The 57671-nt window shown below is 51.0% G+C and carries 51 protein-coding genes and 2 tRNA genes (2 of these 53 running past the window's edge); 31 read left to right on the top strand and 22 right to left on the bottom strand.

All coding sequences use genetic code 11. The features are described from left to right. Positions 1-555, top strand: partial view of an HIT family protein gene (locus B4W65_RS03395; RefSeq protein ID WP_088653714.1) — the 3' portion only. The gene continues 303 nt to the left of window position 1, outside the view; the window shows 555 of its 858 coding nt (coding positions 304-858); its start codon lies off the left edge, out of view; the stop codon is at positions 553-555. 109 nt (positions 556-664) lie between these two features. Here B4W65_RS03395 and B4W65_RS03390 read toward each other — a convergent pair whose 3' ends face one another. From B4W65_RS03390 to ccsA, 4 genes are all read right to left on the bottom strand, one after another. Beyond that, the gene (locus B4W65_RS03390) at positions 665-1072 is read right to left on the bottom strand and encodes a DUF805 domain-containing protein (protein ID WP_088653713.1); all 408 of its coding nucleotides are present in this window, start codon (positions 1070-1072) and stop codon (positions 665-667) included. A gap of 459 nt (positions 1073-1531) precedes the next feature. Then, positions 1532-2191 carry a hypothetical protein gene (locus tag B4W65_RS03385; protein ID WP_088653712.1) on the bottom strand — a complete coding sequence of 220 codons (660 nt, stop codon included), beginning with the start codon at positions 2189-2191 and terminating at the stop codon, positions 1532-1534. 616 nt (positions 2192-2807) lie between these two features. Further along, positions 2808-6014: a carbamoyl-phosphate synthase large subunit gene (carB, locus tag B4W65_RS03380; RefSeq protein WP_088653711.1), complete on the bottom strand. Its 3207-nt coding sequence runs from the start codon at positions 6012-6014 to the stop codon at positions 2808-2810. 179 nt (positions 6015-6193) lie between these two features. Continuing rightward, on the bottom strand, positions 6194-8941 hold the full coding sequence (gene ccsA / locus B4W65_RS03375) for a cytochrome c biogenesis protein CcsA (RefSeq protein WP_088653710.1): 2748 nt from the start codon (positions 8939-8941) through the stop codon (positions 6194-6196). Between the two features lie 171 nt (positions 8942-9112). Here ccsA and B4W65_RS03370 point away from each other — a divergent pair, with 171 nt between their 5' ends. The 5 genes from B4W65_RS03370 (at position 9113) to B4W65_RS03350 (ending at position 13940) form a co-directional block, all read left to right on the top strand. Next, a complete protein-coding gene (locus B4W65_RS03370) occupies positions 9113-10549 on the top strand; it encodes a DcaP family trimeric outer membrane transporter (RefSeq protein ID WP_088653709.1) in 1437 nt (478 codons plus the stop codon). A gap of 17 nt (positions 10550-10566) precedes the next feature. After that, positions 10567-11031, top strand: a complete 465-nt coding sequence (locus B4W65_RS17415; RefSeq protein ID WP_088653708.1) for a DUF4268 domain-containing protein — start codon at positions 10567-10569, stop codon at positions 11029-11031. A 6-nt stretch (positions 11032-11037) separates the two neighbouring features. Then, positions 11038-12102 carry an agmatine deiminase family protein gene (locus B4W65_RS03360; protein WP_088653707.1) on the top strand — a complete coding sequence of 355 codons (1065 nt, stop codon included), beginning with the start codon at positions 11038-11040 and terminating at the stop codon, positions 12100-12102. A gap of 123 nt (positions 12103-12225) precedes the next feature. Further along, a complete protein-coding gene (locus tag B4W65_RS03355) occupies positions 12226-13110 on the top strand; it encodes a carbon-nitrogen hydrolase (protein ID WP_088653706.1) in 885 nt (294 codons plus the stop codon). A gap of 11 nt (positions 13111-13121) precedes the next feature. Further along, positions 13122-13940 (top strand): HAD family hydrolase, encoded by an 819-nt coding sequence (locus B4W65_RS03350; protein ID WP_088653705.1) that lies wholly within the window; start codon positions 13122-13124, stop codon positions 13938-13940. Here B4W65_RS03350 and B4W65_RS03345 read toward each other — a convergent pair. Both B4W65_RS03345 and B4W65_RS03340 read right to left on the bottom strand, forming a co-directional pair. Then, entirely contained in the window at positions 13921-14580 is a 660-nt protein-coding gene (locus tag B4W65_RS03345) for a DUF6048 family protein (RefSeq protein ID WP_088653704.1), read from the bottom strand. The genes B4W65_RS03350 and B4W65_RS03345 overlap by 20 nt on opposite strands. Next, positions 14558-15028, bottom strand: a complete 471-nt coding sequence (locus tag B4W65_RS03340; RefSeq protein WP_088653703.1) for a DUF6452 family protein — start codon at positions 15026-15028, stop codon at positions 14558-14560. Before B4W65_RS03340 ends, B4W65_RS03345 begins: the two co-directional genes overlap by 23 nt. Before the next feature lie 263 nt (positions 15029-15291). On the opposite strand from B4W65_RS03340, the gene B4W65_RS03335 reads away from it, so the two are divergent. Further along, positions 15292-16620, top strand: coding sequence for a M16 family metallopeptidase (locus B4W65_RS03335; RefSeq protein ID WP_088653702.1), 1329 nt, complete (start codon positions 15292-15294; stop codon positions 16618-16620). A 45-nt stretch (positions 16621-16665) separates the two neighbouring features. Next, positions 16666-18723, top strand: coding sequence for an insulinase family protein (locus B4W65_RS03330; RefSeq protein ID WP_088653701.1), 2058 nt, complete (start codon positions 16666-16668; stop codon positions 18721-18723). 173 nt (positions 18724-18896) lie between these two features. Here B4W65_RS03330 and tyrS read toward each other — a convergent pair whose 3' ends face one another. Continuing rightward, entirely contained in the window at positions 18897-20189 is a 1293-nt protein-coding gene (gene tyrS, locus B4W65_RS03325) for a tyrosine--tRNA ligase (protein ID WP_088653700.1), read from the bottom strand. 65 nt (positions 20190-20254) lie between these two features. Further along, entirely contained in the window at positions 20255-20788 is a 534-nt protein-coding gene (locus B4W65_RS03320; RefSeq protein WP_088653699.1) for a CvpA family protein, read from the bottom strand. Between the two features lie 160 nt (positions 20789-20948). Between B4W65_RS03320 and B4W65_RS03315 the strand changes: the two genes are divergently transcribed. The 15 genes from B4W65_RS03315 to typA all read left to right on the top strand — a co-directional run bounded on the left by B4W65_RS03315 (position 20949) and on the right by typA (position 34085). After that, complete coding sequence (locus B4W65_RS03315; RefSeq protein ID WP_088653698.1) at positions 20949-22466, top strand: GH3 auxin-responsive promoter family protein; 1518 nt, start codon at positions 20949-20951, stop codon at positions 22464-22466. 9 nt (positions 22467-22475) lie between these two features. Then, positions 22476-23090 (top strand): deoxynucleoside kinase, encoded by a 615-nt coding sequence (locus tag B4W65_RS03310; RefSeq protein ID WP_088653697.1) that lies wholly within the window; start codon positions 22476-22478, stop codon positions 23088-23090. A 23-nt stretch (positions 23091-23113) separates the two neighbouring features. After that, positions 23114-23488 carry a YccF domain-containing protein gene (locus B4W65_RS03305; protein WP_088653696.1) on the top strand — a complete coding sequence of 125 codons (375 nt, stop codon included), beginning with the start codon at positions 23114-23116 and terminating at the stop codon, positions 23486-23488. A gap of 12 nt (positions 23489-23500) precedes the next feature. Further along, entirely contained in the window at positions 23501-23944 is a 444-nt protein-coding gene (locus B4W65_RS03300; protein ID WP_088653695.1) for a DUF417 family protein, read from the top strand. 34 nt (positions 23945-23978) lie between these two features. After that, positions 23979-24578: an LOG family protein gene (locus tag B4W65_RS03295; protein ID WP_088653694.1), complete on the top strand. Its 600-nt coding sequence runs from the start codon at positions 23979-23981 to the stop codon at positions 24576-24578. Between the two features lie 29 nt (positions 24579-24607). Then, complete coding sequence (locus B4W65_RS03290) at positions 24608-25732, top strand: DUF4271 domain-containing protein (RefSeq protein ID WP_158522762.1); 1125 nt, start codon at positions 24608-24610, stop codon at positions 25730-25732. A gap of 45 nt (positions 25733-25777) precedes the next feature. Further along, positions 25778-26524, top strand: coding sequence for a uroporphyrinogen-III synthase (locus B4W65_RS03285; protein ID WP_088653692.1), 747 nt, complete (start codon positions 25778-25780; stop codon positions 26522-26524). Positions 26525-26621: 97 nt separating this feature from the next. After that, on the top strand, positions 26622-27029 hold the full coding sequence (rnpA, locus tag B4W65_RS03280) for a ribonuclease P protein component (protein ID WP_088653691.1): 408 nt from the start codon (positions 26622-26624) through the stop codon (positions 27027-27029). Next, positions 27026-27268: a membrane protein insertion efficiency factor YidD gene (yidD, locus tag B4W65_RS03275; protein ID WP_088653690.1), complete on the top strand. Its 243-nt coding sequence runs from the start codon at positions 27026-27028 to the stop codon at positions 27266-27268. Before rnpA ends, yidD begins: the two co-directional genes overlap by 4 nt. Before the next feature lie 15 nt (positions 27269-27283). Further along, positions 27284-27934, top strand: coding sequence for a TatD family hydrolase (locus B4W65_RS03270; protein WP_088653689.1), 651 nt, complete (start codon positions 27284-27286; stop codon positions 27932-27934). Between the two features lie 11 nt (positions 27935-27945). Beyond that, positions 27946-28659, top strand: a complete 714-nt coding sequence (locus tag B4W65_RS03265) for a tRNA threonylcarbamoyladenosine dehydratase (RefSeq protein ID WP_088653688.1) — start codon at positions 27946-27948, stop codon at positions 28657-28659. Positions 28660-28750: 91 nt separating this feature from the next. Next, positions 28751-29929: a sensor histidine kinase gene (locus B4W65_RS03260; protein WP_088653687.1), complete on the top strand. Its 1179-nt coding sequence runs from the start codon at positions 28751-28753 to the stop codon at positions 29927-29929. Positions 29930-29981: 52 nt separating this feature from the next. Next, positions 29982-30746 carry a sulfite exporter TauE/SafE family protein gene (locus tag B4W65_RS03255; protein ID WP_240509468.1) on the top strand — a complete coding sequence of 255 codons (765 nt, stop codon included), beginning with the start codon at positions 29982-29984 and terminating at the stop codon, positions 30744-30746. Positions 30747-30932: 186 nt separating this feature from the next. Next, positions 30933-31958, top strand: coding sequence for a branched-chain amino acid aminotransferase (locus B4W65_RS03250; RefSeq protein ID WP_088653685.1), 1026 nt, complete (start codon positions 30933-30935; stop codon positions 31956-31958). A gap of 327 nt (positions 31959-32285) precedes the next feature. Next, the gene (typA, locus tag B4W65_RS03245; RefSeq protein ID WP_088653684.1) at positions 32286-34085 is read left to right on the top strand and encodes a translational GTPase TypA; all 1800 of its coding nucleotides are present in this window, start codon (positions 32286-32288) and stop codon (positions 34083-34085) included. 161 nt (positions 34086-34246) lie between these two features. On the opposite strand, the gene B4W65_RS03240 is transcribed toward typA, so the two are convergent. Together B4W65_RS03240 and B4W65_RS03235 are read right to left on the bottom strand one after the other, a co-directional pair. Then, a tRNA-Asn gene (locus B4W65_RS03240) sits at positions 34247-34320 on the bottom strand. 41 nt (positions 34321-34361) lie between these two features. After that, positions 34362-34435: transfer RNA gene (locus tag B4W65_RS03235), tRNA-Asn, on the bottom strand. Between the two features lie 148 nt (positions 34436-34583). On the opposite strand from B4W65_RS03235, the gene B4W65_RS03230 reads away from it, so the two are divergent. Next, positions 34584-35567, top strand: a complete 984-nt coding sequence (locus tag B4W65_RS03230) for an adenosine kinase (RefSeq protein ID WP_088653683.1) — start codon at positions 34584-34586, stop codon at positions 35565-35567. A gap of 10 nt (positions 35568-35577) precedes the next feature. Next, on the top strand, positions 35578-36765 hold the full coding sequence (gene kbl / locus B4W65_RS03225; RefSeq protein ID WP_088653682.1) for a glycine C-acetyltransferase: 1188 nt from the start codon (positions 35578-35580) through the stop codon (positions 36763-36765). Here kbl and B4W65_RS03220 read toward each other — a convergent pair. From B4W65_RS03220 to B4W65_RS03200, 5 genes are all read right to left on the bottom strand, one after another. Continuing rightward, entirely contained in the window at positions 36762-37877 is a 1116-nt protein-coding gene (locus B4W65_RS03220; protein WP_088653681.1) for a mannosyltransferase, read from the bottom strand. The genes kbl and B4W65_RS03220 overlap by 4 nt on opposite strands. A 30-nt stretch (positions 37878-37907) precedes the next feature. Continuing rightward, on the bottom strand, positions 37908-38738 hold the full coding sequence (locus tag B4W65_RS03215; protein ID WP_146697696.1) for a fimbrial biogenesis chaperone: 831 nt from the start codon (positions 38736-38738) through the stop codon (positions 37908-37910). Positions 38739-38766: 28 nt separating this feature from the next. Beyond that, complete coding sequence (locus tag B4W65_RS03210) at positions 38767-41670, bottom strand: SdrD B-like domain-containing protein (RefSeq protein WP_088653679.1); 2904 nt, start codon at positions 41668-41670, stop codon at positions 38767-38769. 48 nt (positions 41671-41718) lie between these two features. Next, positions 41719-42279 carry a hypothetical protein gene (locus B4W65_RS03205; protein WP_146697694.1) on the bottom strand — a complete coding sequence of 187 codons (561 nt, stop codon included), beginning with the start codon at positions 42277-42279 and terminating at the stop codon, positions 41719-41721. A 91-nt stretch (positions 42280-42370) separates the two neighbouring features. Beyond that, positions 42371-43051, bottom strand: a complete 681-nt coding sequence (locus B4W65_RS03200) for a hypothetical protein (protein WP_146697693.1) — start codon at positions 43049-43051, stop codon at positions 42371-42373. Positions 43052-43330: 279 nt separating this feature from the next. Here B4W65_RS03200 and B4W65_RS03195 point away from each other — a divergent pair, with 279 nt between their 5' ends. Next, the gene (locus B4W65_RS03195) at positions 43331-45880 is read left to right on the top strand and encodes a YfhO family protein (RefSeq protein WP_088653676.1); all 2550 of its coding nucleotides are present in this window, start codon (positions 43331-43333) and stop codon (positions 45878-45880) included. 79 nt (positions 45881-45959) lie between these two features. Here the strand turns inward: B4W65_RS03195 and B4W65_RS03190 are convergent, their stop codons facing one another. The 7 genes from B4W65_RS03190 to B4W65_RS03160 all read right to left on the bottom strand — a co-directional run bounded on the left by B4W65_RS03190 (position 45960) and on the right by B4W65_RS03160 (position 54649). Continuing rightward, positions 45960-46898, bottom strand: a complete 939-nt coding sequence (locus B4W65_RS03190) for a hypothetical protein (RefSeq protein ID WP_088653675.1) — start codon at positions 46896-46898, stop codon at positions 45960-45962. Positions 46899-47022: 124 nt separating this feature from the next. Next, positions 47023-47763, bottom strand: coding sequence for a glycosyltransferase family 2 protein (locus B4W65_RS03185; protein ID WP_240509467.1), 741 nt, complete (start codon positions 47761-47763; stop codon positions 47023-47025). A 1-nt stretch (position 47764) separates the two neighbouring features. Continuing rightward, entirely contained in the window at positions 47765-49045 is a 1281-nt protein-coding gene (locus tag B4W65_RS03180) for a glycosyltransferase family 4 protein (RefSeq protein WP_088653673.1), read from the bottom strand. 22 nt (positions 49046-49067) lie between these two features. Beyond that, positions 49068-49997 (bottom strand): glycosyltransferase, encoded by a 930-nt coding sequence (locus B4W65_RS03175; protein ID WP_088653672.1) that lies wholly within the window; start codon positions 49995-49997, stop codon positions 49068-49070. Between the two features lie 10 nt (positions 49998-50007). Further along, positions 50008-51612 (bottom strand): asparagine synthase-related protein, encoded by a 1605-nt coding sequence (locus tag B4W65_RS03170; protein ID WP_088653671.1) that lies wholly within the window; start codon positions 51610-51612, stop codon positions 50008-50010. A 90-nt stretch (positions 51613-51702) separates the two neighbouring features. Beyond that, positions 51703-53163, bottom strand: coding sequence for a lipopolysaccharide biosynthesis protein (locus B4W65_RS03165; RefSeq protein WP_158522760.1), 1461 nt, complete (start codon positions 53161-53163; stop codon positions 51703-51705). Positions 53164-53245: 82 nt separating this feature from the next. Continuing rightward, entirely contained in the window at positions 53246-54649 is a 1404-nt protein-coding gene (locus B4W65_RS03160) for a polysaccharide deacetylase family protein (RefSeq protein ID WP_240509466.1), read from the bottom strand. A gap of 120 nt (positions 54650-54769) precedes the next feature. Between B4W65_RS03160 and B4W65_RS03155 the strand changes: the two genes are divergently transcribed. The 5 genes from B4W65_RS03155 to queA form a co-directional block, all read left to right on the top strand. Continuing rightward, a complete protein-coding gene (locus tag B4W65_RS03155; RefSeq protein WP_088653669.1) occupies positions 54770-55639 on the top strand; it encodes a cell division protein FtsX in 870 nt (289 codons plus the stop codon). A gap of 66 nt (positions 55640-55705) precedes the next feature. Continuing rightward, positions 55706-55945: a DUF3098 domain-containing protein gene (locus B4W65_RS03150; protein WP_240509465.1), complete on the top strand. Its 240-nt coding sequence runs from the start codon at positions 55706-55708 to the stop codon at positions 55943-55945. Positions 55946-55968: 23 nt separating this feature from the next. Then, entirely contained in the window at positions 55969-56766 is a 798-nt protein-coding gene (locus B4W65_RS03145; RefSeq protein WP_262487794.1) for an undecaprenyl-diphosphate phosphatase, read from the top strand. Between the two features lies 1 nt (position 56767). Further along, entirely contained in the window at positions 56768-57508 is a 741-nt protein-coding gene (gene truB / locus B4W65_RS03140; RefSeq protein WP_088653666.1) for a tRNA pseudouridine(55) synthase TruB, read from the top strand. A gap of 69 nt (positions 57509-57577) precedes the next feature. Beyond that, positions 57578-57671, top strand: partial view of a tRNA preQ1(34) S-adenosylmethionine ribosyltransferase-isomerase QueA gene (gene queA, locus B4W65_RS03135; RefSeq protein WP_088653665.1) — the 5' end (the start) only. 956 nt of this gene lie beyond the right edge of the window; only the first 94 of its 1050 coding nucleotides appear in the window; its start codon is at positions 57578-57580; its stop codon lies off the right edge, out of view.

Genomic DNA, 57671 nt, shown 5'->3' with positions numbered 1-57671 from the left:
CCTACTGGCAAGGCTTTCTACTCAGTAAGGCGAGATTTAAAGAAAGAAGGCTTTAGAATGCACTTTGTTCACAAAAAACCGACTTACCAATGCAATGTACTTTTACCCTTTAAAAGCCTATACGCCAATGAAAATTGTGAAATATATCAGTACCAACCTTACAACCAATTGAGCAGATCTGATAAAGGATGTCCTTTCTGCACCTTAGCTCCGGAAATCGAGCTGCTAACCGAAACCGCGACAACCATAGCCTTTCTAGATGCCTTTCCTGTCAATCCCGGCCACGCACTAATCGTTCCTAAGCGACATGTCGCAGATTATTTTGACCTCTCCATTCATGAACAACGCGCGCTTTGGCTGGTAATCAACCGATGCAAAACAATCATCCAAAACAGATTCAACCCTGATGGATTCAATATCGGCATAAACAATGGTGAAGCGGCGGGTCAGAGTATTTCTCATGTCCATATACATCTCATCCCCCGCTATAGAGGAGATGTTAAAAGACCTAAAGGTGGTATTCGAGGAGTAATTCCCGGCAAACAAAACTATTAATGAGCCATAAAGAAAAAGTGTTAGTGCGGAAACAAGAATCCATCTTGCTAAGAGTTACGCCTAAAATCTAATTCCATCTCAAAAAGCCGGCTTCTATTGCGTCAACCATTTACAAAAACATTTGTCTCTTTCTAACAGGCTCATCCCCATATATATTTGACCCAGATTGGCCCCTTTCTCCAAAAAGGACTCCAAAAAATAGATATAAATTATAAAAAGGAATAAACAACAACCAGAAATGATTTCCATGGCGTCCTAAATCATGAAACCTCTGAACAATTAAGCTGACTTGAAAAAAGGCCACCAATATCATTACAAAAAGCCGCAACCAATCTAAATCTGGGAGGTAAATTTGAGTCACAACCAGAATAGCTGTAAACATACTGTATGTACACAGGAATTCCGAGCGCCCAACACGCCCAGAAAACAGTGCACTCTTACTGTCGGTATCACCCCAACCAGCACCATTGGAAGCCTGATTTCTCCGTTGAACCCTATGATAACCAACTGTTTTCATCTCTTGCAGACTATTAATTTCAGACCGAAGCCCAAATACACTTCGAGCCCACCCTCATTATTACGCCGTGGATTTTCGCCCAGATTAACAATAATAATTCTGTATATATCTCTCCTGGATTAAGCTCTGGCGAACAACGATTGTCTTGCTTTAGAAATATTCCGCTAAGTACCTCCCTCCAAAATATTAAACTAGGATCAACAGCATCAACTGACGTCTCAACAGCCATTCTGTCGTCCAGCTGTAATACGTTTTCAGTCTCTTCATCAACAATTATTTGATCTTTACTTTCCTGAGTCCCCGATTATCGCATTTCGGAACACGACAAAGAAAGAAGGGAAAACAATGCAATGAAAAAAGTCTTCATTAATAATGAATTAAGGTTATTATTGGGATTTCCTTTAAATAAATATTGCATCCTCCCAAAGGGAACTAGTTCAGGGGCAAACTACGACGATGCTATTTCAGTTGTATATTTAGTTTTGTGAGTTCCCCTTCGTCTATAAAATCATCGTTATTGTGATTGATTAAAATCGCAAGATATAATGTGTCAAGAGAGCTGTCTTCAATGGGGATTTCAGCCCCATTTACAAATAGCTTGTTGACGTCGAATGCAAGTTTAAACTGGCGCTCTGATTGGCTGATTGGTGTAAGTCGCTTAGTATCGACACCATCATAAACCAGAAAATGATGCGCATCGTTTACTATGTATAAATACTCATAACCACCATACCTTGGAGCAGCCATACCTGTAGCGGGCGAGAAAAACTCAACCTGAGAAAGGGGCATGTTTACAGCAACCTGCTCCAAGATTTCAGGCTTGGTAACAGCTGCCAATTGAACAACACAATCGGAGATTTGGGTGTCTTCAAAACGAGGAAAAGTAAAGTAAAATGAGAAAGGTGCTTTTTTGACTTCAATGACTTCATAACCACCCTCCTTAACCTTATACTCATGTCCATCTTGCACAAACAGAATATTCGAAACGGCATCGGTTTTGTGCAGGCCCCAAAAAGCACAGGAGGCGGCCCCCAAAGAGAGCAAAACAAAAAAAGAAATGAAAGAGCAAAAAGGGAGTAGCGCCTTTTCGATTGATTTCAACTTGTTAATAAAATTCATAGCGAAGAGTTTATGGTATTAAACAAAACTGCTTATCAAAGTTAAATAAAACCAGCTAAATAAGAACAATCACTTCGAAGTTTTTCAGACACTAAGACGGTCAATCGCTATTTTACCATGCCTTTGTGGTAATCTTGCAGGGGGCATAGGCCATTACCAAAATCGGGCTGCTACTTTTTGGTCAAATCGATTCTTAGCCCATAATTAAATTCTGAACGAGATTACGCTCAATAAACCACCTGATGTGCGAGTATACTGCCACGTCAATTGGCTCACTTTCTAATTCGATGTCCAGTCCTGGTCCAGTGTTGAAAGGCTGCAATTTTTCTACAGACTCTGACCTGGACAGACCACCATATACTCCCCAACGCACTTATGCGCTCAAGTTAAAAGCAATAAAGAGGGAAACAAGGAATAAGATTAAGATTTTCACAGGTTTAATGGTTTAGAAAAAAGTGCTTGAATCGAAACATGAATGACCTAAAGTAACAAAATTAATAATGCCGTCGACAAAGGAAGACTCCTCAAATGAAAAAGCTGCTCCCGCATGAAGGGGAGCAGCTTTTGGGGTAGTGCGACCGGCACGGAGCGGGTCACAGCATAAAGCGGTCAAACGCTACTTTACAATACCTTTGTGGTAATCTTGCAGAGATTTTACCAGGTAGTTGCCGTTCAGGCGCTCTTTGATACCGGCCGCGGCGGCTTTGGCAGCGGCGGTGGTGGTAATGTAGAGCACATTGTTTTTAATGGCGTTCTTACGGATGTAAGAGTCGTCGAACTCGCTTTGCTTACCGGCAGGGGTATTCATTACGAGGTTGATTTCGCCATTTTTAAGCAGGTCAACGATGTTGGGGCGACCTTCATGTACTTTCAGCACTTCCTCGGCTTGGATACCCTTACTTTGCAGAAAGGCGGCGGTACCTTTGGTGGCAACCACGCCAAAGCCCATGCCGGACAGGTCGCGGGCCACTTCGATCATCTGATCTTTGTCGTTGTCGGCTACGGTAATCAGCACCTTGCCTTCAACGGGCAGCTTCAGTTTGGTGGCTTCCTGCGACTTGAAAAAGGCAAGACCAAATGAGTCGGCCAGTCCCAGCACTTCACCGGTAGAGCGCATCTCGGGTCCGAGTACGGGATCTACATCGGGGAACATGTTGAAGGGGAACACGGCTTCTTTCACGCCAAAGTGGCTGAAAGTAGGCTTCTTCAGGTCGAAATCGCTGAGCTTTTTACCAAGCATGAGCTGGGTGGCGATTTTGGCCATGGGAATGTTGCATATTTTGGAGACCAAAGGCACGGTGCGCGAGGCGCGGGGGTTGGCTTCCAGAATAAAGACCTCGTCCTTGTAAATGGCGTACTGAATGTTCATGAGTCCCACCACCTTCATTTCTACGGCAATGCGACGGGTGTATTCTTCTATAGTGGCTATTTGCGCATCGGTGATGGCTACCGGGGGAATCACACAGGCGGAGTCGCCTGAGTGAATGCCGGCGTACTCGATGTGCTGCATGACGGCGGGCACAAAGGCGTCTTTGCCGTCGCAAATGGCGTCGGCTTCGGCTTCAATGGCGTCTTCCAAAAACTTGTCGATGAGCAGGGGCCGGTCGGGCGAGACTTCTGCGGCGGCAGCTTTTACGTACTGGCGCAGCATGGCCTCGTCCTGCACAATGCGCATGCCGCGTCCGCCCAACACGTAGGAGGGGCGCACCATCAGCGGATAGCCGATGCGGGCTGCAATGGCCAGGGCCTCGTCTTCGGTGCTGGCCATTCCGCTGGCGGGCTGCGGGATGTGCAGCTTTTCCATGATTTCACGAAACTGGTCGCGGTCCTCGGCCAGGTCGATGGTATGGGGACTGGTTCCGATGATTTTTACGCCGTTGGCTTCAAGTTCGGCGGCGATGTTCAGCGGGGTTTGTCCCCCAAACTGACAAATAACACCGTCGGGCTTTTCTTTTTCGTAGATGCTGAGTACGTCTTCTACGGTAAGGGGCTCAAAGTAGAGGCGACCGGAGGTGTCGTAGTCGGTCGATACCGTTTCGGGGTTGCAGTTGACCATGATGCTTTCGTAGCCGGCATCGCGGATGCTGAAGGCGGCGTGAACGCAGCAATAGTCGAATTCGATACCCTGACCAATGCGGTTGGGTCCCCCACCCAGCACCATGATTTTCTTTTGCTGATCAACCGCCACCTGGTCGGGGGCGTTGTAGGTACTGTAGTAGTAGGCGGCATCTTCTACCCCGCTGACCGGTACCGGCTCCCAGGCTTCTTCCATGCCCACTTGCTTGCGTCGGGCACGGATTTGGTCTTCGGGCAGCTCCAACAACTTGGCGAGGTACTTGTCGGCAAAACCGTCTTTCTTGGCCTGAACAAAAAGTGCTTCGGGCAGTTCCTTGCCGCGGTATTTCAGGATTTCTTCTTCGAGCTGAACGAGTTCCTGCATCTGCTCGATGAACCAGGCCTTGATGGCGGTCTTCTCGTGCAACTGCGCCACGGTGGCGCCCTTGCGCAGGGCTTCGTACATTACAAACTGACGCTCACTGGTGGGGTAAGCCAGTAGGCCCATCAGCTGGTCGAGACTCAGACTGTTGTAGTCCTTGGCAAAGCCCAATCCGTAGCGACCGGTTTCCAGGGAACGGATCGCCTTTTGCAGGGCTTCCTTGTAATTTTTGCCGATGCTCATGACCTCACCCACGGCATGCATCTGCGTGCCCAGCTTGTCCTTGAGTCCGTCGAATTTCTCAAAGGCCCACTTGGCAAACTTCACCACCACGTAGTCGCCCGTAGGCACGTACTTATCGAGACTGCCATCCTTCCAGTAAGGCAGTTCATCGAGGGTGAGTCCGCATGCCAGCATGGCGGAGATCAGGGCGATGGGGAAGCCGGTGGCCTTGGAGGCCAGGGCCGAGGAGCGCGAGGTACGGGGATTAATTTCGATGACAACGATGCGACCGGTCTTGGGGTCGTGTGCCCACTGTACGTTGGTGCCGCCGATTACGCCGACACTCTCCACGATGCGGTACGAGAGCTCCTGCAATTTCTGTTGAACATCTTCGGCAATGGTGAGCATGGGTGCCGTGCAAAAAGAGTCGCCGGTATGTACGCCTACGGGATCCACATTCTCGATGAAGCAAACGGTAATCATTTTGCCGTTTTGGTCGCGTACCACTTCCAGCTCCAGCTCTTCCCAGCCGAGGACCGACTCTTCTACCAGAATCTGGCCGATCATACTGGCGGCAATACCCCGCGAGGCAATCACGCGCAGCTCTTCCACATTGTAAACAAGGCCGCCCCCGGTTCCGCCCATGGTGTAGGCGGGACGAATCACCACGGGATAACCAAGCTCTTCGGCAATTTCTTCGGCGGCTTCGATGCTGGTCACCGCCTTACTGCGGGCCATTTCAATGCCCAGCTCTTCCATCGAGTTCTTAAACTCGGTGCGGTCCTCCCCTTTTTCAATGGCTTTGAGGTTCACCCCGATGACTTCCACATTGTATTTTTCGAGGATGCCTTTGTTCGCCAGATCGAGCGACAGGTTCAGCGCCGTTTGTCCCCCCAGGTTGGGCAGCAGGGCATCGGGCCTTTCTTTTTTAATGATCTCGGTAAGGGCATACTCATTCAAGGGCTCGATGTAGGTAAAATCGGCCATTTCGGGGTCGGTCATGATGGTGGCGGGATTGCTGTTGACCAGCACAATTTCGTAGCCTAAGGCACGCAGGGCCTTACAGGCCTGGGTGCCTGAGTAATCGAATTCGCAGGCCTGCCCAATGACGATGGGGCCCGAACCAATGATCAAAATTTTGTGGATGTCGTTCCGTTTTGGCATGTTCAAATGTTTATATAAGGATCCTAAACTTTAACTGCACTAAAAAGGGGCTGTACCGGGCGCCCCTTCGCTATTGATGCTCAGCAAACCAGGTTTCTGCGCTCAGAAACTTCTCAATTGACGTTCGCTTCACTCCAAAACGGATGCAATATTACGAAAAATTTGCCTAAAGTTATAATCTAAAAGTCCTTGTGCTTGCTCAGAGGATTAACTTTAGTGCGCAGACGGCTGTCGTTGTACCGGGCCGCGGCAATCAGCAGCACAAATACCGCAGCGGTATAATACACAAAGGCGGGAATGGGTACCGGATCGCCTCCTGCATAACTGTGCATACCGGCCAGGTAGTAGTTGACCCCCAGGTAGGTCATGATGACCGAGGCAATGCTGACCATGGCGGCACTGTTAAAAGCCAGCTGTCCCCGCATACCGGGAATAAAGCGCATGTGCAACACAAAGGCGTAAACGATGATGGTGATGAGCGACCAGGTTTCTTTGGGATCCCAGCCCCAGTAGCGGCCCCAGGACTCGTTGGCCCATACGCCGCCCAAAAAGGAGCCGATGGTCATCAGGTAAAGACCGGCGGTCAGCGACAGCTCATTGATGGCGGTAAGCTCTTGAATGCTGAGTTGCAGTCGCGCATAATTAAGGGGCGTGCGCACAATCACGATGAGGAGACTCAGGAAGCCGAGCAGGGCCCCCAGGGCCAAAAAGCCGTAGCCCGCAGTAATGATGCTGACGTGCAGGGTGAGCCAGTACGACTGCAAAACGGGCACCAGATTGGTGATCTGGGGATTCATCCAGCTGAGGTGGGCAATCATAAGCACCAGTCCCGCAAACAGCGCCGAAATGGGCAGGATGAGGGGCGACTTGCGGACAAACACGAAGGCGGCAAAGAGGATGGTCCATCCGACAAAGACCATGGTTTCGTAGCCGTTGCTCCAGGGGGCGCGACCGGCCAGATACCAGCGCAGGCCCATGCCGAAGCTGTAATACAAAAAGCCAAGCAGAATCAGCACAAAACCTATGCGCATCACGGTCTTGAATTGCCAACGGGGCTTCAGCAGGGTGACGAATTGCAGGAGCAACAAAAACGCTCCGAGTCCGAACAGCACCGTACTGAGCCACAAAAAGATGCTGAGACGGTTGTAGAGCAGCTCCATCCGGAGACGGCGCTCACCGGGCAGCAGTTCGGCGGCGTGACTTTCCTGATAAGTCCGCACCTCATCGAGCAGCGCCAGGGCACCCGCCCTGTCGTTGTTGCGCACTTGCTGAATAAAGTTACTGAGTACCGAAGTCACAAAGGCACTGTCGTTGGGCGACAGCGTGGTGGGCCGTGCCACGGGGGTGTACCAGGGTTGTTGCCGATCGGCCGAAGTAGGAAAAATCTGGTGCAGCTCACCGGCCTGGGTGAGGTAAAACACATTCACCTGCTCATCCACCTTAATCGCTTCCTGGTCGAGCTTGTTGCGCTCCGAAGGACTTTTGCGGTAGGCCGCTTCTACCAGAGACTGAATGCGGTAATTGCGTTGGGCATCAAAAAAGTCGGCAAAGGCCGCTTTGGGTCCGCTCAACTGCAACAAACGACGCAACTCGGGCTCCTTAACGGTGATCAGGGGCGTACGCTGCCATTCGGCCGGATGGCTAAAGAAGCCCAAAATCAGCTGATCGGCGGTCCGCCCCCTAAAACTGTGGTGCTTCACCAGCTTCAGGGCAATTTCCTGATGCAGGGAGTTCAGCGGCTTGATGCGGCCGCCCCTGTCGAGCACCCAAAGCGACCCGAACTCGGCGGCCAACTCCGCATCGGGAGCCGGCGGCAAGTCGACCTGCCGTTGGGCGAGGGCGCCCAGCGGCAAAAGCAGCAGCAAGACCAGACCGACCAGCTTGCGTCGCTGGCGGTGAATGCGATCCACCTGATGAAGCAGAATACGAAAGCGGGTGCCCGGGGCAAAGAGGGCCCAAAACATACCCAGACTCATCAAAAAATAGCCGATGTAGGTCACCAGGGTGCCTGCGCCGTCGCGGTTCACCGACAAGATGGTGCCACGCTCGTCGGTGTCGTACGAGCTTTGGTAAAGCCGGTAGCCGCGGTGATTCAAAATATTGTTCATAAAAATGGAATGCTCGCTTTCCGTCCCCGTAGCGTGGTCGGTGAGCTGCACTTCGCTGCGGTAGCCGGAGGGACTCTCCGAACCGGGATAGCGCTCCAGAATAAATTCCTTAAGTCGAACACTGAAGGGCAAATCGATGGGCAGGGCGCCGTAGCGCAGCTGCAGGCTGCCCTTGGGAAATTCAATGTTGAGGGGCGCCCCGATTTCCCCGCTGCGGCCGTATACCATGAGGGTGTCGCGCTCGCCCTGGTGGCGGACTTCCATCACAACAGCGTGGGGCTGGGTGCTGCCTTCGTGGGCGTGACCGGAATTGGGTATAAAGGCGAGACTGCGGACTTTGATTTTTCCGGAGGGCGTGCTTATGCTGCCCTTATAGGCATGGGGGGTGGCGGGCGATAAAAGGGCGGGCTTCGACTGCTGGATGTGCGCATCGGCGCTCTGCCACTCGAGGGTCAGGTGCGGATCGTAGGAAAGCATTTGCTGCTCACTCTCCCCCTCCCTGATGTGCATGAGTCCCTCGTAACCCACATAGCGGGTGAGGGCGGCGCCCAGCAAAATCAGAAAAAACGACAAGTGAAACAACAAAACGGGCAGCTTACGTCGCTGCCACATCTGAAAATTGAAAATATTGCCGAGCATGTTGATGGCCAAAAGCAGGAAGATGCCCTCGAACCACCAGGCGCTGTAAACCAGATGACGGGCAGCGGGTGTGCCGTAGTCGTTTTCGACAAAGGTGGCCATGGCCATGGCGGCGGCCAGAATAACCAGGAGGGCGCCCATCATCCAGGGGGCCGAGAGTACTTTTACCACTTGCTTCATCCGTGCAGCTTTAGGTTCGGTTTTTCCAATCAGGTAAATATATACCGTTTGACCCAAATCACAAAATGCAGGGTCGGCTTACACATTGAGCTTCGGCTCATTAAAACGACGCTTATTTCAGCTGTTTTCATCGAAAAGAGCTGCTTTTGAATAACATATTAACTATTTGTAATGTACAGTCTGGACCCCACTCCTGTAGAAATGGCGCAAAAACTGGCCCTGAAACACAAGGCCCTGCGGCGACAGTTAAAAATGTCTCAGACCGAAATGGCGGAACGCTCCGGCGTTTCACCGGGCAGTCTCAAATGCTTTGAGCGCAGCGGCAACCTTCATTTGACGCATTGGCAAATATTTCGTTTTTTTGTGCCGCTACATCTACAAACCAAAAACATGAAAAGATTTTTAACGGGCCTGTTGCTGACGGGCTGCTGGCTGGGCCTTGGGGCACAGAACGACAACAAGGTGCAGGTAGAACTGCACGGCTTTGTGGCCGTGGACGGGGTTTACAATACCCGCGCCAGCAAACAGGCACGCAATCACCACATTTACCTTTATCCGCTGCCGGAGCGACAGCACGACATTACCGGGGAAGATTTGAACGACCGGGGGCGCTTCGATTTGGACGCGGCGCACTCACGCTTTGGCCTGCACCTGAAGGGACCGGAGTGGGAGGGTTTGCGTGTTTCGGGGGTGTTGGAGGCCGACTTCCTGGGCGATGACCGGGGAAGCGATGCGGATTTTCGTCTGCGCCATGCTTACATTAAGCTGGGCCGGGGCGACTGGGATGTAACGGTGGGTCAGACCTGGCACCCTTTCTTTATTCCGGAGAACTTTCCGCAAATGGTGAATACCTGTGCGGGATTGCCCATGCACCCCTTAAGTCGCAACCCCCAGGTACGGGTGGCCTGGCAGGCGGGCAGACAGACCGAGCTGTCGCTGACCCTGCTCGAACAAAACAACTTCCGGACCACCGGCTTTGCCTCAGGCAGCGAGGATGCCGGTCGCCCCGAAGTGGTACTGCAAGTCAAAAGCGGCGGGGACGGCCCCGCCTGGGCTTCCTTCACCGCAGGCTACAAGCAACTGGCTTTGCCTGAGGCCTACGACCCGGCAGGCACCCAGCCCTTACTCAAGGGCTGGCACGCCCAGGCGACCTTTCGCTATCGCCTGCAAGTCGCCACTTTTAGGGCAGGGGCCTTATACGGACAAAACATCAGCGAGATGGTGATTCCCGGAGGGGTGGGCCGTCGCAGCTCTTCGAGTGTGGACGATCCGGACTATCTGCCCCTGGCTACCGCTACGCTGTGGCTGGATGCCGACCGCAGAATGGAGCGCTGGGATCCGGGCATTTTTGTGGGCTACATGCAGGCCCTGGGTGCCTCGGAGCTGGTGGAAGTGGTTGAGGCCCTCTCCTTCGATGCGGGACTCAGTGGGGTTTTCACCCTGGCACCCCGCGTCAAATACCACTTCACCCCGCGCCTGTTTGCGGGTGCCGAGTACATGTATGCCCGGGCCGGATGGGGACAGAACTACGACGATTACGGTCTGCCGGTTGATGTGTTGAACTTTAGCAATCACCGCATGTTGTTATCGATGAGGTACAGTTTTTAAAAAAGAGGGAGACCACTATGTTTAACAAGGAGGAGGCCAAGCAGTTGCGTCTGGAATTTTGGCAGCGCCTGAACAACCGGACGCGGCGACTGCCGGGACAAAAAGGGCGGAAGAAGTTCTGGATTTTTGAGAATACGGGCATCAAGGGGCTGGACTTGCGCTTTGATGTGGACCGGGAAAAGGCCAGGGTGGCGCTGGAAATCAACCACAGCAGTGAAGAGCGGCGCTTGCAACTCTTCGAAAAACTGCAGGCGGCCAAGGGCGTGTTTGAGGAGACTTTCGGGGGACCGCTGACCTGGGATTTTGCCTATGAAAAACCAACGGGCGAACTGGTCTGCCGGACCTACGTGGAAACGCCGGGCGACATCATGAATGAGGAGCTGTGGCCCGATATGTTTTTCTTTTTGATTGACAATATGCTGCGCATGGAAGCGGCCTTCCTGGAAGTGAAGGACTACCTGCAGGCCAACATCAACGAATAATTAGCCATGGAACACAAGCGTTTTTTGGCCGAGTGGGAGCCCCAGGACGGGGTGCTGCTGGCCTGGCCCCACGCGCAAAGCGACTGGGCCTATATGCTGGAAGAGGTGCAGGACTGCTTTTTCGGCATTGTTACCACCCTCCTGCGCTACGAGTCGGTGCTCCTTTTGGTGCCCGATGAGGCTACAGCCGGGGGACTGGAAAAACGGGTGCTTAAGGCGGTGGGCCAAGAGGCAGCGCGGCACCTGTTTCAGCTGGTGGTGCCGACCAACGATACCTGGGCGAGGGACTTTGGGCCTCTTGCGCTGGAGGAGAACGGACAAAAGGCTTTTTTGGATTTTAAGTTCAATGGCTGGGGACTGAAGTTTGCGGCCGATAAGGACAATCGCATCAACCGGGCGCTGTTCGACAAGGGGGTGTTCGACAAAGCGACGAGCTACTACAACCTCTTGAACTTTGTATTGGAGGGCGGGGCCCTCGAAAGCGACGGGGAGGGCACCCTGCTGACGACCTCGGAGTGTCTGCTCTCGCCCAACCGCAACGGGCAGTGGAACCGCAACGAGATTGAAGTCTTTTTAAAGGAGGTGCTGGGCTCAAAAAGGGTGCTGTGGGTGAACCACGGCTTTTTGGCGGGCGACGATACCGACAGTCACATCGATACCCTGGCACGTTTTTGCAGCAGGGACACCATAGCCTATGTAAAGTGTGAGGACGAGGGCGATGTGCATTTCGAGGCCCTGCAGGCGATGGAAAAGGAATTGCGCTCCTTCCGTACGCCCGAGGGGGAACCCTACCGCCTCCTGCCTCTGCCCATGGCCCGTGAGGTGGTGGTGGACGGGGAGCGACTGCCGGCCACCTACGCCAACTTTTTGATTGTCAACGGGGCGGTGCTGGTGCCCACCTACCGGAGCGAGCGGGATGCCCAGGCCCTGGAACAACTGGCCCAGGCCTTTCCGGGACGCGAAGTGGTGGGGGTCGATTGCCTGCCGCTGATCAAACAGCACGGCTCGCTGCACTGCGTGACCATGCAGCTGCCCCGCGGCTACATGCACCCCGATTTGCGACGGGATTAGTCCTACCGCAGCACCTTTATACACTGAAAAACAGTGCTTTATTTTAAGCTATATTTCCTTTTGTTGCGATTTTGCAACAGGGACTTTCGTTAACTTTGTGGGACCACTAAAATTTTAGGGAAGATGCAAAAAATCCGTACCGCTCTGATTCAACAAAGCAATGGGGCCGACCTCGAGGCCAATACCGCTAAGCTGGAGGCCAACATCCGCAAGGCGGCGGCCGAAGGCGCACAGCTGGTGGTGTTGCAGGAGCTGCACAACAGTCTGTATTTTTGTCAGACCGAGGACACCGAAGTGTTCGATCTGGCGGAGCCGATTCCGGGTCCCTCTACCGAGCGCTTTGGTGCGCTGGCTGGCGAGCTGGGCATTGTGCTGGTGACCTCCCTCTTTGAGCGTAGGGCGCCGGGTTTGTACCACAATACGGCGGTGGTGTTTGAGCGCGACGGCAGCCTGGCCGGCAAGTACCGAAAAATGCACATTCCCGACGATCCGGCCTATTACGAGAAATTTTACTTTACGCCGGGCGACCTGGGCTTTGAGCCTATCGACACGTCGGTGGGGCGCCTGGGGGTTTTGGTGTGCTGGGACCAGTGGTACCCGGAGGCGGCGCGTTTGATGGCGCTGCGGGGGGCCGACCTGCTGATTTATCCCACGGCCATTGGCTGGGAGAGCAGCGATGCGCCGGACGAAAAGGAACGGCAGAAGAACGCCTGGATTTTGAGTCAGCGGGGCCATGCCGTAGCCAACGGTCTGCCCGTCGTCTCGGTCAACCGCGTGGGTTACGAACCCGATCCTTCGGGCGTAACGGGCGGCATCAGCTTTTGGGGAAACAGCTTTGTGGCAGGTCCCCAGGGGGAAATGCTGGCCGAAGCGGGCAATGAGGGGGAGGACTTGCTGCTGGTCGATATCGACCTGCAGCGTTCTGAGGCGGTACGCCGCATCTGGCCCTTCCTGCGCGACCGGCGCATCGATGCCTACGGAAACATCGTACGGCGTTTCATCGACTAAATAAAAAACTTATGGATATCAAACTGGTGGTGACCGACCTGGACGGCACCTTGCTGAACGATTTGAAGGAGATTGATCCGTCGTTTTGGCCCACCCATCAGCAACTTTTACAAAAGGGCGTTTTGTTTTCGGTGGCCAGCGGGCGACAGATTTATACCATCGAAAAGGATTTTGAGCGCATTGCAGCCGACACCCTTTTCATTGCAGAAAACGGCACCCTGGTGCGTTACCGGGGGGAGGACTTGTATGTGAACAGTCTGGAGACCGGCAGCTTGCACGAATTGCTGCAAACGGCCCGCCAAATACCGGGTGTGGAACTGGTGCTGTGCGGCCGCCGCTCGGCCTATATGGAACAAAAGGATCCCTTACTGGTGGAGGAAGCCGGTAAGTACTATCACCGCCTGGAGGTGGTCGATCGCCTCGATGAGGTGCAGGATGAGGTGCTGAAACTGGCCCTCTACGATAAACTGGGCGCTGAGAACAACAGTGCCCAAAAGCTGCAGCACTTTGGCGACCGTTACAAGGTAACGGTGTCGGGTGAGCACTGGCTGGATGTGACCAACCTGGATGCCAACAAGGGCAATGCCGTACGCAGGGCCCAGGAGAAACTGGGCATCGGCAGCGAACAAACCATGGTCTTTGGTGATTTTCTGAACGACCTGGAGATGATTGAGGCAGCAGACCACAGCTTCGCGATGAAAAATGCGCACCCGATCATCCGTGAAAGGGCCCGCTTCATTACCAGCAGGGACAACAACCACAACGGGGTGGTCGATACCGTGGAGCGTTTGCTGTTGCAGCCCCAGGCCGCTACTTTTTCCAGGGAATAAAGTACTCGAGGGTGTAGGCAAAGCCCAGGATCACTTTATTGTCGCCAATACCGTAACCGGGAACAATGTAGGGTTCCAGGGTGCTGCTGTTGCTGCTGACGAGCACCACGCGCAGATTGAGTTGCCAGCTCAGAAAAAAGTTATGGAAGACTTCGGCACGGGGACCCACCGACAGCTCGGCCCAGTGGGTGTTGAGCGTGTTGGCGCCTACGCGACTGTGGTAATCGTCCCAATAGCCGTTAAATATACTGAAACGACCGGCCGTTTGCTCCTGCAGGGCATAGCCGTACTGCAAACCCATAAGAATGTTGTCCATACTGCCGGCCTCCTTTTCGGGCAGCATGTCCCGGGCCAGGCCCAAACGCAGAAAGGTGCCGTTCGATTCGTAGTCGTAAGCCTCTTTGGTAAAGCTTACATTCTCAAAACCAGCCTCTCCAATAAAAAACCAATCCTCCGTCAGGTTCATGCGCGTAAGAAAGGAAATACCGGTCCTGTCGCCATCGAGCAGCTTGTTGAGGGGCCCGGCCAGGTTGACGCCCAGGGTAAAACCCTGGGGCCGACTGGGCGGCTCCTGCACCAGCTGGGCGGGGAGACTGCTGCCCCAGAGCAACAGGAGACTAATAAATATAGATCTTAACATTCTCAAAGTTTTCACCGTAATTAACCCCGGGATTTTCAATGGCTACCGAATCAATAAACACGCGGGTAAACCACACACTATCCAGTTCAAAGTTAAAGGTAAATCCACAATCCCGCGAAATGTATTTCAGCTCACTGCTGTGCCGAATCCACAGGGTGTCCTTCATAAATTCACCGGAATAGAGCACAAAGGCGGTGGTGTCTTTCTGAAAAGACAGGGGCAAAAACAGTTTGCCCACCGTTTCGTTGTCGTAGAGGGGATCCCTTTCGGGCAGAATACCGTAAATACGGGCCTCTGTGAGTAAGGTATCCTTGTCCTCAAGGGCAAGGGCCGAATAAAATCCGCTCTGCAAAGCATGCTGGTTCGAAAGACAAATCTCGTTCTGCGAGCAGGATGCCCACAAAAAACTGCCGAACAACAACACACCCATCCAATGTTTTGCTTTCATTATTGGGCTGCTTAGTATTAATTGGCTTCCGGCACAAAAGTAAAAATATTTGCACAATTACCGCACAGCGACAAAATCTGTGCCGGGGCAGGCGGATCTGTCCGATAACGAACACCCACCTGTTCGTTTGCGGACAAAACGCTCCGATTAACCCGACCTGCACAAAAGTTCAGTCGGCCACAGTTTACATTCTCTCAGTCGTTTCGTAGCTTTGGACTGATTTTTGAAATTAATCCCCATTCTTTATTACTAATCTATAAATCATGATGCACTTGAAGCAACTATTTATTGCTGCAGCAGCGGGACTCTTAAGTATTGCCCCGCTGAAGGCCGCATCGGGCCAGGTCGATTTTACAGAGTTTAAACTTGACAACGGTCTGCATGTTATCTTACACCGCGACAACAGTACCCCCATCGTAACGGTGGCGGTGATGTACAATGTGGGCTCTAAACACGAACAACCCAACCGCACAGGCTTTGCCCACTTTTTTGAACACCTGATGTTTGAGGGTACCAAAAACATTCCACGTGGCCAGTACGCCAAATTTGTGGAACGGGCAGGCGGTACGCTCAACGCCAATACCTCATCGGACCGCACCTACTACTACCAAACCCTGCCCTCCAACCAGTTGGAACTGGGCCTGTGGCTGGAGTCGGAGCGCATGCTACATGCCACTGTCGATTCACAGGGCATTGCCACGCAAAAGCAGGTGGTGATCGAAGAAAAGAAGCAGAGCTACGACAACCGTCCCTACGGCACCATTTTAATTGAAACCATGAAGCGGGCCTACCGCGAGCATCCCTACCGCTGGGTGACCATTGGCGACCCGGACCACATCAGGGCGGCGCGCGACGAGGAATTTGAAGCCTTCTACAACAGTTTTTATGTGCCCAACAATGCGGTATTGGTCGTAGCCGGCGACATCAACGAAGAGCAGGCACGCCGTCTGGTAGAAAAATACTACGGCGACATTCCCGCCAACGAAGGGGAAATTTACCGGCCCTCAGTAGTTGAACCGCCCCTGGGTGGTGAGGTGCGCGATACCATTTTCGACAACATTCAGGTACCACTGGTGCTGCAGGCCTACCGCATGCCGGCTATGGGGACCGACGATTACTATGCCATTGAAATGTTGGGGACTTTGCTGTCGGGGGGACAAAGCTCACGCCTGCACAAAGAGTTGGTAGATGAGCAGCAATTGGCCCTGCAGGTGGGCTCCTTCCCCCTGCCCTTTAACGAGCCTACGGTCAACTTCACCCTGGCTTTCAGCAACATGGGTGTTGACCCCCAGGATTTGGAAAACGCGATGAATGCAGAAATCGAGAAGGTACGCAGCAGCCTGATTCCCGACAGAGAATTTCAAAAATTGCGCAACCAGTTCGAAAACCAGGTGGTGAGCGGCAACCAGCAAATTGCCGAGCGGGCCCACAACCTGGCGACTTTTTACACCTATTTTGGAGATGCCGCTTTGGTGAACCGCGAACTGGACCGCTACATGGCGGTTACGCGTGAAGACATTCAAAGGGTGGCCCAAACCTACTTTGTGCCCGAAAACCGGGTGGTATTGTACTACCTGCCTAAGCAGAACTAAACCCAAATAAGGGTCGAACTTTTCGGCCGACGAAAAACATACATCATGAAGAAAATAATCACTTTGCTTTATATGGGCCTCCTGAGCACCGGCTTATGGGCCCAGCTCGATCGCAGCACCCCGCCGGCGGCGGGACCGGCTCCCCAGATCAATATTGGAGAATCGCAGCAGTTTACTTTGAAAAACGGCCTGCAGGTTTTTGTGGTGGAAGACCACAAATTGCCGATGGTCAGCTACAGTCTCACCCTCAACACCGGTGCCGTTCCCGAAGGCGAAGCCACGGGCTATGTGGAACTGGTGGGCGATTTGATGCGTGCAGGAACCACCAGCCGCAGCAAGGCCGAAATTGATGAGGCAGTAGATTTCATCGGGGCCACCCTCTCGCCGCATTCTAAGGGCATTTATGCGCGCAGTCTCACCCGCCACAACAGCATCCTGCTGGAGCTGATGTCGGACGTACTGCTGAATCCGGTTTTTCCGCAGGAGGAGCTGGACAAGATCGTCAAGCAGATGGAGACCGCCATCCAGGCCAATAAAAACGAACCTTCGGCCATTGCCGGCAACATTGCCTCGGTATTGCGCTACGGGTCAACGGACCCCTACGGGGCCGTGACCTCCGAAGCCAGTCTGGCCAGGATCACCACCGACCACCTGAAACAGTACCACCAGACTTATTTTTGTCCCAACAAAGGCTATTTGATTATAGTGGGCGACATCACCCTTAAAGAGGCCAAAAAACAAGCCAAAAAGTACTTCGGCAAATGGCAGGAAGCTGAAGTGCCGCAATACGAAAATCAGAGCTGGCCAAGCTATGAGGGACCGGTGGTGGCTGTAGCCAACCGCGACGGCGCCAACCAGTCGACCCTGCAGGTGACCCACACGGTGGACCTGACGCCGGGTCACCCAGACGCCATCAAGGCCTCGGTGATGAATCAGATTTTGGGCGGCGGCTCTTTCAACGCCCGTCTTTTTCAAAATTTGCGCGAGGACAAGGCCTTTACCTATGGGGCTTATTCGAGTCTGAGTACCGACGAGCGCATCGGCAACTTCAACGCCTCCACTCAGGTACGTACCTCGGTGAGCGACAGTGCCGTGCACGAAATTCTTTACGAAATGCGCCGCATGCAAAATGAGCAGGTGAGTGAGGAAGATCTGGAACTGATCAAGAATATGATGACCGGCAGCTTTTCGCGCTCGCTGGAAGATCCACAAACCGTGGCCCGCTTCGCCCTGAACATTGCCCGTTACAATTTGCCGGCCGATTACTACCAGACCTACCTGCAAAAATTGGCGGCAGTAACGGCAGAAGATGTGCAGGAAATGGCCAAAAAGTATCTGCGTCCCGAGCAATGCATCATTGTTGCGGTGGGCGAAGCCGATAAGATTTCGGAGACCCTGGCGCCTTTTGCTGCCGATGGTAAGGTTCGGCGTTACGACTACTACGGAGAGGAAGTAAAGGGACTGCAAGCGGTTTCGGGAGTAAGTGCGGCCGACGTAATTGCGGCTTATGCCGAGGCCCTGGGCGGACAGGAAGCCCTCGACGGGATACAGGACTGGCGGCAGACCGGAACGGCTACCGTGCAGGGTATGGCCCTGTCTGTGCTTACTGTGCAGACCAATAAAAATCAAGTTCTGGTAGAAATGGGCATGAATGGCCAGGTCCTCTCAAAGCAAGTCTTCGACGGCCAACGTGGCAAGGTGGTTTCGCCCATGGGCGAGCAGGAACTGGAGGGCCCTATGTTGGCCGAAATGAAGGAAAGCAGCGTCCTTTTTCCGGAACTCAACTACCTGGACGAAGGCTATGAGCTGGAACTGCTCGGTGCCGAAATCATTGATGGTCAGAACTGCTATAAACTGCAAGTCACCAAGCCTTCGGGCTCGGCGACCACCCTGTACTTTAAGGTGGGCGACGGCCTCAAATTCCGCGAAATCAGCAGCTCACCCCAGGGTTCGGCGACCACCAGCTATCGGGAGTGGACCGAGGTAGAGGGCGTCCTCTTCCCCACCCGCATCAACCAGAGCATGGGACCCCAAAGCATCGATATGCACATCGAGCAAATTGAATTGAACCAGCAGCCGGATGCCGAACTCTTCGCCATCTAGCAACTGGGAAAAGAAAACCACTAAGCAATAAAAAGAGGGTGTCTCCTATGGGACACCCTCTTTCTATATTGTTTTACGTCTTCCGCAAAAATTTTCAAATATTCAACACTCAGCCGTTTTTACTTGCTTTCCAGACAGCCCCCTTTAGGACTGAGCAGTAGTGTTGAGCAGCCTTACTGCACGAGCAGCAGGGAATAGTTCTTTTTGCCCTTTTGTACCAGTAAGTATTTTCCGTTGAGCAGGGACTTTGCATCTACCAGCTGGTCGGGGGCGGCTACCTTCTCCTTGTTGATGCTGACACCGCCTCCGGCAATGGTGCGACGTGCCTCACCCTTGGAGGGGAAGATGGCCGCAGCCTCACTGAGCAGGTCGATGGCGGGCAGACCCGCCTCGAGGGTGCTGAGGGCAACTTCAAAAACAGGAACACCTTCGAAGACCGACAGGAGGGTTTTCTCGTCCATCTTCTGAAGCGTTTCGGTGGCACCCTTGCCAAACAGAATTTGGGAAGCTTCTACGGCAAAATCGTAGGCTTCACGACCGTGTACCATTACGGTAACTTCCTCAGCCAGGCGCTTTTGCAAGGCGCGAGCGTGGGGGGCCTGGGCATGCTCTTCGACCAAATCAGCCACCCCCTGGCGACTTAAAAGGGTAAATATTTTGATGTACTTTTCGGCATCGGCATCGGAGGTATTGAGCCAAAACTGGTAAAATTGGTAGGGACTGGTGCGCTCGGGGTCGAGCCAAACGTTGCCCGACTCGGTTTTACCAAATTTGCCGCCGTCGGCCTTGGTAATGAGGGGACAAGTCAGGGCATAAGCCTCGCCGCCGGCTACGCGGCGAATCAGCTCCGTTCCGGTAGTGATGTTGCCCCACTGGTCGGACCCGCCCATTTGCAGGCGACAGTTGTTGTGCTGAAACAAATGCAAAAAGTCGAAGCCCTGCACCAACTGATAGGTAAACTCGGTAAAGGAAAGCCCTTCCCGGGCATCGCCGCTCAAACGCTTCTTGACCGAATCCTTGGCCATCATATAATTGACGGTAATGTGCTTGCCGATATCGCGAATAAAATCCAAAAAGGTGATGCCCTTCATCCAGTCGTAGTTGTTCACCATCTCTGCCCGATTGGGCACCGTACTGCCAAAATCGAGAAAGTTGCTGAGTTGCTGCTTGATGCAGTCCTGATTGTGCCGCAGGGTAGCCTCATCGAGCAAATTGCGTTCGGCATTTTTCATCGACGGGTCGCCAATCATCCCTGTAGCCCCACCGACCAACACAATGGGCTTGTGACCGGCTACCTGAAAATGCTTCAACATCATCACACTCACCAGGTGCCCGATGTGCAAAGAATCGGCCGTAGGGTCGATACCCACATAAGCAGCCGTCATTTCTTTTTCCAACATATCTTCCGTTCCGGGCATGATGTCGTGAATCATACCGCGCCACTTGAGTTCCTCAACAAAATTCATTTGATCTATCCTTAATGATTAATTTTTCCGTTTTGAGCGGCGTCAAAGATACAAAAATCAAACACTCAAACTACTACATCTTGTTCTTGAACCGCCTCCTGCAAGGCTGGCAAAAGGTGGTCTATCGATACATTAAGCCACTCCATTACCCGGGGGGCAAACTGCGAAAGCGGACCGTACAGCAAGGAGGTCTGTTGGGTTTCCGGGGAAAACAACCACAGACTCAGACCAAAAGCATCCAGGAGTAAAAGCAAGGCACTCAATAAGAAGGCGCCCTTAAGCAATCCAAAAAGCGCTCCGACCAGGCGATTGAGCCAGCCCAGGGCCACAGCCTTCAAGAGGCGATCAATGCCCCGTGCTACCAGGTGGACCGCTATTACCACCAGCACAAAAACCAGAACAAAGGCCAGTACAGAAAGGTACTGCGACTGAAAATATCCCGAAAGCCATTGGGCGGCCAAATCTGAAAACTTAACCGCTCCTACCAGTCCCAACACCAGTGCTGCCAAAGAAGCCAGCTCAATAACAAAACCGTTTTTGAGTCCCTTTAAAAAAAGAAGCAGCAGAATAATTCCGGCAACAATATCAAATACCGACATACACGGGAGATTAATTGAAGGCTAAAAGTAAGAGAATTCTTGTTTAATGCAAAGCCTGTGCGCGGCTTACGCACAGCTTCGCTAAACTATAGCGGCGTTTCATGTGTTTACCTGCCGTCAATTTTTCCTATATTTGAACAAAGAAAAAAGCAGGACTTTTATGCCCATTTTTAACGATATCTTTTCTTTCATCAACAGCAAACGCCTAAGTCAGCTGGAAAGAATGCGCCGAGAGCCCGAAGCCATGCAGGAAGAGCAGTTCCGCTACCTGATAGGCAAAGCGGCCGGAACGGTCATCGGAAAGAACTACGATTTTGCCGGTATCCGGTCGGTAGCTGCCTTTAAGGAAAGAGTGCCCGTGCGGGATTACGACGCTATGATGCCCGACATCATTCGGATGCGCCAGGGCGAAAAAAACATCCTTTGGCCGGGAGACATCAAATGGTACGCCAAGAGCTCGGGCACCACTTCTTCGCGCAGCAAGTTCATTCCCATCTCTAAGGAAGCCCTGAACGATTGTCATTACCAAGGGGGAAAGGACAGCCTGGTTATTTACAATCAGCTGAGGCCCGACAACCAGTTGATGGGCGGCAAAACACTTACCCTGGGCGGCAGTCACCAAATCAACAACTTCTCGGACCATTCGCTCTACGGCGACCTCTCGGCCATCCTGATCGAAAACCTGCCCTTCTGGACCAGTTTTGTGCGTACCCCTGAGCGGGAAATTGCGCTGATTGACGAGTGGGAGAAAAAGATGAAACTGATCACCGAGACCACCATCAAAGAAAATGTGACGGCCATGGCCGGGGTACCCTCCTGGTTTTTGGTGCTGCTGAAAAACGTACTGCAACACACGGGCAAACAAAACTTGCTGGAAGTCTGGCCCAATCTCGAGCTATTCATCCACGGCGGCGTCAGTTTCACGCCTTATCGCGAGCAATACCGTGAATTGATTCCTTCAGACCAAATGGCCTATCTGGAGACCTACAATGCCTCGGAAGGTTTCTTTGCCGTACAGGACGATCTCAAGGACCCCGGTATGTTGCTGATGCTCGATTACGGGGTGTTCTTCGAATTCATGCCGCTTTCGGAGCTGGGTGAAACACATCCCCACACCCTGCAATTGAACGAAGTGGAAAAAAATAAGGACTATGCCTTAATCATCAGCACCAATGGCGGCCTCTGGCGCTATATGATTGGCGATACAGTGCGCTTTACCTCCTTGCGACCCTATAAAATCATTATATCCGGAAGGACCAAACACTACATCAATGCCTTTGGGGAAGAATTGATGATTGAAAACGCCGAAAAGGGTTTGCAAAAAGCCTGTGAAGCAACAGGGGCCAGAATAAAGGAATACACGGCTGCCCCCATCTATATGGGTGCAGAGGCCAAAGGCTCGCACCAGTGGCTCATCGAATTTGAAAGAGCGCCCGACGACAACAACAAGTTTATGCAGGAGTTGGACGCCACTTTAAGGGAGGTAAACAGCGATTACGATGCCAAGCGCTACAAAGACATTACCCTGGAGCCCCCCCATTTGGAGGTGGCCCGGCCGGGTTTGTTCTTTGTTTGGCTGAAACAAAAGAACAAGCTGGGTGGTCAAAACAAGGTGCCCCGCTTGGCCAATACGCGCGAATACATTGAACAATTACTTGAATTAAACAGAGTCAAATAATAATTAATCATGCACATAGCTATCGCAGGCAATATTGGATCGGGCAAAACAACACTGGCGGGACTCCTGGCCAAACACTACGGCTGGGAGGCGCATTTTGAGGAGGTGGACGAAAACCCCTATCTGCCCGACTTTTATGAGGACATGAAGCGCTGGTCCTTTAACCTGCAGGTTTATTTTCTCAACAGCCGCTTTTCACAGATCGTCAAATTCAGGCAATTGGAGCACACCGTGGTGCAAGACCGTACCATATATGAGGATGCCTACATCTTTGCCACCAACCTTTACGATATGGGGCTGATGAGCAAGCGCGATTTCGACAACTACCTTTCGCTTTTTGAGTTGATGACCAGTCTTATTCAACCACCCGATTTATTGATTTATTTAAGGGCATCGGTACCCACACTGGTACGACAAATTGAACTGCGGGGCCGCTCCTACGAGGCGGGCATCCGACTCGACTACCTGAAGCGACTGAACGAACGCTACGAGGGCTGGATGATGAAGTACCAGGCGGGCAATGTGCTGACGGTTAATGTAGACGACAACGATTTTATTAAGGATCCGGCGGCCTTGAGTGCCATCTTTGACAAAGTAGACGCCAAGCTGCACGGTTTATTTTAAGCATAAAATTAAATAACAGACCTATGAAGCTGATTGGCAACATTATATGGTTGGTGTTTGGTGGTTTTATTACCGCGATGGAGTATTTTGCTGCTGGTGTGGCCATGATGATCACCATCATTGGCATCCCCTTTGGCATACAATCCTTTAAACTCGGTTTGCTGGCCTTGTGGCCTTTTGGCACCAAGGTTTTGCCATCGACCGACCTCCCGGGCGGCTGCCTGCTGACCCTTTTCAACCTGATATGGCTGGTGCTTTTCGGCTTTTGGATTGCATTGACCCACTTACTTTTCGGAATATTGTTGTTCCTCACCATCCTGGGCATTCCCTTCGCCAACCAGCACTTTAAACTGGCGGGACTGGCGCTGTGGCCCTTTGGTAAAAATCGTTTGATTTAAAACTGTGCGTGTATGAAAACACTGCTGAAGAAAATCTTTCAACAAGTCGCCCAATTTCTTTTAAGATACGGCTTAGGTGTTGTTCTTATTTGGTTGGGGCTTATGAAGTTTAAAAACTCGGAAGCGCTGCAAATAGAGCAGGCCATGACGCAGACCGTACTCTTCGCCTGGCTCTTGAAATACCTGACGGTTTATGCCTTAAGCATGGTTGTTGCATGGATTCAGATAGTTGCAGGTATACTGCTGATGCTGAAACCTGTATCCAGAAAACTATCGACCTGGGGAGGCGCCATGGCCATGCTGATTTTCCTGGCGGGCATCCTGGTCTTCTTTACTTCCGGTCTGGTTTGGCAGACCGGCTATGGCTTTCCTGAATTATCACGGGCGGGGCACGCCTTTCTAAAAGATTTTATTTTGTTTGGCGCGGCTGCCTGGTGCTTCAGCGATTCGCTCTAGCATTTGCACTAAGCAAATACAGAAACTCAAACCTATGCAAAACATTACCATCTACTGCGCCTCGAGTCCCGCCGTTCCCCAAAAGTACTTTGACGCGGCCGCTGCGGCCACCCGCATTTTGGTAGAAGCGGGCTACGGGATACTTTACGGCGGGGGAGCAACGGGACTTATGGGCTGTGTGGCCGACACAGTGCTCGCGTGCAGAGGCCACATTAAAGGCATCATCCCGGGATTTATGATTGATGTAGAGTGGGAACACAAGGGGGTGAAGGATATGGTACACGTCAGCACCATGCATGCCCGTAAGGAATTGCTCATTAAGGATACCTCAGCCGTTCTGGCCCTTCCGGGAGGAAATGGTACCCTGGAGGAGCTCTACGAAGTACTGTCCCTCAAAAAACTGGGCCGGTTTCCCCACCCCATTGTACTGCTCAACACCGACGGCTACTACGATCCGCTGGTGACCATGGCGGAGAAAATGGCTGCAGAAAACTTTATGCGTCGCGAGCATCTCGACCTTTGGCGGGTCATTGAAAAGCCGGAGGACCTGATCCAGGCGCTGGCCGACCAGCAGCCATGGGGACCGGAATCCATAGGGTTTGCTGCGGTTATGGACAAAGACGCAAAAGAATAGAACGAAGCATTAAGAAAGAAATCAGGAAGATGGAAGAATGGAACCAGCATCTACAAACCCAGTCGGCCGACACCCTTGGTCCTGCTTTAAAGGTGCCGGAAATAAAATCACCACGCCTGGCAAGCAGTTTAGAGCTGCAACTGAACCTACCGGTTCGACGGGTAGAGCTGGTGGAGCAGGAGCCGGTTCAACGGCCGGCGGTTACGCGCCCTGCTTCACGCCCCACCCCTCCTCCTCTACCCAAATTAACGGCCAGGGATTCGGCGGACTTGTATCTGGGAGAATTGCCACCAGCCACTATCAACTGGGAGCTGGAAGGGAAGGATGAGCTGGGCTTTGACCCCAATGCCTTCAGCAGCAGGGCTGCGGATTTGCTGCCGCTTGAGGCCGACAGCATGATGCTGGACAGTCTTAGCCAGGCGGCAAAATCAGATGAATCGGACAAAAATGCCCTTAAAACCACCGCAGAAAAAAGCACGCACGAAGGACCTGTGCTCAAGCGGGTGGACAAACATGAACTGCAGGCCGACTGGATGATTGGCTTACTGGCGCTGGTGGTTTTGCTGGGTGGACTAATTAGAATGAACTGGTACCGCTACCTGAAAGAAGTCTTTCTGAGTCTGCTCTACCCCGCCTTTTCCGAAAAAATCGAAGGAAACAATGCTTCCAATGCGCTGCCTGCATTCCTTATGACTGTCTTATTCTATGCCAGCTCAAGCATTTTTATTTACCAATCCCTGTACCTCTTTGAAAAGCCCCTTGCGGGCATGGATGGTCCCATTCAGTTGCCCCTGATAACGGCTCTTCTAATTGTATTGCTTACGGCCAAATCTCTGGTTTATCATCTCGTAGCCCTGATTTTTGATGTCCGCCAGGCTACCCGTCGCTACCTGACCTATGCCGGAGTAGCGACCAAAGCTTTTGGGGTGCTCCTCCTGCCCCTTATTGTGCTGCTTCCTTTTATCGATGAAGCACTTCAAATCTACCTCATCAAAGGCGGAATTGGCCTGTTTTCAGCACTCTATCTCCTTCAAATTAGTCACAGCATTCGAACGAATTTCCGCAGTCTTATTTCTGGATATTATATTATTTTGTATCTTTGCAGTCTGGAAATTTTACCCTTAGCCTTACTATTTAAGGTACTGTTCAAATAGAAAATGGAGTAGTTCCGATTTTTGTTGAACTAAAACTGATGCACTTTGAAGATCAAAAAGATTCTGGTTTCGCAACCCAAGCCAAGCACACCCAAATCGCCTTACTTTGAGTTGGCCGAAAAAAACAATGTAAAAATTGACTTTCGACAGTTCATTCAGGTAGAAGGAATTACTGCCAAGGATTTTCGTCAACAGAAGATCAATATTCTTGATCACAGCGCCGTTGTTTTCACCAGTCGCACAGCCATCGATCATTTCTTTAGGATCAGCGAAGAAAACCGCACCGTTATTCCCGACGATATGAAATATTTCTGTATTTCAGAGGCAACCGCCTTTTATCTGCAGAAATACATCGTATATCGCAAGCGGAAAATTTTTCATTCGACCGGAAAATTTGCCGACCTGGTGGATGTTATGAAAAAGCACAAGGACGAGAAATTTCTGGTGCCACTCTCCGACATTCACAAGCAGGAAATACCAGACTTGCTGAACAAATCCAAACTGAAATATACCAAGGCCACTTTCTATCGCACGGTCAGCAGCGACTTAAGCGACATTAAGGCCGTAGATTACGATATGCTGGTTTTCTTTAGTCCTTCTGGAATTGCCTCGCTTTTCCAAAACTTTCCGGACTTTAAACAGAATGAAATCGTGATTGCTTCTTTTGGTCCGGCAACGGCCAAGGCCGTTACCGAGGCAGGGCTGCGCCTCGATTTGCAGGCTCCTATGCCTCAGGCACCTTCCATGACTGCCGCACTGGAATTGTACATCAAACAACACAATAAGAAATAGCAGAAAGACGCACTTTCTCCTACAAGTTTAAACACCCCTCGGCTCTTCCGTTTGGGGTGTTTTTTTTGTAGGTTTGGAGACTGAACCGCTAAGTGGTATGACAAGCAGTGGATATACTTTAAAAAAAGACGAACGCCTTTATCTTAAGAAGCAAATCGGGACTTTGTTCGACGACGGAAAGGCCTTTCTGGCTCATCCGCTGCGGGTGCAGTACCTCTGGGTGGAGAGCGACGGAGGAGCACCGGTGGCGGTACTTTTTTCGGTACCCAAAAAGCGTTTTAAAAGAGCGGTAAAGCGCAATCTGTTGCGCCGACGTATGCGGGAAGCTTACCGCCTGAACAAGGCCCGGCTGCATGTGCAGATTCCCGAAGGAAAAAAATTGCTGCTGGCTTTGGTCTATATCGACAAAGAAGTGCTGACTTACAGCCAGATAGAAAAAGGACTACTGAAGGCGCTGGACAAGGCGGCGGCTACACTTACCAACAACGAAATTTTGCGCGGATGAAGACGATATGGGACTTTTTTAAAAAGGGACTGGTGGCCTTGCTGATTGTCCCTGTTAAGCTTTACCAATACCTCATTTCGCCCATGATAGGCCCTTCGTGCCGCTACACCCCCACCTGCAGCCAATATACCCTCGAGGCCCTGCTTAAGCACGGCCCTTTCAAAGGCCTTTGGCTGTCGCTCAAACGCATCGTGTCGTGCAACCCATGGGGAGGGCATGGGCACGATCCGGTTCCTTAACTTGCAGCAAACTGAATGAAATACATCGATTTGCATACCCACCAGACAACTGCCGACCCGGAGGTTTTGTCCATATACAATCTTCGGGCGGGTTGTGACGGAACCAAGGTCCAAGGCCCCTACAGTTTTGGTTTGCATCCCTGGGACAGCTCCAAAAAAAATTTAATTGAACAAGTACATCACATAGAGCAAGATAAAAACCTGTTTTTCATAGGAGAATGCGGATTGGATAAGCACAAAGGAGCCCCGCTGCAAGAGCAACTCCCCTTGCTTGAGATCCAAGTGCGAAAGGCCGAAGAGCTGAATCTGCCGGTTTTGCTGCATTGTGTGGGCTGTTTCAACGAGCTGCTGCAACTGAAACAGGCCATACGACCTCAACAGCCCTGGATCCTGCATGGATTTAGGGGACATCCCAGGCTGGCGAAACAATTGTTGGGGGCAGGCTTTCTGTTTTCTTTCGGCGCGGCCCTACTCGAGGAGGCAGGAAAAGCAGGTCCTTCCTTACGGGCCTTGCCCCTGGACAGCTGGTTTTTGGAAAGCGACGACAGCGGGCTGCCCATCCAGGACATTTACCAACAAGCTGCAGCTTTGCTTTCATGCGGCGAAGATGAGCTAAAGGCCCTCCTCTACCAAAATTTTATGCTTAAATTTACCCCCTTAAAATAAAACAATTCGGGATGGAATGGCTCAGCAGAACGGCCTTGCTTTTGGGGGAAGAAAAACTGGAAAAACTACGAAAAGCCCACGTGTTGGTGGTCGGCATTGGTGGTGTTGGTGCTTTTGCAGCAGAAATGCTGGTTCGCGCAGGCATAGGTACCCTCAGCATTGTGGATGCGGATGTGGTAAAACCTTCGAACCGCAACCGACAACTGCCGGCATTAAACAGCACAGAGGACCAACTAAAGGTAGAGGTAATGGCGCAAAGGCTACTGGATATCAACCCTCAACTGAGACTATACACCCACGCCGTTTTTGTGAAGGATGAGGGCATTCCTGCTTTGCTCGACCGCCACAACTACGATTATGTGGTGGATGCCATCGACTCTTTGGCTCCAAAGGTTTTTCTTATTGTACATACAATGAATAGAAAAATACCACTTATCTCAAGTATGGGTGCAGGTGGCAAACTGGATCCTTCCCAGGTGGGTATCTGCGACATTTCTAAATCCTACAACTGCAAGCTGGCCCGAATGCTGCGCAAGCGTTTGAGCAAGTTTCAACTGAAAAGGGGCTTCGATGTGGTATTCAGTCCCGAAGAGGTTGACAAGGCCCATGTGGTATTTGTGGAAAACGAGCAAAACAAAAAGACCACAGTGGGCACCATCAGCTATATGCCGGCCCTCTTTGGTTTGCTGGCTGCTTCACAGGTAATTCGTAAATTGAGCGAATAAGCCAAAACAAGAACTTGACTATTAAGTCATTTTTGTGCAATTTGAGGACACAAACCTCCTCCCTGCCATCCTGTCAACAAATGCAAAGGGCATGGAAGCACAAAAAGAGCACTCTTTAAAAGAGGAAGAAACACCGGCAGATCTGGGTCTGGAAGCTTTTCAGAAATTATTTTCCAAGGCCTGGCACAGCAAAAGTATGGGCATGATTCTGGCACACCCAAACGGTGAAATTGCTCGCTACAACCCAAAAGCAGCCCTCATTCTGGCTGGAAAGAATGCGGAATTTTCGGCCACACACTTACAGGACTATCTGCTTGATCCGGAAAATCAACTACCGCTCCTATTGGATCATCCCGAATGGGACAACAGCAACAAAATCCACAACTTTCGTTCTCAAACGTTTCCTAATGAAACCATACGGCTGATTGCTGAAGCGCCGGTAGAAACTGAAAATGGCCTGCTGACCCTCCTCCTGTTGCAGGACATTACGGATGAAGCGACTTATGTGCAGGATTTGAGTGCCCAAAAGATTCTGGAGCAATCGCTGCAGCAAGCCAACCTGGAATTGAAACAAAGCAATGCCGATAAAGACCGCTTTCTGTACATCATCGCGCACGACTTGCGTTCACCGCTGAACAATCTGATGGGCCTGCTGGATCTGCTGCGCAGGAATTTCCCGGGAGGCAGCGAGGAAGACATACAACAAATGCTTCAATTGCTCAGCAGCAACGCCCATGCTATGTATGAGTTAATCGAAAATCTACTGAATTGGGCGGTCTCGCAAAGCGGACGTTTGCGCTGCCGACCCCAGGTGCTGAATCTTTCCCTGATGCTGCGCAAGGTACTGGGACAACTCGAGTCGAGTGCAGCGGGCAAGAACATTCAAATGGAGGTGCTGGTGCATGAAGACACCCTGGTGTATGCCGATGAAGCCATGCTGACGACCATTCTGCGCAACTTGTTGTCAAACGCCATCAAATTTTCGCCGCTGCATCAAAAGGTGGAGGTTGAACTGAGCGAGCTGCCCGGACAAGTTTGTCTCCAGGTAAAGGATCACGGGGTAGGCATATCGCCCGAAACGCTTCGTCACCTGTTCAGACCGGACAAGCCGACCAGTACACCGGGAACAGCCGGCGAAACAGGTACCGGATTTGGGCTCCGCCTGTGCTACGACATGGTCCAACTGATGGGTGGCAGCATTCGCATAGAAAGCGCACCCGATCGGGGCAGTACCTTCTATTTAGTGCTGCCCGCCTTACCGCAAACATAAAATGGGGCAAGCCTGAGCTGCTCTGTTCCCAATTTTCACTTTCTTTGCAACCATGATGCAATCTTTCTTCAATCCTCTTGAAGTGAACGGACTCATTTGGCTGGGAACGTTTTCGTGTGCCTTCATCAACGGGCTTTCGAAGGGGGGCCTGAAAGGCTTGGGAATGGTAACGGTACCGCTCATGGTTTTCATGTACGGAGGAATGGCCTCTACGGGCTTACTCTTGCCCATCTTGATCTTCTCTGATTTTATGGCTTTTAGGGTGTACCGCAAGAGCGCGCAGTGGCACCAGGTGAAAAAACTGCTGCCATGGGTGTTGCCGGGTTTGCTGATTGCCGTAGCGGTGGGCAAATTTATTCACGACGGCACCTTCCGAGACATCATTGCCATCATCATCATCCTAAGTTTGGGCATTATCATGGCCTTCGACTTCTTTGGAAAGAAAGTGAACCTTTCGCAATCCCCTACTTTGTCGGCTTTCACCGGACTGCTGGGTGGCTTTGCTTCAATGATAGGCAATGCAGCGGGACCTCTGTTTAATTTGTATCTGCTTTCGACCCGCATCCCAAAAAACAGTTTTATTGCTACCGGTGCCATTTTTTATGGCACCATGAACCTCATCAAAGTCCCCTTCCATGTTTTTGCCTGGCACTCCATCACCTGGAACAGTTTTCACATGAACCTGTTGATGATTCCTGCTGTCATTGCGGGGGTTTACACGGGCAAGAAGATCACCTCTTACATTCCTGAAAAGGCGTTTCGCATTCTTGTGCTGACCATTATTGCGCTTTCGGCCCTCCTGTTGCTAATAAAATAGAGGCCTCCTGTCGACCAATTCCACTTTGCAGGTCCCCATTGCAAGGTCCCGTTTGCTGCTCCCAGCCACGCCCCACCATCTCTTTTTTCAGTCCAAAGTGGCTATTCTCAAAAGCTTTGGCGTACAACTTGGCGAAGAAAATTGTAACTTTATCCTCTGAACAGACACTTCGTAACCTAATTTCTTATGACTGGCGAAATCGATTGGGGTAAATTGTCATTTACCTACATCAAAACCGACTACAACGTTCGTTGCTACTATCGGGATGGAAAATGGGGGGAGTTGGAAATCAGCTCCTCGGAAAGCATTAATTTGCATATGGCAGCAACCTGCCTGCACTACGGGCAAGAGGCTTTTGAAGGCCTCAAGGCCTTCAAAGGGAAAGACGGCAAGGTCCGCATCTTCCGCATGGCCGATAATGCCAAGCGCATGCAGGATACGGCTGATGGCATTCTGATGCAGCGTGTTCCCGATGAAATCTTCCTGAATGCCTGCATTAAAGCGGTGCAACTGAACAGCCGTTTTGTGCCGCCTTACGAGAGTGGCGCAGCCCTTTACATTCGTCCCCTGCTGATTGGTTCGGGCCCCAAGGTGGGCGTTTCTCCGGCCGATGAGTTTCTGTTTATGGTCTTTGTAACCCCCGTTGGCCCCTACTTTAAGGAAGGCTTTAAGTGCACCAACTTAATGATTACCAGGCAGCACGACCGGGCAGCACCCAACGGAACGGGTCCCTACAAGGTGGGCGGCAACTATGCGGCCAGTCTCGGTGCCGGCAAAATTGCCAAAGAAAGAGGCTACTCGGCCGTATTGTACCTCGACAGCCGGGAAAAGAAATTCATCGACGAATGCGGACCGGCCAACTTCTTCGGCATTAAGGACAACACCTACATCACGCCCGAATCGAAATCAATTCTGCCCTCCATCACCAACAAGAGTCTGCTTCAACTGGCCCAAGACATGGGCATGAAGACCGAGCGACGCCAAGTACCCTTGGAGGAGCTGGAGACCTTTGAAGAAGTAGGTGCCTGTGGCACCGCCGCCGTAATCAGTCCCATTGGTCGCATCGACGACCTGGATACCGGCAAGCAGTACCTCATCAGTAAAGACGGGGAACCCGGGCCTACTTGTGTAAAACTCTACAACAAGCTGCGCGCCATACAATACGGTGAAGAGCCGGATACGCACGGCTGGACTACCGTGGTGCTCGAGTAAAGGCCTGTAGGCTACAGCCCGACAGTCCGAATTTCACATACAGCGGGAAGCGCCTCCTAAGTGCGCTTCCCGCTGTATGATTTTATTTAAAACCGTCGCCACCTAAAGACCCACACCGATCAGCCAAAACCATGCGCACTAAGCCGTGCCAAAAGCCCGAAATTCAGGGCCTCTTCATTTTTTAACTAAAATTTAACAGTCTGTAAGCCCTTGCTAATCAGCACAAAGGCGAACTGTTTGACCAACACACTCCCAATGCACTGGCGCACAGGACCTACAATCGCTTAAATTACACTAATTTTGCAGCCCAATTTGGAAGACATCTGTATGCAAAACATTAGAAACATCGCAATAATTGCGCACGTTGACCACGGCAAAACCACCCTGGTGGATAAAATGCTGATGGCCGGCAAACTTTTTAAAGAGCACCAACATGCCGGTGAGTTGGTGATGGACAACAACGATCTGGAGCGGGAACGCGGGATTACCATCCTGTCGAAGAACGTATCCATAACCTGGAAGGGAACTAAAATCAACATCATTGATACCCCGGGTCACTCCGACTTTGGCGGAGAAGTAGAGCGGGTTCTGAATATGGCCGACGGCGTGTTGTTGCTGGTAGATGCCTTTGAGGGCCCCATGCCCCAAACGCGCTTTGTTTTGCAAAAGGCCCTGGCCATTGGCCTCAAGCCCATTGTCGTGATCAACAAGGTGGACAAGCCCAACTGTCGCCCCGAAGAGGTGCAGGAGGCGGTGTTCGACCTGATGTTTAACCTCGAGGCCACCGAACATCAGCTCGATTTTATTACGGTGTACGGTTCGGCACGCGACAGCTGGATGTCGAACGACTGGAAGGAGCAAACCAGCGACATCAGTGTGCTGATGGACGCCATTGTAGAACATATTCCGGCCCCCAAGGTAAATGAGGGCACGCCCCAGATGTTGATTACTTCGCTCGACTACTCGTCGTACGTGGGCAGGATTGCCATTGGCCGCGTACACCGGGGCGTACTCAAAACAGGTATGGAGATTGCCCTGGTCGACCGACACGGAGGCATGTACAAGACACGCATCAAGGAGCTGAATATTTTTGACGGACTGGGGCGCACCAAGACCGATACGGTAGCTGCCGGAGAACTCTGCGCCATTATCGGTCTCGACCGCTTTGACATTGGGGATTCCGTATGTGACCCGGAAAATCCCGAGCCGCTCGACCCCATTGCCATCGACGAGCCCACCATGAGCATGCTCTTCACCATCAACAACTCACCCTTCTTCGGTAAGGAGGGCAAATTGGTTACCTCGCGCCACATTAAGGACCGTCTCGATAAGGAATTGGAAAAAAACCTGGCTCTTCGTGTGGAGGCCACCGACTCAGCCGATGCCTGGAATGTATACGGCCGCGGCGTACTCCATTTGTCGGTCCTCATCGAAACCATGCGTCGCGAAGGCTACGAATTGCAGGTGGGTCAGCCCCGCGTTATCATTAAGGAGGTGGCCGGTGAAAAACATGAGCCGGTGGAAGAGCTCACCATCGACCTGCCCGATGAAGTATCGGGAAGGGCCATTGAATTGGTAACCCAGCGCAAGGGCGAGCTCCGTGGCATGGAACGCAAGGGAGACCGCGTACATCTCGAGTTCATCATTCCCTCACGCGGCATCATTGGTCTGCGTAACAGCATACTGACCGCCACAGCCGGTGAAGCCGTTATGGCCCACCGTTTTATAGAGTTTCAACCCTGGCGGGGGCACATCGAAAAGCGCCAAAATGGCTCGCTCATCAGCATGGAAGCCGGCACCGCCTTTGCTTACGCCATCGATAAATTGCAGGACCGCGGCAAATTTTTCATCTCTCCCCAGGAAGAGGTGTACATGGGCCAGGTCATCGGTGAAAACAACCGCGAGGGCGACCTGGTAATAAACGTTACCAAGAGTAAAAAACTGACCAATATGCGTGCCTCCGGCTCCGACGACAAGGTGCGCATCGTTACCCCCATCACCTTCAGTCTGGAAGAAGCCCTCGAATACATCCAGGGCGACGAATACGTGGAGGTCACCCCAAAATCCATCCGTCTGCGTAAAATTCTCCTGCAGGAGCACGAACGCAAACGCTTGTCCAAGCAATAAAAAAAAGGCGGCCCTTCGGCCGCTTTTTTTTGCCTGGCCCCCAGGGCCTACACACAAGGCCACCCAGGACTGAAGTCCTGGGAGTTGGGACAGCGGGTGGGGCTTTTTTGTTTGCTGAGGCAAACAAAAAAGCCCCACCTGCCTAAACAGATGGGGCTCCGCTCCTCAGGTAGGACTTGAACCTACGACCTACGGATTAACAGTCCGCCGCTCTAACCAACTGAGCTACTGAGGAAAATAAAAAAGAAAAGCCACAGGGGCCATCCTAAAAGAAAGCTCCTCAGGTAGGACTTGAACCTACGACCTACGGATTAACAGTCCGCCGCTCTAACCAACTGAGCTACTGAGGAAAATAACCGGTTCTTTAACCGAAGCATGAAAACAGGAAAATATCCTTTTCTCAAATGCCCTGCAAAACTATATCCTTTCACCCAATTATGCAACTTCTTTGCCGAAAAAATTTCATCTTTGTAAGCACAAATTCCTTATAAAAAAACTATGCGAAAAGTACTGGGAATGGGCAATGCCCTGGTGGATATTCTGATGCAGGTGGACAACGATCAGATTTTGGAAACGCTGGCCCTGCCCAAGGGCAGCATGCAGCTGGTAGATCGCCTGACGGCCGACAAAGTATTGGCAGCGGTAGGTCACAACGGACACAGCAAGGCTTCGGGCGGTTCGGCCTCCAATACCATTCACGGTTTGGCCAACCTGGGGGTTGGGACCGGCTTTCTGGGAAAAATTGGACAGGACGAATGGGGCTCTTTTTTCCGGAGCGACCTGGAGGCCAAAAACATCGCCCCCTACCTGCTGGAAAGCTCGGCCGAATCGGGCCGGGCACTGACCCTGATTTCGCCCGACTCGGAGCGGACTTTCGCGACCTTCTTAGGGGCGGCGGTGGAGCTGAGCGCGGCAGATATACCGGCCGACTTGTTTGCCGATTATCAATATTTCCACATCGAGGGCTACCTGGTCCAGAACCAGGACCTCATCCGTCAAGCCCTGCAAAAAGCCCACGAGCACGGTTTGGAAGTCTCCCTGGACCTGGCCAGCTTTAACGTGGTGGAAGACAACCTGGAGTTTTTACGCAGTATGACGGCCGATTATGTCGACATTCTCTTTGCCAATGAGGAAGAGGCGCGTGCCTTTACCGGGGGACTGGAAAATGAGGCGGCGCTGGAATGGATGGGCAAGCTGTGTAAAACGGTGATCTTGAAAAAGGGGGCTGAAGGCTCCTTCATTAAGCACGGCGACCAGCAGGTAAAAGTGGGGGCAGTGCGCACTACGCCAATTGATACTACCGGGGCGGGCGACCTCTACGCAGCTGGCTTCTTGTATGGCCTGATGCACGAAATGCCGCTGGCGACATGCGGACACCTGGGCGCCCTGCTCTCGGCACGTGTGATTGAAGTGGTGGGACCCAAAATGGATGAGGCCCGCTGGGAAGCCATCCGCAAGGAGATCGAAACATTGAACAATTAAAACGGAAGCTATGTACGGCACATTTAAAACGCATTTGCAGGAGCAACTCGACGAAATAAAGGCATCCGGCCTTTACAAGGAAGAACGCATCATCACCGGTCCCCAACAGGCAGCCATCCGGGTAAGCACCGGCCAGGAAGTGCTTAATTTTTGTGCCAACAATTACCTGGGCCTTTCGAACCACCCGCGGGTACTTGAAGCGGCTGCCCGAACCCTGCAGGAACGGGGCTACGGCATGTCGTCGGTACGTTTCATCTGTGGCACCCAGGACCTCCACAAGGAGCTGGAGGGTACCATAGCCCGCTTTTTTGGCACCGAAGACAGCATTCTGTACGCAGCCTGCTTCGACGCCAACGGAGGCGTATTTGAGCCCCTTTTTGGTGAAGAAGACGCCATCATATCCGACGAGTTGAACCACGCCAGCATCATCGACGGAGTACGCCTGTGCAAGGCGGCCCGTTACCGCTATAAGCACGCCGACATGGCCGACCTGGAAGTCCAGCTGAAAGCAGCTCAGGCACAGCGTTTTCGGATTGTGGTGACCGACGGGGTGTTTTCGATGGACGGAGACATTGCGCCTCTGAAGGCCATTTGCGATTTGGCCGATCAATACGAGGCCCTGGTGATGGTCGACGACAGCCACGCCTCCGGCTTCATCGGAAAAACCGGTCGCGGCACCCACGAATACCACGATGTAATGGAGCGGGTGGACTTGCTCACCGGCACCCTGGGCAAGGCCCTGGGCGGCGCACTGGGGGGCTACACCACCGGCAAAAAAGAAATCATCGAACTGCTGCGCCAGCGTTCGCGTCCCTACCTGTTCAGCAATTCGCTGGCCCCCTCGATTGTGGGCGCCTCGCTGGAAGTCTTTCAAATGCTGGAAGAAAGCACCGCCTTGCGCGATCGCCTGATGGGAAATGCCGACTACTTTAAAACCCGACTCCAAGCGGCTGGGTTTGACCTCAAACCCAGCCAGTCGGCCATCGTAGCCCTGATGCTCTACGACGCACCCCTGTCGCAACGCTTTGCCGCCCGCCTGCTTGAAGAAGGCATCTACGTCACCGGCTTCTACTTTCCGGTAGTACCTCGTGGACAGGCCCGCATACGCATTCAGCTCTCGGCAGGCCACACCAGAGCACAACTCGACCAGGCATTGGAAGCCTTTGTTAAGGTGGGTCGCGAACTGAAGGTCATTTAGGAGCCAAACACTTCTTCTGCAATCAGCCTTGCCTGATACGTATCTGAAAAAGGGGCCAGAACATGGCTCCTTTTGTCTATCTCCTCATCAGTAAAATCTTTCTCAACCAACTTTTGAAGCAAGGCTACCCACTCCGATCGATCCCGGGCAACATAACAAAGATCTTCTAATCCGGTATCGGCGACCATTTCTGGTGAAACAATACAATGCCGCCCTCTGAAAAGGGAGACCAGCAATTTCAAACGCAAACCGGTTGTCTGCCAGGCCGGCAACAATATTCCTGCTGCCACACGAATTTGCTCCTGCATTTGGGGCCTGGAAGGATCGGCCATCAAACTGGCCTTGGAATAACGAACCATGGCCTTACGCAAACGAGGCGAAGGCTTTTTGCCTGCAACGACCAGGTCAACACCCGCTTCCTTAGTCATACCCAACAAAAAGAATACGGCTTTCTCGTTCTCTGCTACGGACAAATCTCCATGATACAAGAAATGGTTTCCGCGCCCGCTTTGACTCAGTACTTCCTGCTCGCCATGAAAGGCACTTACCAGTTTCCACTTGGGATAAAAACTTTCAAAGTAACGGGCATCGGGAGAAGCGATGGGAAAAACGCAGGCACAAGGAAGCGGTCGCTCCTCATAGGCCTTCAATCGTTGACTTTCCAACCAATAATAACTGGCCCTGGCCAACTGCGACGCGCTTTTGGCGAGCGACCGATAATAATGATTCTCAACATTATGCATCCTTAGATACACCTTTCGTTGGGCAAATGCGCCATCCAAAAGAAGACCGGTGGTATGGATCCCCTCCAGCAAAATCGGATGTTCATCTTTCAGAAGACGCTGCTTCAACTCCTCATTTATTCTGGTTTTCACAATGTAGGGCAAACGCGAAAACTGCCGGGCAAATCCCAGCTGTCGGGAATAATAGTGTACCTCCGTACAAAATTCCTCCAACTCTGGTGCCGGCTCCCGATCGTACTGAAAACAATGCAAATGTATTTTAATCCCCATCTGCGCCAAGGCCTTAATCTTATAAAATACATCCATAGCTCCCCCGTAATCGGGCGGCCAGGGAATGGAAAAGCTGACGATGTGGAGATGTTTCTCCATAATAAAAAATAAGTGCTTGTGAAAAGTGAATCAATCTATGCTAATGTTGAGCTCGGCGCCAGCCAGATCGTTGCGACTGCCGTAATCAATGACCCCAAGAATATTGTAGGCCCCGGGCGCCAGATCCTCGGGCAGATGAAGCCGAACCTGACGACGACCGCCGGGGAGAACCGAAAATGGTTTCCCCAATTCACGCCGGGTTTCCCCGCTGCCCTGATGCAACACATCCAAATAGGGCACACAATCGGCAATGGCGCGGCCGGTGTTTTCTACCTCCATCATTAAGGTTACCGGACGCTCACCCGGAGCACTGACCTGAGAAAAACTCAGAACTGAAGCCTCTTTGGCATCGGCAAGTGCCGGTGGAGTTTGAAACACATGAAATAAAAACTGGAAGGTCTGGATGATTTGCATGCCGGTAACATCGTTGCCCTGCTCGTTGAGGGCATTGCGCTCACTGGCCAGGCGGACTTGTCCCACCGCCCAGCGGACCGTTTCGCCAGCGGGGGCTGCGGGGACCTGCATGCGAATTTCAACATCGCGGGTTTCTCCCGGGGCGACTTCAAAAAATGCCGGAGAGGCACTCAGCCAGGCGGCACAGCCATTTGGATAATCGGCGCCCACCAACTCCGTTTTTCCCTGATTGCCCTCCGAGGCAAAATTGGCGAAAGTCACCTGAAAGGTCTCCGGGCGACTGCCATTATTTGTTACCCTTAATAATTGCACCCCATTTTCCCCGGCTGCCTGCTTAAAATAAAAACGGGAAGGCGAAATAGAAGCACTCTGGGCCCAAAGGCCCGTGCCCATACTGAACAGTGCCAGTACCATCCCGACTTTGTTCATAGCTGTCATCCTCTTCATAAGCTCAATTCTTTTTAAATATCTTGTGTTATTCTTCATTTGTGTCTTCATTTCCCCCACCGTTGCCCGGGGCCATCCGAATGGTGCGTCGCCGTTCAATCATTCTAAAATGCACACTGAAGGCGCCCGTTCCCCTGACCTCAACCTTGATGTTGTTTTCCTCCAAATCGAAACGCGCATCAATGGCGGCCGGATTAATCTCTACAGTATATTCTCCCACAGGCAAATATATGACGTAACGCCCTTCGCGGTCGGTCAGTGTACTGTAACTGTTGCCATCGGCCACATTACTTGCAGTAACACGGATGTTGTCGACAAAAACATCGCGCTGACCCCCATAACGGTCCCGCTCTACCAACAGGCTGCCGCTGACACGAGCACCTTCGCTGTAGGGCAAATAAAGCGTACGGTTGTTTTGCACCTCGCGATAAAAGCGCTTGGTTTCTTCACCCCCACTCAGGGCCATAGTCTCGATGGCATAACCGCCCTTGGGCAGGTTGCGAAAGGCCACCCGGCCCGCTTCATCACTTATCAACAAATGCTCTTCCGCAGCACCCATAAAATCGTTGCCCAGCGGGTCGCTCATGGGCGTTTCGGTTTGCAAGCGAACCAGTACGTTTGGCAAACCTGCCTCATTAGGATCTTGCACCCCATTGCCGTTCACATCGCGAAATACGACAAACTCTGCATCGAAGTTACGTGGTCGCGACAAAGGCACATTCAAATCGAAGCGCAAACCGGCCCCGAATTCGGTTTGGGCATAGGACACGGCGGGCTGCTCCACCCGCAACAAACGGCCGTTACGAACCAATTCGCGTTGGTAACTCCCATTCCCGTAGACCATGTAACGACCGTAAATCGAGAATTCAAACCCTCCTGGAGTTCGGTAAAACAGTTCGGGGCGCAGATTCAACTGCTGCCGCTTCTGATAGGTGGCGTAGAAGTATTGAAAATCGGTGTTTAATTGCAAGCGACGGTTCAACATCCACCAATCGTTGCCCACATTGAAATAGATTTTTTGCGGAAAAAAGTCACTTTGCAGGTACTCCATCTGGTCCAGGGTGGTATAAGGTCCGTAGTAATAGCGAAGGGAGGCATTCCAATCGCCATGACGCAGGGTTGCCCGCCATTGCGAAACAAAGAGTTCTTCATCAAGCACTTCCTGCGGAAATTGCAGCACACCGGCAAAACCCTGAGCAAAAACCCCGGTTGAACCCAATCGACTGCTGTAGTTAAGGTCGACGCCGTATTGCATGGCTTCGAGACGCTGACTGTTTGTTCGGTACCAGGAGGGACCGGCACCAAAGCCATCGTTGGACCGACTCAGCTGAAACAGCAGGGCGGCACGTTGTCGCAGGTGAAAAAGACTGTCGTTGAGCAAAACCCCCTGCACATAACGTTCGGGCGTATAGTCGTAATGGGAGGTCTGCAAGGAAAGACTGCGCCCGACATCCAATCGGTAACTGAGTGTGCCCGAGAGAGACAAAAGGCCGTTGTGTGCCAGATAGCCCGGCGTGCCGTACAGTCCATTCAATCCCACCCGAAAGGCGCCATAACTGCCCTGATAGCCGGCCTTAGCCAAATAACCCGGCACTTGAACCACTGAGTCGGGCCTGCCCACATGCTGTTCGTTGCTGTAGCCACCACCCAAACGAAGTTGGTGACCGGGTGCCAGTCTGTAACGCAGATCGGCAGTAGCCAGCAGCTGCTCGGTCTGCCTAAGCAAGTGATCGGACCACTGCAGGTAGACCTCGGTCTCCAGGGATTCAGCACCTTTGTACTGATGCTGCAGGGAGGCGCCTTGTCCACTGCGCTGCTGCCGCAAATCGGGTTGCCAAACATAGGTGGCGGTCAGCCGGTTGTTGCCCAGTAAATAACTGCCGCGCAAGCCCTTTCCCGACACACTTGCTCCTGCCCGATTCATAGAAAGATTTCCTGCTTCAACCGAAAAAATCCGATTGAAATAACCCAGATAATGGTAGTTGCCTATAAAGGAGACCCAATCGATCTGCTCCTGTACAAAACTGCTCTGATAATAATAACTGAAACGCCCTTGCTGCCAGGGGAAGTCGCTGCTGCCATACAAACTCAAAGTGGCGTGACTGAAGGAGGAAACCAGGTTGTAGGTCTGCAAATCAACGGTAAGGGGAAGTGCCAGATAGCGCGAATTACGAATATTCGCGCTGTTGCGGGGTCGCAACAGCTCGGTGCCGCCGTTCCAGACCTTCCCGGCTTGCCCTTCGCCCGCTTCAGAACTCACCTGCAACTGTAAACGGTAACGCTCAGCCTGGTAAGGGGCATTACCGGAATAAAGATCTGAACTTTGGAGGGCCAGTCGCAGGGGCATTTGAACAATGGTGTCCCTGCCGGCAGCCAATAACACCTGTTGCGTCCACCGGGACGCATCGCCTTCTGGTCCGCCCAGCAAGTTGGCTCCGCCTCCAGCTAAAATGAGCAGCCGTTCGCTCCTTGCTCCGCTGTTGTTTAAGTAAAGGCCAACGCTGGTGGTATCGGAGGGCCAGGTGAAATAATTATCGCGCCGCAAAAGACGAGCGGTCCATGCTCCGGGAAGTTCCTGCGAAAAAGTCCATTCGGCACTGCCCACCTGCATGCCCTGAAATCGCACTACCGCCTGTAGCGTGAAAGTCCCGCTGCCACTCCCTGCTGCGGTCAGCCGCACGGGGACAAACGCAGAATCGCCTGGAGCTACCTCCACGGTTCTTTGCGCAGGTCCCCACAAACGCCAACCGCCAGGAGGCAAAAGCAGCACCTCAAACTGGCGCGACTGACCACCCGGGTTACGCAACACCAAAAGGTTGGTACTAAACACTTCGTTTTGCAGACGCGTAGGGTTTTCACGAAAATGCACCGAGATGCTGCCTTGACCGTGCAAGACCCCAGCACCTGACAACAGCAGGCTCAATAACAACATTCGTAAAACCCTTTGCAACATAGGCATAAGCATAGTTCGTGCCCCTCGTTATAAATCGGGCACCAGTACAAAATGAATCGTCAGGGCATAGGCGCCTGGCTGCCAACCAAAACCTGGCTGCAGGCGCATATCCACATTAAAGGTGTAGCAGGTGGGCTCCGTGAGGTACGACCCCGGTGCATTTGTGACACCACTTCCGCAAGTAATTTCAACATCGCTTGCTTCAGAACCAATCAGATAGACCGGAGTACTTATATCACGTAGGGCGAAAAAACCGCTCTCTTGGGGCGTTCCTGCCCCAGAGCGCACCCGAAGCTGAAGCAATTCAACAGTTGGCAGATCTCCATGACTGCCATAACTTACTGTCTGGTTCCATAACCCGGGCACATCGGTCTCCGTACCCACAAAAAAATCCCAGCGGGCATCGCTTTGCACACTCAACTGCAGGGCATTATACTGAACAATACCGTTTTGATACTGAGCTACAGTACGAAAATCAAAGTGGGTGTCGGGACTGCTCACTGCCTCAAAACTTACGTTTTGAGCGCTAACAAATGTTGTCCCATACAACAAGAATACAAATACAAAACAAAGCCGACTTGGGTTCATACCTGGGGATTGACGATTGGCCTACAAATTACTTAAAAAAAAGGAAACAGGACGAGCGCCCTGTTTCCTTTTCATGATTTTGTAATCCTGTCTACAAGTCCTCCACCAAGGAGTAAACTACTTCTAAATAATAGTAACCCGCCTGAGCAAAAGTGCTGTTGTTGCCAAGAAGACTTAAATCTACACCCGAGCTGGCAAAGGTGGCGGGAATCCCGGGCACCAAACGCATGTCGAGACGAAACTGATGGGTATCGGGATTTGCAGCAGCAGTTCCCGGATCAAAAGATTGACCGGCAGCAGTTCCGAACTCCCCAGCCAGGAATTGGGTAGCTGCAGTGGGCACCCCTGCGGCAACAGCCGAGTTGGTAAGTCCCAACAAGGAGCTGAAGTCGTTCAGGTTAACCAGCGCCGTGCTGGTCACCGAAGAGCGCATCTCCAAAATCTCAGCAGGCAACACGTTGTTGCCATTGGTCGAATAAGCCTCTACCTGCGTCCAGTTGTCGGTACTGGCATAGACAAACAAGTCCCAAGCCAAAGTGGCATCCACTTCCAACTGAGTGGCATTGAAACGGGTAATGCCCTGTTGGTACTCCTGAATGTTCTTGAACACGAAATCCACCTGTGGATTGGTGGTCATGGTCAGATTCAGAATTCCGCGCAGGTCCATAGTCACGTAGTTGTACTCTTCATCACTCAACTGTGCTGCCGCTTCGGGAGCAAAAGTCAGACCCAGGATCAAACCTGCAGCCATCGTAAGTAACAGTTTCTTCATCGCTATCTCTATTAAATTAAACAAGCAAAAACATCCTTAAGTTACAACCTAAAGGGGAAAAAGGGAAGGGAGTCCACCGCACCAACAGTACTTTGGGTTCAACTTTATACTAAAACAAGAACGCAGGGTTACTTTCCCGCGCCTCTTTTTAACAAAAAATACAATAAAAGCCCATCTTCTCCTCATTATCGAAACAAAGCCCGTCCAAAACATGGGGCATTTCCCTGCATATTTTACTATTTTTGAGGCTTTAGTGCTTACTTGCTAAACATTGCGAAGATGAATAAATGGAAACAGCTGCTGCCCGACCTGGCAGCCCTCGTATTTTTTATAGGGGTAACGGTGGTGTACTTTTACCCGGTACTGGAAGGCAAGGTCTTGCCGCAAATGGACCAAAACCATGCCATTGGTATGGCCCAGGAGTTGGTAGAACTGGAGGCCGAAACCGGTGAAAAGGCCATGTGGACCAACTCGATGTTTGGAGGCATGCCGGCCTACCAGATTAAGGGAGACGCTACGGCCAATGTCTTTTCGTACCTCAATCGTTATTCCCGGCTGGGACTGCCCTACCACACCATGGCCATCGTATTTATGTACCTCCTGGGTTTCTACATCCTCCTGCGCAGCATGGGCTTCAGTCACTGGCTGAGCGCACTGGGCGGCGTGGCTTTTGCCCTGGGTTCGTACAACATCATTATTATTATTGCCGGCCACATTACCAAGGCCTATGCCATTGCCTTAATGGCACCGGTGTTGGGCGGCATTTTATATACCTACAATAAAAACAAGTGGCTGGGGGCCCTGTTTACCGCAGTGGCCCTGGGGGCAGAAATCGCCTACAACCACGTTCAGATCACTTACTACCTGGCCCTGCTGGTGCTGGTACTGGTGGCAGACCGTTTGATAAGGGCCTGGAAAGGCGGAACCCTGAACGACTTTGCGCAGCGTACCGGTATGCTCGCTGTTGCCGCAATTCTGGCGGTATTGCCCAACCTGACCAACCTGTGGACCACCTACGAGTATGGGAAGGAGAGTATTCGGGGACAGGCGCTCCTGGAGGATGAAGAAGCAGGAAAAACGCAGCGGGGCCTGGACCCCGACTATGCTTTTGCCTGGTCGTACGGCAAGACAGAGACTTTGACTCTGCTCATACCCAATTTTAATGGCGGAGCTTCGGAACCCATTGGCCTGAACGAGCAGGTCACGGAGGGACTTCCGCAACGTATCGACCAGTTTTTAAGGGCTCGCGGCATTAATTACGGACAGCAGCAGGGGCAATTCATCAACCAGCTGGCCAATGAAATCGTTCAACAATCTCAGTACTGGGGCAGCAAGCCCTTTACCAGTGGACCGGTTTACGTTGGGGCATTGATCTGCTTCTTTTTTGTGCTGGCACTCTTCTACTACCAGGGACGCGAAAAATGGTGGTTGCTGGCAGGCACCATCCTTTCTATCGTTCTGGCCTGGGGCCACAATCTGGAGTGGTTCAACATGCTGATGTTCGACTACTTCCCGCTTTACAACAAGTTCCGAACGGTAGAAATGGCCCTGGTCATCGCCACAGTCAGCATACCCCTTTTGGGCATGCTGGGCTTACGCAGCGTGATTGAAAATCCGCAGTTAATTCGCGAGAAGAGTGGCGGGTTTATGTGGTCCTTGGGGCTTACAGCTGGTGTAGCCTTGCTCTTCTATCTCTTCCCGAACCTCCTGAGCTTCTTTAACGAGCAAGAGTTGGCTGCATTGCAGGGACAAATGAAGGCCCAACCCGAACAGGCGATCTTCTTTGAACTGATTATGGAAGAGCTGCACTACGCCAGGATGCTCCTTTTGAAAACGGATGCCTTCCGCTCCCTGGTCTTCATCGTTTTGGGCAGCGCCTCCATTTGGTTGTATGTCCGCTCCACCATCAGCCGCAAATACCTTATTCCCGGCTTGTTGGTGTTGGTGTTGGTTGATCTTTGGGCGGTGGATCGGCGCTTTGTGGGCGAAGACAATTTTATTCCTAAATCACAGGCCCGGCAGACTTTCCGTCCCACCCAGGCCGACCTGGATGTGCTGGCCGACCCCGACCCCAATTTCCGTGTTTTTTCGGTACACCGCAATGTGTTCAACGAGGTGCATACCAGCTACTTCCACAAATCTATTGGTGGTTACCACGGGGCCAAGCTGCAACGCTACCAGGACCTTATCGACCATTACCTGCAGAGCGACTGGCAGTTGCTGCGAAGTATAACTTCAGGCAACGATTCCATCGCTCTTTTACAGGAGGCCATGGGCAACTTTCCGGTGCTGAACATGCTCAACACGCGCTACGTCATTTATCACCCCGATAAAGCGCCCCTCCTGAATCCCAAAGCTCAGGGCCCTGCATGGCTGGTGAACGACATCCACGTAGTAAATTCGGCAAAAGAAGAAATAGAAGCTTTGCAACAAATGGATTTAGGTACCACCGCCATAGTGAGTACGGAGTTTGCAGATCTTTTGAGCGAAACCACCCTGGGGGCGGGAGAAGGAAGTATTCAACTGATCAGCTATCATCCGGAGCGACTGACCTACGAGGTGAACACAGACGGGCGTCAGTTGGCCGTTTTCAGCGAAGTGTACTACGGTAAAGGTTGGAAAGCTTACGTGAACGACGAGGAAGTTCCTTTGCTCCGGGTCAACTACCTACTGCGAGCAACCTTCGTGCCCGAAGGCAGCAGTACAGTAGAATTGCGCTTTGAACCCCGCTCCTACCGTTGGGGCAAGGTCCTTGCGGCCCTGTCTTCGGTCCTTCTCTTGAGTTTGCTGGCCTACGCCTGGTGGCGGCGCAAGGAATTGAATGCTTAAAATCCATCCCCTGGCAGAAAAAACAAAGGGTGTTGCTATCGATTAAGCAATACCCTTTATTTTACTACAATTCAAATACTTAACAGGCCGCCATTATGGCGCGACTTTCTTCATGCAAAATTTCCAACTCTTCCTCGGTACGTTTTTTCTTGGTGCGCAAGCCCTGCAACAACAAGTCCAGGGCCTCAATATTCTTCTGTACCCCAAAACTACACATACGCACCTTACGCTGCTCTACCCAGTCGCTGAGCAAAGCGTTAAAAAAACTGTCTTTAAAATCCTTTAACGCCTCCATATGCAACTCAAAGTCACGAGTGTTAATAAAGTCAAAAGCCTCATTACGAAAACCGCAAAGAAGGATATGCGTCGGCACTACCAATTGAAAAATGTGCTCAAAGGCCATATTGGCTTCCACATCATGCGGCTCGGGCAGTTCCTGATCCCCGTTGCCCCAAAAACGTAAGCCCTTAAGAGCCAACGAAAGCTCGTGCAATTTGCTTTTAGCCTCTACACCAAGAGCGATGGCCTCAGCCAGAGTCAACAACTGACCTTTGCAATCGCCCATTTTACTGGTAAAGTGCATCAGTCTGATTTGCGCTTGTTCACCCAAAGCAACAGTCTCCTGCTCCATGAGTTTCTTCACCTTCTCCTCCCGATTTTGTATGCTGCGCCGGCGATAACGTGAACCACCTTTAATGCGCTCCATGTAACGGGTACTTTCCTCCAGAACAGCATTCCCAGCCATCCAATTCAATTGCACAAACAAAACCTTTTGCCTATTTAAGCGTCGCTTCAAAGCGAGTTTGCCGAGATCTTCATACATGAGCGTCCAAAGGCGACCGGGATGAAGCGCCTCCGTATCGATGGAAGCTCTGCGTAGAGAGGTAGCGGCCTTGCGAACCTGAGCAAGTTCCTTCTTAAGATTTTTGTTGCATTCCTGCAACAGTCGGTCGTGGTGAACCACGCGACGAAAGGCTTTCCGAGTTTCGAAAACCTCATTTTGATATACGTTAAGCATAACAGAACTAATTGGTTAAGGGTATATTACACCAAAGGCCCCTACGTTAAAAGGCCCAAAGGGGTTCAGTTCCGGAATTGTTTTGGGGCTGTCGCAAAATCAGCAAGTGCTTAGGGTACATTCGCTAAAAGCGACGATTCTTAATCCAAAAAACTAAGAACTTGCAAGTTATACCAATATGATTAAAAAGGGTAGTAAAATAACCATAATTTTTGTTCATTATTGTAAATCGCTCCCACAAACCAGGTATAATGTTCTGTTTGGTGAGGCCTCCATCCAAAAAACGGGCCAATACCAAACGAGTATTTACAATATGCTTTGACCTCCTAAGGAGGCGAAGCACCCAATCGTAATCGGCCGAAAACCGATAGCGCAAATCATAAGGACCGGCCAGATGACGGGCCACAATCAAGGCTTGATGACTCACCAGCATCCCTCTTTGAAAGTCACGCCAACACAAATACTCTGGCGGTTGGAGACGTCGTGGCCCGACCACCTGACCACCCGCATCCACGATGAGCGTATCGCCATAATACATATCGGCACCCGCATCCAGCGCAAAAACGCGCTGAAGCACATCTGGCGCGGCGACTTCGTCACCAGCATTCAGAAACCAAAGATAATCCCCCTTGGCCAAGGCCATCCCTTTGTTCATCGCGTCGTACAAACCCTCATCCGGTTCGCTGATCCAGTGGTCCACCACCTTTTCATAGTCCTGAATAAGCGCCAAGGTTCCGTCATTACTGCCTCCATCAATAATCAAATACTCCAGGGGACCATACTCCAGCCCAGCCACACTTTTCAGCGTCCGCTCCAAGGTTGCCTCAGCATTATAAGTCACCGTAATAATGCTAACCTTAGGCAATTTAGCTGTTTCTGACATAGGCCCTTCCCTCCAGTAAGCGTTCGTAAAGCTTTAAGTACTGCCCGGCCACAATGCGGGGACTGAAATTTTGGACCACCTTTTCACGGGCATTGAGTCGAAGGGTTTCCGCCTTACTCTTATAAAGCAAAAAATCTATCCCTTCTGCCAAGCCTCCGGCGTCTCCGGCTGGCGCCAAGTAACCGCAAATGCCATGTGCCACCATTTCAGGAACTCCGCCAATCCGGAAAGCCGCCACAGGCGTACCACAGGCCAGAGCTTCCATCACAGTGTTGGGGAGATTATCCTCCAGAGAAGGCAACACAAAAGCGTCGGCTGCATTGTACAAATCAACCAGCGTTTCGGTATTGGATACATAGTTGAGTACCTTAACCGGAAAAGGCAATTCCTTGGCCAAGCCATCCGGTGCCTTTCCAAAAACCACCAGTTGAATGCCATCGCTGCCGCGCTTGGCCGCCAAATGACGCAGAGCATGCCACAAAAGAGCCATCCCTTTGCGGGGATCCGCAACGTTGGCTGCCCCGAAGAGCAAAATCTTTCGCGCTTTATCCAGCCCCAGTCGCTCCCGGGCAACATCCCGCGGCAGGGGCCGAAACACCGAGGTTTCGATGGGATTGGGAATGGACGAAACAGTATGTCCCTGCAATAAAGCAGCTTCCGAAGCCAAGCCGGCCAACCAGTGGCTACAACCCACAAGGGCCATGGGCCCTTTGGCATAAATGGATTGCTTACGTTTAAACTGACGGGCTGAAATATCGTCCACCCCAGGATCCTGAATAAGTGGGCAAGAGCCACACTGCAGACGATAACCAGCACAATTACCGGCATAGTGACATCCCCCGGTAAAACTCCACATATCATGCAAGGTCCATACCAGCGGTTTCCCCAAATCCAACAGCTGCCCCAGGCCCTTCAGAGACATATAGCCCTGGTTAAACCAGTGCAAATGCAATACGTCGGCCTGCCGCACCAGAGGGTGACTGGACAAATCAAGCCCCTTACGTCCCAGCGAAAAAGCAAAACGACCAGCACGACTCTTTTCATGAGGAAGAAAGGCGGCGACCTCCTGCAAGAAATTAAAGAGCAGACGCCCCCGATCCCATGATGTTGTAACTGCTGGGACCACCCAGCTGTGCAAGCTCTTTTTTTCACCCACCAACAAAGACGCTTCCACATCCAAACCCCGAAGAGCTGCTGTAATGCGGGAGGCCGCCACAGCTGCCCCCCCACTTTGGTCACTTTTATTAATATGTACTACACGCATAAGCTACTGCTCCATAATAAAATCACTTAATCCCCAAAATCTTAAAACCTTCCCTCCTGCAAAGATACCATTCAATCTTCAATCGGTTACGAAGTCTCCGGTGCCAACTGGGACGATAAAATTGACGAAATTGCAGCGCAATTTCATTGTTGGACTCAGCAGGGTAAGGAGATAAGTAATACGAACTCATAGGACTCTGAAATTTCCTGCTGGCCTTCATATGTCGGCCCGACCCATCCGCCCCAATATTGGCAACAAGCGACGCTCGGGGATAAACATTGGTCCGACCACTTTTAAAGCAAGACTGATTAAAACGAACAGCCCAGGACGACAAGCACCCCTCTTGCTGCTTGAGTAACATAACCGGAAGATCTTCACCTTGTTGGCTTAGCAACCTACGTTGGGTTTTACTGCCAATAAAATCAAAAAAATCAACCACACGCCAATCCACCAGTTCCCAACGGTCGCGCCAGGTACCCCAACCCCAGGCGTTGATACGGGGAAATAAAAAAGATGGGAGCGTATAGTCTGGTGGAAGCGATAGAGGAGGAGAATAGCCCGAAACAGTAAAGATACGAGCATCCTCCTTGTAGTAAAGGAGGGCTTCATTCATATAACGAAGAAAATAAGTAGAAGTAAGCAAGTCATCTTCCAATACGATACAAGCCGGATACTCTCGAAGCACCCGACTCACCCCATCAATCACCGAAGCAGCAAGCCCTTTGTTGATCTCCTGTTCAAAAACTGTGAACTTTTTAAAGCCCTTAACATTCGACAACACTTCCCTTACAGCACGAACTTTATCATGGTCTTCTAAAGTTTTTGGCCCATCAGAAAAAACAAACACAATGGTTTCACAACTTCCATCATTTTGAAGCAAGGCCGTCAAGGTCTGCTTCAAATGAACGGGTCGATTATAACAAAAGATAACAACAGGAAAAACCGGGTGCATACGACTGAAATTAAGGCTGCGAATCAAACCCTTCCTGCAAAGACAGTTCGAGGCTCCTCAAGGTTTGATAGGCCGACAATTTTTGATTAAATTCATTCTTTAACCCAAAAACTTTTACCACCTCTTTAACAACTCTTTGTGTAGTTAAAAAACGCTTTACTTTAGAACTGGACTGATGGTAACTTTGAAAAAACTGATTGAGGGCTTCCACTTTTTCCGGAGCAACGGGGGTACTAATCCACCGATTTGGATTCAGATTTTCATAGTCTGTACCTTCAAACAACTGACGGTTAAGCGTATTCCGCGTGTCTCCATAAAAAAACCTGGTCCTGAAATGCAGCCCCTCCTTCTTAAAATATTCCTTCACCCAGAAGCGATTGTTAAGCCTATGAGGCGGCAAAGAAAGCATTTTACCAACTGTTCTAAAATTGTGATAGGGCGAACAAGAAGAAAAACCCAAATGGTCAGGCAGCTTGTATAGATAATGCAACAAACCCATTTTTAAACGCATGCTAACCACCGAATACCAGCGCGGATCAGCCAGAAGTTGCCTGTTTTGCTCAAAAAACCGGGACTCAGCCTCAGTTACTTTTGGGGGCAACAAAGGATTACAGTTCAAATCATGCGTCAAAGCCAAATGGTACAATTGATTGGGATGCTCCACCCGAAGGCCGCCAAGATAGCCTCCCGAGAAAGCGCCACCAGTTAATCCGCTTAAAAGAACAGGATGCTCTACATCCGGCAAGTCTTGTCGAATTTTCTTGAGAAACTCAATATGGTTCATGCCGTGCAAATGTGTCGCAAAACCAAATAGATCATGCCATTCATCAACATCTTCATAAGCTTTACTTAAAGGAATATGCTGCCAGCTTATGTCAAGCTTTTCTGCTACCGACCGGGCAATCTGTGCCTCAAAACTCTTCTCCTGTCGAGGTGATATACCAAAGGTATAAGTCATCACTCTGGATCTCTGTTCATCAGGTATTAATGAGCACAACACCCGGGAATCAAGACCGCCAGAAAGGGGACAGACTAGCGTTTGCGAACTATAATTAAAAACCTTCTCTAAATCTGCCCTAATCAAAGCCCTAATCTCCTCCTCATTGGCAGCAACTGAGAGGTTGAGAAACAGAGCGGGATCGTCTTTCTCCTTTACCTTCAACCCTTCCGCAGAAAAATGAAGTACTGAACTGTAACGTAAACTTTTTACAGAACGAAAAGGAGTGGTTCCGAACACCGAAAACCCATAGCGCAAAAAAAGATAGAGGCCTTCCTCATCAAATGCCCTGTCCTCTCCCAAGCATACTTTGGCATAAGTTGAAACAATCTGCTCTTTGGAATTATAAAAAACCGGAATGCCACCAATCCAATCGCTTTCAATTATAACCTCCTCAGGCCCTACGGTAAGTAAAAGGTTGTGTTGCAACAAATCAGTAGTAGGAGGGAAACCCAAAGACCATTGCCCGTTAGCCACCGGTTCAAATTCACCGCTGCCATACAACACCAACTCTCCCCAAGCTCCCTTAAGCACTTTAGTTTTAATCAAAGGATTGATCCTAGGCACATAAGAGATGGGGGTTTTAGAAAGAATAAAACCGACAATCTTGGTGGGCATTTGCAAAGATTTTTTCAGTAGTTTTAACAAAGTTAATAAAAGAAACAAAAGTGTTGGTCAACCTATAAAAGACATGCCCCCTACAACAGATTAAAAATCGTCCAAAAAAGACCTGAAATCCGAAATCACGTTGAAAAGCCTCAACAATCCAAGGTATACAACAGTTACGACTACACTCTTTACCACCAATACAAAAACCCAGTGCCAGGAGGGCTGAAAGGAAAACACCAAAAGGTAACTCATCAGGCCGGCAAGAGGAATAAATAAATGAGCACGACGAAGCGGTGGGATACCCAGGCGATATTTAAGCACAAGCATATTGATTACAACATAAATGAGCTTAGAAAAGGCCGAAGCAAAAGCGGCCCCTGCAATCCCCCAAAGCGGAATAAAAAGCAAATTACTGCCAATGGCCAACAGGCCCAAAAGAAAGGTCAGGTAGGTACTTACTTTATAGTACCTCGAAGTCACAAGAATAACTCCACCCAAACCCATCGAAATATGGAAGATGTGGGCCAGGCCAATGAAAAAAATAACCCACTCACCCGAACGGTAGGACTCCGGAAGAATATGAAAAACAGCTTCGATGTTGGCCCAAATGCCAACAAAAATCAAGACACCGAGCATAAGCTGGGACACAACGCTCTTATTATAGACTTCTTGTATCCTGGACACCTCATTTTGAGTCCACAAGCCGGCCAAAAAAGTAGCGGCAATTTTCCCCATGGCTTTCCTTGGAATTTGCACCAGGGTACCCACGTAATTACTGATCGAGTATACCCCCGCAGCACCCAGTCCCAAAAACAAATTGATCATATACCGGTCCACATAAGTAATGAGCATACTGCCAAACCCAGATAGAATATAGAATGCGCCAACACTTATCATTTTCAGGCCATGAAGCGAAAGCAAATGCTTATTGGGTCGTTTCCAGGAAAGATCTCCGCTTCGCTGCAGTGCTACAAAAATAATCAGTGGAGGCAATCCCAAAGCCAGGACATAAAGAAACAAAAAGAGCCCAAAATCAATGAGATGGAACAAATACAGCAAGGCCAGAATAAGATTTACGCACCGAAAAACAAACTCTTGCATAAACACACCAATGACCGAACGGGAAAGCACTGCGGCATAAATATCTATGACCAAAAAGGAAAGTGTGAAGAAAGTAATGGGAATCACATAAAACCCATACTGGCCGAGCAGTGCTGAATCTTCAGCCCGAGAAAAAAGAATCTGCTCGTGAAAAAAACCAAAGACAACAAGAAACAAAGCATAGCCTACCAAAATCACCAACAACAATATGCTGAAAAAGCCCTTGTGTCGACTGGCCTTTTCCTTGAAATGATGAAAGAAATAATTGGTTACACCATTAACCCCGAAAGAAGAAAACTGAGCCAACATGGCAGAAACAGCAAGAAGAATGTTGATCAGACCAATTTCTTCTTCTGAAAAAATTCGAGGATACAGCAAGGCCACATTAACACCCCCGAGCACAACACCCAGGTAGGAGAATATGGAATTCTGAATGGTTTGTCTGGCAATGGTTCCCAAGCTGATGTATTTTAACCCTTGCAAAGATAACAGGAACCAAACAACAAAAAAGCAAAAACAAAAAAGCGATACGGCTTCCCAACTAAAAAGTATCGAGGCAGTGCAGCAAGGCACTCCCGGTAATCGATTGGGGCGACTTGGCAACAATACGCTCCAGCAATTGCTCATAAAAAAGCTGCACTCCGGGATATTCCAAATCGTTTAGGCGACAGTTGTGCCACAAAAGACCAAACAGGCCTCCAAAGCGCAGGGCCTCATCGATATGCCTGTTGGCTGCGTCGGCCAAATCATCCAAACCCAGTCCACGATATTGCAGTACAGAAACCTCCATCATCACCAAAGGAAACTCCCAAATCGTAAAGGCCCGGTCATTTTCAAAATCATAGGGATGAAAGGGATAACAATAGGCGTTTCGAAAACCATCGTGGTCGTGAAAAGAAAGGGTGGAATCATAAGCCAGACCAGCAGTTTCCTGCACCCGAAATGTTGTGGGGTGCTTAAAGAGCAGGAAGTGCTGCCGAATGCCCAGGGGCTCCAAACCGCTGACTTTGGCCAGTGCTTGTTTCTGCTTCAGGAGTCGATCCGGATCGTCTACCGAACGAAAGGTTCCATGAAGTGAAACTTCAAACCCATCCGTATTAAGATCTGTAATTAAATTCTTTATTTTCCTTGAATTAAATCGATACCAGGCATTTCTTTGGCCTTCCTCGCGCGACAAAAAGAAGAAGGTCGAGCGTAGGCCCAGCTTCTTCTCCAGGGCCGTCATCCAGGAAAAATTCCACCACGGATCCGATACGGCACCAAAACTGAGCTGATGCCGCAGTCCAGCCCGCAAATGCTGCAGCAGGACCGTCTTCCCCACATTCGAGGGCTTTAAACCCAACAGCTGAAGCACCCTGTAGGCCATCAATCGGGGATGGTGAAAAGCCACCCGGTCTACATCGTGACTCAACAAAAAACCAAAGTGCTCAAAGAGGCGCTGCCGCTGGAAGGAGAGACCATGCCGCTCACAATAGACCATAAAACCCTTTAATATTAACTCGAAGTAATAATTTACGAGTGGCTTATTTACAAAGTTATAAGCCTTTTGAATACTCTGCTGATACGAAAAACGCCCAAAGGCATCTTGCGGCTTTGCCTGCACTTCCTGCATCCCAGAGAGCAGGTAAAAGGCCGAGGACAAAAAGTCGTGTCGAAACCACAGTGTACCCTGGGCATCGAGTTCAAAAGGGTCAGAATCGGACGACAGAGGGTACAAGACCAAAAGTTCCTCTCCTTCGAAGCAGATCGTTTGTGGACCGGGCTGATCCTCCAGGGACAGAGGGAAAACAATCTTTGCTTTTAGGCCTTCTGGACTTGGACGATTAGACGCTACAAATACGAAAGCTTCTTCCACCCCTTTGTTGGACAGCCAGTGCTGACCCAAATGGGCCAAAACATAGTCGATTCTATTCTTTGAAAGAAGCATAGCCACAAAGATAAGCATCTCCTTTGATTTGCAGGGCCATTTAAGGCCCGGCAAACTGGCTTTATGTACAAGTTTTGAGTATATTTGCAGCTAATTTGAGATTGTTGTGCCCTATTGCAAACCACAAAAGTACGTTTCATGAGTCATTCTGCCGCCAAACGAAAGCTCCGAAGCTCCTACGCCACCACCATCATCAGCATCTCGCTGGTGTTGTTTTTGCTGGGCATCATCGGCTTTCTGTACCTGAACGCCAACCGCCTTTCGGTTTATGTAAAGGAAAACCTGGGCTTCACGGTACTGATCAACGACAATGCTCGTGAAGCGGAAGTCATTCGCCTGCAAAAAGTGCTGAACGCAGCGCCTTATGTGCGCATTGCCGAATACATTACCAAGGACCAGGCAGCCGAAGATTTGAAGGAAGAATTGGGCGAAGATTTTGTGGATTTCCTGGGCTACAATCCACTGCTGGCTTCCATTGAAGTTAAACTGGCCGCAGCCTGGGCCAGTCCCGACAGCATGGCCCGCATTGAGGCAGAAATCAACACCTTCCCTCAGGTGAAAGAAATTTTCTATCAAAAAAACCTGCTCGACGCCATCCACGAAAATGTAAGACGCATTACTGTAGTACTGGCAGGTTTTGCCCTGCTGCTGCTGCTGATTGCCATCGCCCTTATCAACAACACCATTCGGCTTTCGGTTTATTCGCGGCGCTTTCTCATCTCTACCATGAAACTGGTGGGGGCTACAAGGGGTTTTATTCGCAAGCCCTTTTTATTAAAGAGCATTTTGCACGGACTGGCGGGGGCGACTGTAGCCATTGTGCTGCTGTCGCTGTTTATTTATGGTCTAAGCAACGAAATAAGTGGTGTTATCGGCTTTTCGGATCCGCTGATGATCGCCTTACTGTTTGTCCTGGTGATTGTAACAGGTATTGGCATCACCTTAATATCCACCTTTTTTGCGGTAAACAAATACCTGCGACTGAAAACCGACCAGCTTTATTATTAAACGCATAATTTTTGCACAGCTATGGCACAAAAACAGAGCGACAAAAACAGTCCAAAGAAATTTGAAATGGCACTGCACAAGGAAAATTATTGGCTCTTGGCCATTTCATTTGCCTTTGTGGTATTGGGATTTATTTTGATGGTGGGTGGCGGCAGCGACGATCCCGCTGTGTTCAATGAAGAAATCTATGGTTTTCAACGCATCACTCTGGCACCCATGGTGGTTCTCTTCGGCTTCCTTTTTGCCATTTATGCCATCCTAAAACGACCCGCCGTAGATAAAAAGGACGAAAACTTTAAAAACTAAGCGCCCTACAAACTATGAATTGGATGGAAGCACTGATTCTTGGAATCATCCAGGGATTAACCGAGTTTTTGCCTGTAAGCAGCAGCGGGCATCTCGAAATTGGCAAAGCCCTACTGGGCGTAGAAACCACCGACAACCTGACTTTTACCGTATTGGTTCATGGGGCCACGGTACTGAGTACCCTAGTGGTTTTCCGAAAAGACATTGCCGCCCTTTTGTTGGGTCTCTTTAGATTTCAATGGAATGAAGAAACCCAATACCTGGCAAAAATTGCCCTATCCATGCTGCCCATTGCGGTGGTGGGACTGTTTTTTAAGGACCACGTGGAGGCCATCTTTGAGCAGAGCAACATCCTGCTGCTGGTGGGCGTAATGCTGTTAGTAACAGCCATTCTGTTGGCCTTCGCTTATTATAAAAAGTCGGGCGATAAGGACCTGAGCTTTGGTCATGCCCTTATCATTGGCGTGGCCCAAACCGTTGCCGTATTACCGGGCATAAGTCGCTCCGGCGCAACCATTGCTACGGGGCTGCTGCTGGGTAACCGCAAGAGTGAAGTGGCACGCTTTTCCTTTCTGATGGTGCTGGTGCCCATTATGGGGGAGAATGTGCTGAGTATGCTCAAATACGATGCTGCCGCTCAGGCGGCAGCCAATGCACCAGGTGCCGGCGTGCTGGCAGTGGGCTTTGTGGCTGCTTTTTTGGCGGGACTGGCCGCCTGCAGCTGGATGATAAACATTGTTAAACGAGGCAAGCTCATTTGGTTTGCCGTATACTGTGCAGTAGTTGCGCTGATAGCCATCGGCGGCACACTTTGGGGATAGTATGGAAGAATTGGTGGAGAACCTGAAGGTGAATGCCGATTGTACGGCAGAAGATTTTAAAGAAGGTCGGGTTTTGTTGATCAACAAACCACTGGGTTGGTCGTCCTTTGATGTGGTGAACAAGATCCGCATTTCGTTTCGCCAACACCTGGGCATTAAAAAAATTAAAGTGGGTCATGCCGGCACACTGGACCCCCTGGCTACCGGACTGCTGTTGATTTGTACCGGAAAAGCTACGAAGCAAATTGATCGCTTGATGGGCATGGACAAGGAATACGTGGCGGAAGTGACTTTTGGGGCAACCACACCGTCCTACGATCTGGAAACGGAAGTTGATGCAACTTTTGACACAACCCACATTGATCGAGCGCTTCTGGAAGAAAATCTCGCAGGTTTTCTGGGCAAACAATTACAGGCACCGCCTGTTTTTTCGGCCATAAAGAAAGATGGAAGAAAATCCTACGAGTTGGCGCGCAAGGGCAAGACGCCGGAGCTGGAGAAAAGGGAGGTGCATTTTCTGGAGCTGGAACTACTGCACTTTGAACCACCCAAAGCAAGAGTTCGGCTGCTTTGCAGCAAAGGGACCTACATTCGCTCCTTTGCCCACGACCTGGGCAGGGCCTTGAATAGCGGGGCCCATTTGTCGGCCCTCGAGCGCAGTGCCATTGGTCCCATTCGCAACGAAGATGCCTTGAGCGTAGACGATTTTATAAAATTATTGGCTGAGCTTCAAACAATTTGAGGACTCAAACGTATAAATTAGGCTTATTTTTGTAACCGTTTCATTCATTACTATAACTCTTTTGTTACTATGAAGTTATCAAAATTCAAGTACAAGCTGCCGGAGGAGCTCATTGCCCTTCATCCCACACATAACCGCGATGAATCCCGCCTGATGGTGGTTA

The sequence above is a fragment of the Geofilum rhodophaeum genome, from assembly GCF_002210225.1.
GTDB lineage: Bacteria > Bacteroidota > Bacteroidia > Bacteroidales > Marinilabiliaceae > Geofilum > Geofilum rhodophaeum.
Note: the sequence above shows the minus strand (reverse complement) of the source record. Positions and strands in the feature narration are given on the sequence as shown.

What these genes read in the sequence shown, in the direction of transcription:
- B4W65_RS03295 (WP_088653694.1), top strand. Translation starts at nt 23,979, where the DNA reads ATGCAAAACATTACCATCTACTGCGCCTCGAGTCCCGCCGTTCCCCAA.
- B4W65_RS03310 (WP_088653697.1), top strand. Translation starts at nt 22,476, where the DNA reads ATGCACATAGCTATCGCAGGCAATATTGGATCGGGCAAAACAACACTG.
- B4W65_RS03180 (WP_088653673.1), bottom strand. Translation starts at nt 49,045, where the DNA reads ATGCGTGTAGTACATATTAATAAAAGTGACCAAAGTGGGGGGGCAGCT.
- B4W65_RS03205 (WP_146697694.1), bottom strand. Translation starts at nt 42,279, where the DNA reads ATGAACCCAAGTCGGCTTTGTTTTGTATTTGTATTCTTGTTGTATGGG.
- B4W65_RS03155 (WP_088653669.1), top strand. Translation starts at nt 54,770, where the DNA reads ATGAGTCATTCTGCCGCCAAACGAAAGCTCCGAAGCTCCTACGCCACC.
- B4W65_RS03390 (WP_088653713.1), bottom strand. Translation starts at nt 1,072, where the DNA reads ATGAAAACAGTTGGTTATCATAGGGTTCAACGGAGAAATCAGGCTTCC.
- B4W65_RS03330 (WP_088653701.1), top strand. Translation starts at nt 16,666, where the DNA reads ATGAAGAAAATAATCACTTTGCTTTATATGGGCCTCCTGAGCACCGGC.
- truB (WP_088653666.1), top strand. Translation starts at nt 56,768, where the DNA reads ATGGAAGAATTGGTGGAGAACCTGAAGGTGAATGCCGATTGTACGGCA.
- B4W65_RS03190 (WP_088653675.1), bottom strand. Translation starts at nt 46,898, where the DNA reads ATGCTTAACGTATATCAAAATGAGGTTTTCGAAACTCGGAAAGCCTTT.
- B4W65_RS03195 (WP_088653676.1), top strand. Translation starts at nt 43,331, where the DNA reads ATGAATAAATGGAAACAGCTGCTGCCCGACCTGGCAGCCCTCGTATTT.
- B4W65_RS03290 (WP_158522762.1), top strand. Translation starts at nt 24,608, where the DNA reads ATGGAAGAATGGAACCAGCATCTACAAACCCAGTCGGCCGACACCCTT.
- B4W65_RS03360 (WP_088653707.1), top strand. Translation starts at nt 11,038, where the DNA reads ATGGAACACAAGCGTTTTTTGGCCGAGTGGGAGCCCCAGGACGGGGTG.
- kbl (WP_088653682.1), top strand. Translation starts at nt 35,578, where the DNA reads ATGTACGGCACATTTAAAACGCATTTGCAGGAGCAACTCGACGAAATA.
- B4W65_RS17415 (WP_088653708.1), top strand. Translation starts at nt 10,567, where the DNA reads ATGTTTAACAAGGAGGAGGCCAAGCAGTTGCGTCTGGAATTTTGGCAG.
- B4W65_RS03175 (WP_088653672.1), bottom strand. Translation starts at nt 49,997, where the DNA reads ATGCACCCGGTTTTTCCTGTTGTTATCTTTTGTTATAATCGACCCGTT.
- B4W65_RS03320 (WP_088653699.1), bottom strand. Translation starts at nt 20,788, where the DNA reads ATGTCGGTATTTGATATTGTTGCCGGAATTATTCTGCTGCTTCTTTTT.
- tyrS (WP_088653700.1), bottom strand. Translation starts at nt 20,189, where the DNA reads ATGAATTTTGTTGAGGAACTCAAGTGGCGCGGTATGATTCACGACATC.
- B4W65_RS03230 (WP_088653683.1), top strand. Translation starts at nt 34,584, where the DNA reads ATGCGAAAAGTACTGGGAATGGGCAATGCCCTGGTGGATATTCTGATG.
- B4W65_RS03335 (WP_088653702.1), top strand. Translation starts at nt 15,292, where the DNA reads ATGATGCACTTGAAGCAACTATTTATTGCTGCAGCAGCGGGACTCTTA.
- B4W65_RS03200 (WP_146697693.1), bottom strand. Translation starts at nt 43,051, where the DNA reads ATGAAGAAACTGTTACTTACGATGGCTGCAGGTTTGATCCTGGGTCTG.
- B4W65_RS03150 (WP_240509465.1), top strand. Translation starts at nt 55,706, where the DNA reads ATGGCACTGCACAAGGAAAATTATTGGCTCTTGGCCATTTCATTTGCC.
- B4W65_RS03345 (WP_088653704.1), bottom strand. Translation starts at nt 14,580, where the DNA reads ATGTTAAGATCTATATTTATTAGTCTCCTGTTGCTCTGGGGCAGCAGT.
- B4W65_RS03270 (WP_088653689.1), top strand. Translation starts at nt 27,284, where the DNA reads ATGAAATACATCGATTTGCATACCCACCAGACAACTGCCGACCCGGAG.
- B4W65_RS03210 (WP_088653679.1), bottom strand. Translation starts at nt 41,670, where the DNA reads ATGTTGTTATTGAGCCTGCTGTTGTCAGGTGCTGGGGTCTTGCACGGT.
- B4W65_RS03160 (WP_240509466.1), bottom strand. Translation starts at nt 54,649, where the DNA reads ATGCTTATCTTTGTGGCTATGCTTCTTTCAAAGAATAGAATCGACTAT.
- B4W65_RS03300 (WP_088653695.1), top strand. Translation starts at nt 23,501, where the DNA reads ATGAAAACACTGCTGAAGAAAATCTTTCAACAAGTCGCCCAATTTCTT.
- B4W65_RS03340 (WP_088653703.1), bottom strand. Translation starts at nt 15,028, where the DNA reads ATGAAAGCAAAACATTGGATGGGTGTGTTGTTGTTCGGCAGTTTTTTG.
- carB (WP_088653711.1), bottom strand. Translation starts at nt 6,014, where the DNA reads ATGCCAAAACGGAACGACATCCACAAAATTTTGATCATTGGTTCGGGC.
- typA (WP_088653684.1), top strand. Translation starts at nt 32,286, where the DNA reads ATGCAAAACATTAGAAACATCGCAATAATTGCGCACGTTGACCACGGC.
- B4W65_RS03260 (WP_088653687.1), top strand. Translation starts at nt 28,751, where the DNA reads ATGGAAGCACAAAAAGAGCACTCTTTAAAAGAGGAAGAAACACCGGCA.
- B4W65_RS03170 (WP_088653671.1), bottom strand. Translation starts at nt 51,612, where the DNA reads ATGCCCACCAAGATTGTCGGTTTTATTCTTTCTAAAACCCCCATCTCT.
- B4W65_RS03145 (WP_262487794.1), top strand. Translation starts at nt 55,969, where the DNA reads ATGGAAGCACTGATTCTTGGAATCATCCAGGGATTAACCGAGTTTTTG.
- B4W65_RS03350 (WP_088653705.1), top strand. Translation starts at nt 13,122, where the DNA reads ATGGATATCAAACTGGTGGTGACCGACCTGGACGGCACCTTGCTGAAC.
- B4W65_RS03355 (WP_088653706.1), top strand. Translation starts at nt 12,226, where the DNA reads ATGCAAAAAATCCGTACCGCTCTGATTCAACAAAGCAATGGGGCCGAC.
- B4W65_RS03250 (WP_088653685.1), top strand. Translation starts at nt 30,933, where the DNA reads ATGACTGGCGAAATCGATTGGGGTAAATTGTCATTTACCTACATCAAA.
- yidD (WP_088653690.1), top strand. Translation starts at nt 27,026, where the DNA reads ATGAAGACGATATGGGACTTTTTTAAAAAGGGACTGGTGGCCTTGCTG.
- B4W65_RS03265 (WP_088653688.1), top strand. Translation starts at nt 27,946, where the DNA reads ATGGAATGGCTCAGCAGAACGGCCTTGCTTTTGGGGGAAGAAAAACTG.
- B4W65_RS03305 (WP_088653696.1), top strand. Translation starts at nt 23,114, where the DNA reads ATGAAGCTGATTGGCAACATTATATGGTTGGTGTTTGGTGGTTTTATT.
- B4W65_RS03255 (WP_240509468.1), top strand. Translation starts at nt 29,982, where the DNA reads ATGATGCAATCTTTCTTCAATCCTCTTGAAGTGAACGGACTCATTTGG.
- B4W65_RS03215 (WP_146697696.1), bottom strand. Translation starts at nt 38,738, where the DNA reads ATGAAGAGGATGACAGCTATGAACAAAGTCGGGATGGTACTGGCACTG.
- B4W65_RS03220 (WP_088653681.1), bottom strand. Translation starts at nt 37,877, where the DNA reads ATGGAGAAACATCTCCACATCGTCAGCTTTTCCATTCCCTGGCCGCCC.
- rnpA (WP_088653691.1), top strand. Translation starts at nt 26,622, where the DNA reads ATGACAAGCAGTGGATATACTTTAAAAAAAGACGAACGCCTTTATCTT.
- B4W65_RS03315 (WP_088653698.1), top strand. Translation starts at nt 20,949, where the DNA reads ATGCCCATTTTTAACGATATCTTTTCTTTCATCAACAGCAAACGCCTA.
- B4W65_RS03385 (WP_088653712.1), bottom strand. Translation starts at nt 2,191, where the DNA reads ATGAATTTTATTAACAAGTTGAAATCAATCGAAAAGGCGCTACTCCCT.
- B4W65_RS03370 (WP_088653709.1), top strand. Translation starts at nt 9,113, where the DNA reads ATGTACAGTCTGGACCCCACTCCTGTAGAAATGGCGCAAAAACTGGCC.
- ccsA (WP_088653710.1), bottom strand. Translation starts at nt 8,941, where the DNA reads ATGAAGCAAGTGGTAAAAGTACTCTCGGCCCCCTGGATGATGGGCGCC.